Source organism: Hyphomicrobium sp. MC8b (assembly GCF_905067615.1).
GTDB lineage: Bacteria > Pseudomonadota > Alphaproteobacteria > Rhizobiales > Hyphomicrobiaceae > Hyphomicrobium_B.
The window spans coordinates 4,074,288-4,131,105 of record NZ_LR898465.1 but is presented as its reverse complement, the minus strand read 5'-3'; the positions used below and the strand labels follow the sequence as shown (position 1 = coordinate 4,131,105).

Below are 56,818 nucleotides of genomic sequence, written 5' to 3'. Positions count from 1 at the left end.
GCATGGCCGGTCACGACGCGATTATTGCGCACGGCAAGCGATACGGCCGGGCCATCTTCCAGCTGGATCGTGCCCAGCTGATAGCGCGTATCGTAGGACCAGACTTTAAGTTGCGCCTCGTGCGCGGCCGTCACGATCAGGCGGCCATCGCCGCTCAGCGCCAGCCGTTCGATTGGCGCATCGTAAGCCTTGATCTCAGCCGTTTCCGTCAGAGCAGGATCGGGATTGACGGCAACCGGTTTCGAGATCGTTCCCGTCGTGATCGCGCTTACATGCGTCGATAGAAGCTGCGGGATCCGATCGTGGAATGCAAACACGACGCCCGCGAGCGCTGCCGCAACGATAACGCGCGTCGTTAGCCGGCGCAGGAACGGCTTGCGCCCGACGTCCGGGTTGGGACGCACCTTCGGCTTCGATTTGGCTTTCTCAGCTTGCGGACGCGCTGGCGGCGGTAATGGTGGCAGCTTCTCCGCGGCTTTGGCCTTGTCCGCTTTGGCTTTTTCAGCTCGCGCCTTCGCCTTTTCGGCCGCCGCCGACTTTTTCACGGCGGCAGACGGCGCGGGCGGCGGAGCAGCCTTGCTCTTGCCCTTGTTCTTCGCGGCGGAAGGCTCTTTCAGCGACTCGACGAAATCGAGCATGCCGCCTTTCGGACCCGGCGCATCGGGAGGCGGCGGAACTGCGGTATTGATGATGGCTTCGGTTGCGCGCTTCTCATCGTCCTGCTTGCGGCGGACTTCGGTCTTCTCTCGCAGGCGTTGGAAAAGCCCGGGCTTCTCCGGATCCGGCGAAAGCAGCGCCCCACGCCATTCGGCAACCGAACGCGGCCGCGCGTCGACGGAAAGCGCCAGCGCCTGCTGGATGGCCGTCAGAAACGATTGCCGATAGCTCGCCAGCGCGGCGTCGCGCACCGGCACCATCTCGTCCTTCAGCATGCGCGACGGCGAGTCGGGCGGCCGCTTACCGGTCACCGCATGATAGAGCGTCGCGGCGAAGGCATAGATATCCGACCACGGCCCCTGCTGGCGGCTCGTCTCGGCATACTGTTCATACGGGCTGTAGCCGGGCTTCACGAGCGCCGACACCGTCTTCGTCTTTGAATGCGCAGCAATGTCGCTTCGTGCCGCCCCGAAGTCGATCAGCACCGGATCGCCGGTGTTGCGAATGATGATGTTATCGGGCGCGATATCGCGATGCAGGAAGTCGGCTTTGTGAATGACCTCAAGCGCATCGAGTAGCGGCGCGACGATCTGGTCGAGTTCCTTCTGGCGCGGCGCGCGGCCCAGATCCTTCAGCCAATTCTTAAGGCTTTTGCCTTCCTCGAACCGCAGCACCATGTAGGCGGTGTTGTTGGCGCGGAAGATGCGATGCACCTTGACGATGTTGTGGTGATCGAACTTCGCCAGCGTCTGCGCTTCTTCGATGAAGCGGTCGAGACCCCAGTTGTAATCGCCGGTGCAACTCTCTGACCGCGGCGTCGCTTCGAGGTTTTCGGTGCGCAGCGCAAAATCACTCGGGAAATATTCCTTGATGCTGACTTTGCGCGTCAGCTCCGGTTCGTCGGCGAGGTACGTGACGCCAAAACCGCCCGCACCGAGAACCCGGACGATTTTGTAATCGCCCGCGAGTTCCGTGCCGTCCGGTAAAGCGACAAGCTGCGTCATTGTCCTCGTGCGCGGGCCGTCCGCGCTGGTGATGATCTGTCCTGTGTTCTGCACCTCGCTGCAGAACGATCCACGAAGCTAGCTGCGCGTTTTGTCCTGGCCTCTCAACGAGCCAGCACCCTGTTGTCTCTGTTTTGAACCCATTACGCAAGAATGTGGCGTATCGACGGGTGATGAACCCCTGATGAATAAATCCTCGCGGTGTCGCTTTCCAGCCATGTTGCCGCCGACATCTCCTCACCAAATCTGCCTGGCGCGATGGGAACCCGAATCATCATGATGCACGCGCGGTCACGTTTGAAACGAGTCGCTATAGCCGGTACGGCGATTCTCGTTCCGGCGGCAGTCTTGACATTGCTGTCGTCGCACGGCGCAGCAAACGATTTGCTTGGTTCGTCCGGCCCGATCGCGACGCGCCTCAACGCTCTTTTTCATGACAGCTATCGCGTTGCGCCCGCTTTGACCGTTGGCCTGCTGCTCGCGGTCGCCCTGCCGATCGTCGCTGGCTTGGCCCGGCTATCGAAACCGCTCACCCGTTCAAAAGACGCCACGCGCATCTACAAGCCAAAGCCCGGCCGCGCCGATGCTTTCGATGCCGACGTCGGGCACGGGCCGGTCATTCCGCGCCGCATGCCATTCATCGAAATCGAGAACGGTCGCGGCATGAGATGCGCAATTCCGCGCGATATGCTGAGAATTGGCCGCGAGGATGATAACGACATTCGCATTCCGAGCCGCTATGTGCACCGCTATCACGCTGCCATTCATCGCGAAGATCACGATGATTGGCTTATCACCGATTTAACGGGCGTCGAGAGCAACGGCTTGATCGTCAACGGCCGCCGCTGCTGCGAAGCCCGCCTCCACGATGGCGACCTCATCCAGCTTGGTCCTGGAAAGCTGCGTTTTCGTGCCGGCGCTAGGTAATACTCGCGTTGTCGCCAAGGTTCTGTCCAGGTTCCAGTTCATGCGTATCAAAACGCTGCGGCGCGATTCGGCGGAAATCTGCGCCTGTCGAAATCAGAGGGAGATGTGTCGATGGCAATCGAACGGGGCGAGACCACCGCAGGCAACGAAGCGAAGGGCGGTAAGCCTCATAAATTTCTGGGCTCATTGAGGGACGCACTGATGGCAGCCGGTCGCGACGAAACAGCTCCAGCCGCAGCGGTCGCGGCCCCCGCACAGGTTCAGCCGGTTGCGCCACCTCCGGTTCCGGCCGCTCGGAGCGAGGAGCCAAAACCCATCCCGGTGGCAGCGGCATCTGACAGTCTGAGCGCCGAAGAGGCCGCACGTCTTGCCCGCACCGGTCCCGAACCCAAAATTCCGGAACGCTTCGGCCTGCCGAAAGAAAAAGAAGCCGACTCGCCGCCGACCACGCGCGTGATCCGTGCCGAACCCTCGAAGCCGCGAAAAGTCGAGGCAGAGCTCGATACCGAGGCTCCGGCCCGCACCGTTCTGGTGCGCGGCAAGCAGAAAATCGAGCACGGCGTTTTCGAGCGCGACCCCGTCGTCGGCTTTCTGATCGTTGTCGGCGGCCCCGGCCTTGGCTCTTTTCGCCCGATTTTCGAGGGCAACAACACGCTTGGCCGCTCGCGCGACAACCGGATTCCGCTGGATTTCGGCGATGATGCCATCTCGAACGAGGCGCAAGCCTACCTGCGCTACGATTCGACGGATCGGACTTTCCTCTTCGTGCCAAATCTTGCTAAGACGAATGTCGTTTCTGTGAACGACAAGCGACCGGCAGGCCCCGTGCCGCTGCAGCCGATGGACGTCATAACGCTCGGGCGCACGCAAGTCGCTTTCCTGCCGTTCTGCGGAAGCGATTTTGACTGGTCAGAGATTTCCGAAGCTTAAGGATCGAATGCCGCCGTTCGAGCATGCAGTCGCCGCAACGCGCGGAGCTCGCGACTATCAGGAAGATACAGCCGCGTTTCTATCGGACGGCGGTGAGCCCGTCGTATTGTCGAGCGAAGGGCCGGGCTACGACCGGGCGGGTTTGGCCGTTCTTGCCGACGGCATGGGTGGCCATACCGGAGGTGCGCTCGCAAGCCAAATGGTGTGCGATCATTTTCTGCAATCCGCCTCCGCTGCGAAAGGCGAGGTGAGCGAGCGGCTCATCGCCGGGCTGGGGGCCGCCAACGCCGCCCTCGCAACGAAGATTGCAGAGAACCCGCTGCTCGCTGGGATGGGCTCGACTCTAATCGGCGCCGCTTTCAGTCCGCTCGGCGTCGAATGGGTGAGCGTCGGGGACAGTCCGCTGTTCCTCTTCCGCCGCGGCGAGGTCGCGCTTCTGAACGAAGATCACTCGCTCGCGCCCGAACTCGATCGCATGGTTGCCGAAGGCAAGCTGACGGCCGAAGAGGCGCGTCACGACCCGCGCCGGCATATGCTGCGCTCGGCCGTAACGGGCGAGGAAATTGATCTGTTGGATGTTTCCCGCCAGCCGTTGAAACTCGAACCCGGCGATTACGTTGTGCTGGCGAGCGACGGCATCGCAACACTTGAAACGAACGAGATCGCCCGCCTGATCCAGGGTTACGCAAAAGACGGCGCGGCGGCGGTCGCCAGGGCCATCATTCGCTCGATCGAAGCGATCCGTGAGCCATATCAGGATAATGCGACCGTCCTGGTCGTAAGGGCCGTGGGCTGATTATTTCAGCCTGCTGCGCTGTCTTCGTCCATCGAAATTACGACAAGAATTATCTGCTTGAGCACAAGCAATAATTCATTCTGTTTCCGCGAATTTGATCAGCGCGCGTTGCAACCTTACGCAAATGTATTCTGGCCGCCAGAAACCGGCAAAGAACCTTCCGTATTCAGCCTTGGCTGACCGGCCGCAATGGCCGGCTGAGATGCGAAGGAGAGACTTTATGATTTCCAAGATTTTGAGCGCTGCTGTGATGGCCGGTCTTCTGATGTCGGTTGCGGCTCCGGTTATGGCCAACGCCGCCGATGCCCCGAAGACGAAGGCTGCCTGCAAAAAGGCGAAGGGCACGTGGGACAAAAAGACGAAGTCCTGCACCGTGAAGTAAGTCTCGAAGCATTTCGAGTTTCATGGAAACAGTGGGCCACAAGCCCACTGTTTTTTTTATGTCGAGACGCGTTGGATCGCCCGCCGTCTAGGAGGCCTCACGGAGATCGCCGGTCGCAAGCCTGCGAATGTGCGAGGCAACACGCGGCTGCTTCGATGCCAACCTATGAAAATCCTCGCGCTGCAACTTCAGCAGGCGGCACCGTGACGACGTTATGATAGCCTCTCCATGCGGACTGTTTTCAAACATTGTCTCCACACCGAAAACGTCGCCGACGGAATAGACGTGGCGTTGACCGTCCTTGAGCTTTTCAAGCCGTCCCGACGCGATGAAATACATAGCGTCACCCGGAGAACCCTTTTTCACGACTTCGACGTTCGGGGGCAGGTTGTGCGCTTCCAATAACGGCATAATTTCAGAGGCTTCTTTGGCGTCGAGACGCGCCAGTAGTGGCACACGCGACATCAAAGACCAGGAAATCACGAAGTCCCGCCTTTGCAGTTCTTGGGCAAAGCCGGTCGAGATGATGGCGACAGGCAATGCGAGGATGCAAAGACCCATTACCATTGTGACGCTACCAATGAGTTTGCCCAGGGCAGTAATGGGCGTCACGTCGCCGTAGCCAACCGTCGTAAGCGTGGCGATCGACCACCAGGCCGCTTCTGGAATGGTCCCGAATTTATCCGGCTGAGCGTTTCCTTCGATGTAGTACATCAAAGTCGCAGAGAAGAGCAGAGCCATTGCGAGAAGCAGGCCAGCGCCCGCCAGCGCCTTGCGCTCGTTCGAAAGCACGCGGATCAGCGTGTACATCGCCGGCGAGTAGCGCGACAGTTTCAAGAACCGCAACAGCCGCAGCGTTCTGAGGATACGCAGATCGATCAACACGATCGCGCTCAAATAGAATGGAAGGAATGCCAACAGATCGATGATCAGCGCCGGATGACACGCCAAATTGAGCCGCGCCTTCCACGGGTGCTTTCGGTTGAGATACGGCACTTCGGTAGCAGTCCAAAGTCGGAGCCCGTATTCGATAGTAAAGATCGCTACGGAAAACACTTCGAACCAATGAAACCAGGGCCGCCAGGCAGCCTCGAGCGATGGCACCGTTTCGGCGACGAATGCGGCGACGTTCAACAGAATAAGAACGACAATGAAGCTATCGAAGAGCTTGCTCGCCTTGTCGTCGCCCTGTCCGGTCTCGATGATCTCGTAAATGCGTTTACGGAGCGTCTTATAACGCAAGCCTGCTGCTTCTGCGATCCGCTCTGTCTGTTGGTGTAACACGACGTCCCCCGTAAATCCGTATAGAGATCGTTGCTCCCGTAGATCTCGTCATCGCACTGCATCATTGTGCGGCGCCGAACTACTCAACCAACGGCTCGTCTCCCCCGCGACGTTGAGTAGACCTTGCGTGACGGCGCCAACTGAGGCATCAGCGCATGGATATCGCCGATCACCTATCCGAGATTCGTCCATAGGCGCTTGGCAATTTCACGACCACAACTGAACGTCGTCATCCGCCCGAAGCACATAAGTTTTTCACCCAATAAAAAAAGATTTCTAGGAGGAAAAATCCGTGACCGTGAAGTCCGACATAGAGATTGCGCGCGAAGCGAAGCTGAAACCGATCGCCGAAGTCGCGGCAAAGGTCGGTGTGCCCGCCGAGGCGTTGGTTCCCTATGGTTGGACCAAAGCCAAGGTCTCTTCCGAGTACATCAAACAGATCGAAGGCAACAAGGACGGTAAGGTCATCCTCGTAACGGCCATCAGCCCGACGCCTGCCGGCGAAGGCAAGACGACGACGACCGTCGGCCTGAGCGACGGCCTTAACTATATCGGCAAGAAGGCCATCGCCGCACTGCGCGAGCCTTCGCTCGGACCGTGCTTCGGCGTGAAAGGTGGCGCGGCCGGCGGCGGCTACGCCCAGGTCGTGCCGATGGAAGACATCAACCTGCACTTCACGGGCGACTTCCACGCCATCACCAGCGCCCACAACCTACTGTCGGCGCTGATCGACAACCACATCTATTGGGGCAACGCGCTCGGCATCGACCAGCGCCGCATCGGTTGGAAGCGCGTCCTCGACATGAACGACCGCGCGTTGCGCTCGATCGTCAATTCGCTGGGTGGCGTCTCGAACGGTTTCCCGCGCGAAGATGGCTTCGACATCACGGTGGCGTCGGAAGTCATGGCGATCCTCTGCCTGTCGCGCGACATCAAGGATCTCGAAACACGCCTCGGTAACATCATCGTCGCCTACACCCGCGACAAGAAGCCCATTCGCGCGCGTGACTTGAAAGCTGACGGTGCCATGACGGTGCTGCTGAAAGACGCGCTGCAGCCGAACCTCGTGCAGACGCTCGAAAACAACCCGGTCTTCATCCACGGCGGCCCGTTCGCCAACATCGCCCACGGCTGCAACTCCGTGCTTGCGACAAAGACTGCAATGAAGCTCGCTGATTATGTCGTGACCGAAGCCGGTTTCGGCGCTGATCTCGGCGCTGAGAAGTTCTTCGACATCAAATGCCGTAAAGCCGGTATCGCACCATCGGTCGTCGTTATCGTTGCAACGGTGCGTGCGCTGAAGATGCACGGCGGCGTCGCCAAGGACGACCTCAAGGCCGAAAATGCCGCTGCCGTCGCCAAGGGCTGCGAAAACCTTAAGCGTCACATCGAGAACGTCAACAAGTTCGGCGTCCCGGCCGTCGTCGCGGTCAATAAATTCATCACCGACACCGACGCGGAAATCGTTGAAGTGCAGAAGGCCGCCGAGAGCATGGGTACGAAGGCATTCCTGTGCACCCATTGGGCCGACGGCGGCAAGGGCACCGAAGCGCTGGCCAACCATGTCGTTAAGGTGATTGATGAGGGCAAGGCGAACTTTAAGCCGCTTTATCCTGACAACATGAAGCTGCGTGACAAGGTCAAGACGATCGCAACCGAAATTTATCGCGCGGCCGACATTTCCTGCGACGCCAGCGTCGAGAACCAGTTCAAGGACCTGGAGGCCGCGGGCTTCGGCCATCTGCCGGTCTGCATGGCAAAGACCCAGTACTCATTCTCAACCGACCCCTCGAAGCGCGGCGCGCCCACCGGTCACATTGTCCCGGTCCGGGAGCTTCGCCTCTCGGCTGGCGCGGAATTCGTCGTCGTCGTTACCGGCGAGATCATGACAATGCCGGGTCTGCCGAAGGTGCCGGCAGCCGACTCGATCCGCCTCGACGACAAGGGCCAGATCCAGGGTCTGTTCTAATCCAAGAAATTCGGCAGGTTCCGCGCAGCGGAGTCGCCCATTTCTGATACATATCAGCCATACGGGGCAGGTCGTACCGCGGCCTGCCCCGCTTCTGTTAGGAAGTCCGCACCTTTCGATCCATACAATCGATCCCGAATGCGCCTTCTCGCCATCCTGGCCACCAGTTGTTTCGTCAGCTCGATGTCGATGCGGATCATTGATCCCGTCGTGCCCGATATTGCCCGCGATCTCGCCATTGATACGGCGTCGGTGGCGATGCTGGCGTCTCTCTATGCCTTTCCCTATGCTCTAGCCCAGCCAGTCCTCGGCGCTTTTGGGGATGCCTTCGGCAAGGCTCGCATTATTAAGATCGCGCTTGCCGTGCTCGCCTTGTGCCTCGCGGCCTCGGCGCTCGCTCCGACATTCGCGTCGCTTTCCGTGGCCCGGCTCGTAGGCGGCGCGGCTGCTGGCGGCATTATTCCTTTAGCGTTTGCCATCGTCGGCGATCGCTTTCCGATGTCCGAACGCCAAATTGCGCTCTCGCGTGTTCTGACGGCGATCATAGCGGGACAGTTAACGGGCTCGATCGGCTCGGGCCTCATCGCTTCGATGTTTGGATGGCGTGTCGCCACCGCTGGCGCGACGTCGCTGGCGCTGATTGCCTTCGTCGTCACGTTTTGGCAATTGCGTCCGGCTCCCGGCGTTCAGCGCCAGGCCCCGAGCCTCAAGGAATTTATCGACGGCTATCGCGCTGTCTTTGCAAATCCACGCTCGGTTGTCTGCTTCGCTGCAGTCTTCGCCGAGGGCATCGTGATTTTCGGACTGTTTCCATACGTCGCAATTCTTCTCGAAGAGCGCGGCGCAGGCGGCCTGAAAGAAGCCGGCTTCGTGCTTGCTGGCTTCGGTTTTGGCGGTTTTGTCTACACCGCCCTCGTCCGCCTGATGCTCGGACGGCTTGGATTTTACAAGCTTATCCTCGCGGGTGGCATCGTTTCGGGGATTGGTCTAGCGCTTCTGTCTTTGGGAACGTCGTGGCCGCGCGAGATGGCGACGTTCCTGATCGTCGGCGTCGGCTTCTATATGATCCATAACTCGCTGCAGACGCAGGCGACGGAACTAGCCCCCCATAACAGGGGATCGGCCGTCGCCATGCATGCATTCTTCATGTTTTTGGGGCAAGCCTTCGGACCGGTCGTTTATGGCATCGGCTTGACGGGGTTGGGACCAACGTGGGTTTTGCTAATGGCCGGCGTATCGATGGGATTTCTTGGCGTCACCACCGCCTGGGGATTAAAGGCCCGCTCAGCGGTCGCCATTCCCGAGGTCGCTGGTCACGCAGGAACCTGATTGCTCTACGCCGGACCTCGCTGCCGCAATTTTATGCGGGACTTGGCCGAAGGTGCATATTTCGGAAGCAAATAGATGCTGATGTGAATAGACAGATGCAGCAATTCCGGGCTTCGCGTAAATTGGCCTGGGCTTTGCGATGCCGATCCGAAAAGACTCGTTAAACGGGAGGGTGGACTTGGGCGCGCCATTCGACGAAATGAACGGCTTCGGCGGCGAGGTGCGGCCACCGTATAAAGCATTCGCTGAATGGCTCGGTGTCCAACACCTCGATACACTCCGACAAAAATCCGCTGAAGCCGAGGTTTTGTTCCGGCGCTCGGGCATCACGTTTGCGGTCTACGGTGCAGAAGAAGCCGGCGAGCGTCTGATCCCCTTCGACATTCTGCCGCGCATCATTGCCGCCGACGAGTGGCGGCGCCTCGAACTTGGGATCGAACAGCGCGTTCGCGCGCTCAACGCCTTCCTGTACGATATCTATCACCGCCAGGAGATCCTGAAGGCCGGTAAGATCCCGGAGGAACTCGTCGTCCAGAATTCCGCCTTCCTGCCGGAGATGATCGGCGTAGATCCGCCGCGCGGAATCTATAGCCACATTATCGGCGTCGATCTCGTCCGCACCGGCGAAAACGAGTTCATGGTTCTCGAAGACAATACACGCACCCCGTCCGGCGTCTCGTACATGCTCGAGAACCGTGAGACGATGATGCATCTCTTTCCCGACCTCTTCAGCCGCAACCGCGTGCGACCCGTCGACAATTATGCCGATGCGCTCCTAAAGACGCTCGAAAGCGTTGCTCCGGGCAATCTCGACGCCGAGCCGACGATCGCCCTCTTGACGCCGGGCGTTTACAACAGCGCCTATTTCGAACACTCGTTCCTCGCCGATCAGATGGGCGTCGAGCTCGTCGAAAGCTCCGATCTCGTTGTTATTGACGGCCTCTTGCGCATGAAAACGACCGAGGGATTGAAGCGCGTCGACGTGCTCTATCGCCGTGTCGACGATGACTTCCTCGATCCGCTCGTTTTCGAACCGACGTCGCTTCTGGGCGTGCCGGGCATCTTCGATGTCTACCGGTCGGGCCGGGTGACGATTGTCAACGCGCCGGGCGCCGGCATCGCCGACGACAAGGCGATCTACAGCTACATTCCGGCGATTATCGAGTTTTATACGGGCAAGGCGCCGATCCTGCCCAACGTCGAGACGTATAGCTGCCGCGAGCCCGACAGCCTGAAATACGTTCTGGATCACCTCGCCGAACTCGTCGTCAAGGAAGTCCACGGCTCCGGCGGATACGGGATGCTCGTCGGTCCGAAATCGACGACCGAGGAGATCGAGGCTTTCCGAGCTAAGCTTATCGCCAACCCAAAAAACTATATCGCCCAGCCGACGCTTTCGTTATCGACCTGTCCGACGCTCGCCGACACCAGCGTGGCGCCTCGACATCTCGATTTGCGCCCCTTCGTTCTCATCGGCGATCAGGTGCGCTTGATGCCCGGAGGACTGACGCGCGTAGCCATGAAGAAAGGCTCGCTCGTCGTCAATTCAAGTCAGGGCGGCGGCACGAAGGACACTTGGGTGCTGCAGGAATAGCTTCGGAATGCTTGGACGTACCGCAAACGACCTTTATTGGCTGTCGCGCTATATCGAGCGCGCAGAAAACATGGCGCGCCTCCTTGAGGTTGGCTACCGCATTGTGCTGCTACCGCGCGAGGGCGAAGGCTTTCACGAGGAATGGCGATCGACGCTCGAGAGCGCCGGGTGCCTGCAAGGCTATGTGCAGCGTCACGGCGAGCTGATCTCGCAGAACGTCATTGACTACATGCTCTTCGACACGTCGAATCCGTCGAGCATTGCGTCGTGTCTCGCCGCCGCGCGCCGCAACGGCCGCGCCCAACGCACGGCCCTGACGCGGGAAATGTGGGAAAGCCTGAACAGTGCGTGGCTGGAGTTTTCCGCCATTCGCCCGGTGGCGATCACATCGAATTCGCTTCCTGAACTTCTCGATTGGGTGCGTTCACGCTCCGCGCTCTATCGCGGCGCCATGTTGAACACGATTTTGCGCAACGACACATTCTATTTCAGTCAGGTCGGCACCTTCATCGAGCGCGCCGACAGCACCGCGCGCATTCTCGATGTGAAATACTATCATCTCCTGCCGTCGAGCGAGATGGTCGGCAGCGAAAAGGACAACTATCAGTGGGCGGCGCTTCTTCGCTCCGTCTCGGCGCATCGTAGCTATCGCTGGGTTTTCAAGGACCACTATCGGCCGCTCAAGATTGCCGATTTCATGATCCTCAATCGGCAGATGCCGCGGTCGCTGCGCTCGTGCTACGATGAGTTGACGTTGGCGCTCCGCGATCTCGCGGTGTTCTATGGCGCCCGTCACGATTGTCAGACGACGGCGGAATCCACCCGCGACCTTCTGTTGGAGGCCGACATTCGCAACATCTTCCAATCGGGCCTGCACGAGTTCGTGCAGGACTTCATTGCCCGCAACAATAAGCTCGGTAACGAGATCTCCGCCGCCTACCACTTCAGCGATTGAGGCTCCGACGATGCGTATTTCGATTGGGCATGTTTCGCGTTACGTCTACAGCGAGCCGACGAAGTATTCCGTTCTCGCGCTCCGTCTCACGCCTCCGTCGTTTCAAGGCCAGCGTGTCATCGAATGGCGCATCAGCGCTCCCGGCGTCGATGCTGTGAAGCCGTTCCGCGATGGCTTCGGCAATATGGTGCATCTCGCGAGTTGCACCGAAGAGCATTCCGAATCGCTGATTATCGCCAAGGGCGTCGTAGATACCGAAGACCGCGCCGGAATCGTGCGCGGACTGATGGACCCGGCCCCGCTACGCGTCTACCGCCGCTTCACCCCCAAGACGATGGCGGCCGAGGATATCATAGCGCTCCAGCGGGATGCCGGAGCCAAGGCCGACATTCGCGGCATGCACAACCTGATGCATGGCGTCCGCGACGCCATCGACTACAAGATCGGTTCCACCGGTGCGCATACGACCGCTGCCGAAGCGCTGGCGGAAGGCAAAGGCGTTTGCCAGGACCACGCTCATGTCTTCATCGCCGCGGCCCGGTCAATAGGCATTCCGGCCCGCTATGTCAGCGGCTACCTGCTGACGGGGGGTGATGAACCCGCCGATGCCAACCACGCCTGGGCCGAAGTCTGGCTTGAGGGCTTAGGCTGGGTCGGCTTCGACCCGGCGAATGGCGTCTGCCCGACCGAAAAATATGTACGCCTGGCAACCGGCCTCGATGCGACTTTTGCGGCTCCAATTCGTGGTTCTCGCCGAGGGGTTGCAAACGAAGAGCTTGACGTCATCGTCGAAGTTCAGCAGCAGAGCAGCCAGCAACAATAGCGGCCCTGCCGACTTCGGAGACGATTGCATGACATACGCGGTAGCATTCCGCCTGGAGCGCGGCCTCGTGTTTGCAGCCGACACGCGGACCAACGCTGGCGTCGACAACATCGCGCAGTACAAAAAGCTTCAGCTCTGGCGGCAGCCGGGCGAGCGCGTGTTCGTGCTTCTGAGCGCTGGCAATCTCGCGGCGACTCAGGCGGTTGTCAGCTTGATCAACGAACATCTCTCGCAAGAGACCGACGATGAGGTGACGACCCTCTTCACGGCGCCGAACATGTACCGCGCCGCCCGCGTGGTCGGAGACGCTGTGCGCGAGGCGCGCAGTATCGACGGAGCTGCGCTTGAAGCCAGCAAGCTTGGCTTCAACACCAATTTCATTTTCGGCGGCCAGATCAAGGGCGAGCGCCCGCGCCTGTTCCAGATCTATCCGGAAGGCAACTTCATCGAGGCGACCGATGACACGCCATTCTTCCAGATCGGTGAGCATAAGTACGGCAAGCCAATCCTCGACCGCGTCGCGCGCTCCGACATGCGCCTCGGTGAGGCGGCCAAGCTGATGCTGCTGTCGTTTGACTCGACCTTACGCTCCAACTTGTCGGTCGGCATGCCGATCGATCTTGTCATCTACGAACGAGATACCTTCGACGTGACGCGCGAAAAGCGGATCAGCGCCGACGACGAATATTTCCGCAATCTATCGAACGCCTGGTCGGACGCGTTGCGGCAAGCCTTTTCCAAGATCGAAGAGTTCGACGTCTGAACCAGCGGATAATTTGCGCATTTGATTAACAGTTGAGGGCGCCATCCGCGCCTACAACTCGGCGCGCCGAGAAATCTATGCTGCACCCCAGCAAAAGTGCGGCAGCGCGCGCCTATGCACGGGTTTGAAGAAAGTGCTGTCTCGATTCTCAATGCCACTTACGGTTAGATTAAGCGCTGGTCATCAGGGCAGGCGGGCGCTGGAAGGGCATAATGGGTCTCCCGACGCTTAGTGAATATCTTTCGAACTGGACGCTGGAAGGCCGTACGCGCGGCCAGGTTTCGGAAACCGTGCTCGCCATCGCCGATGCCAGCATCCGTCTTTCGGAACTGATTGGCCGCGGCGCGCTCGATCATCGGTTGGGTCGGGTCGTCGCGCGCGCTGGCGAGCGTGACGAGCAGAAAGAAATAGATATCCTCGCCAATGATCTGATGGTCCAAGCTTTGGGCGCGGTCCCTGTTGCGGCTTTGGCCTCCGAAGAAGCAGAACTTCCGATCACGCTGCAAAAGAATGCGCCGCTGCTCGTCGCGACCGATCCTCTCGACGGCTCATCAAACGTCGAAGCCAACGTCTCGGTCGGTACGATCTTCTCGATCCTGCCGCGCCATCCGTCGGCGGAGGGTGAGGCGGCGTTCTTGCGCCCCGGCTCGCACCAGCTGGCCGCCGGGTTCTTCGTGTATGGTCCCCAGACGGTGTTGGCGCTCACAGTCGGGCACGGCACGCAGATCTTCGCGCTCGATCGGGCGACACAGGTTTACCATCTGACAACGCGCAACGTTTCTATTCCTTCCGAGGCGCAGGAATATGCGATCAATGCTTCCAACGCGCGCCACTGGGACGATCCAATCCGCATTTACATCCACGACTGTGAAAATGGCGCCAATGGTCCGCGCGGCCGCGATTTCAACATGCGCTGGACGGGCTCGCCAGTTGCGGACGTTTTCCGTATCCTGACGCGCGGCGGCATTTACCTCTATCCGGGAGATCGCCGAAAAGGCTTCCATCAGGGCCGCATTCGCCTGATGTATGAAGCCAATCCGCTGGCATGGATCGTGGAGCAGGCGGGTGGGCGCGCGACGACGGGACGAGAACGCGTCCTTGACGTTATTCCGGCGGCTCTGCATCAAAAGACGCCGCTGATCTGCGGTTCACGAGATGAGGTGGACCGAGTGATGCGCATCTATAGTGGTCAGGAGTTCAAGGGAGATCATTCGCCGCTCTTCGGCCGCCGAGGCCTGTTCAGAGCTTCACCCTAATTCCATGAGCAGAGGCGCATCGAGTCCCATCCATGTCCATTAAGCATCCGATCATATCCGTCACCGGTTCCTCCGGCGCCGGAACGACGTCGGTTAAGCAAACCTTCGACTACATTTTTCATCGTGAGAAGGTAAAGGCGGCGTTCGTCCAGGGGGACGCCTTTCATCGCTACGACCGTTGCGGCATGGAAAAAGCGATGAAGGCCGCAGCAAAGCGCGGCAATCATAATTTCAGCCACTTCGGCATCGAGGCAAACCTTATCGAAGACCTCGAGAAGTTGTTTCGCACTTATGCGGAAAGCGGAAAGGGGCTTTATCGCCACTACGTCCACGACGACGACGAGGCGAACACGTATGGGACACCGATTGGTACGTTCACGCGATGGGAAGATATCGAGCCTGGCACCGATCTTCTTTTGTATGAAGGACTACATGGTGCCGTCGTTACGCCTGAACATGATGTTGCGCGACACGCGGATCTTAAGATTGGCGTTGTCCCGGTCATAAATCTTGAATGGATTCAAAAAATTCGACGCGATCGGACTGAGCGCGGATACACGACTGAAGAAGTGACGCAATCCATTTTGCGGCGGATGCCCGACTACGTTCAATACATTTGCCCCCAGTTCGCAGAGACGGATATCAACTTCCAGCGCATACCGACCGTCGATACATCAAATCCCTTCGTCGCGCGCTGGATTCCGACCAACGATGAATCGATGGTCGTTATTCGTTTCAAGGAACCGCGTGGCATCGATTTCGCGTACCTGCTGTCCATGATCCACGATAGCTTCATGTCGCGCGCCAATTCCATCGTGATCCCCGGTAGTAAGCTTGATCTCGCGATGCAGTTGATCTTGACGCCGCTTATTCTTCAGCTCGTCGAGCGGCGCCGTCGCGTCATTTGAACGAACTCCTTGAAAGGTAGCCTGTGTCACGCCCCCTCCTGATTGCCCCGTCCATTCTGTCGGCCGATTTCAGCAAGCTTGGCGACGAGATTCGGACCATAGATGCCGCCGGCGCCGATTGGATTCACTGCGATGTGATGGACGGTCATTTCGTGCCGAACATCACGTATGGCGCGCCTGTCATCAAAGCGGTGCGCGGAACATCGAAAAAGGTTTTCGACGTCCATCTGATGATCGCGCCGGTCGATCCGTATCTGGCTGATTTCGCAGCCGCTGGCGCCGACATCATCACCGTTCACGCCGAAGCCGGTCCGCATCTCGACCGGTCTCTCCAGGCCATTCGCGCGCTCGGCAAGAAGGCCGGTGTTTCGCTTAATCCGTCGACGCCCGAAAGCGTCATCGAATACGTCCTCGATCGCCTCGATCTGATTTTGCTGATGAGTGTCAATCCGGGCTTCGGTGGTCAGTCGTTCATTCCTGCCGTTGTCGAGAAGATCCGGCGCGTGAAAGCCCTCATCGGCGATCGTCCGATTGATATCGAGGTTGACGGTGGCGTTACGCCGGAAACCGCGCCGCTCGTCGCCAAAGCCGGTGCCAATGTGCTCGTCGCTGGCTCGGCTGTGTTCAAGGGCGGCACCGAAGCCAGCTATCGCGCCAACATCGAGGCGATCCGAAAAGCTGCTGCGTCGGCGGTTTAGCGACTGCCAACCGGCTTGATTTGTTGCCGCGCTGGCGTATGTCCACCGCCTATGACTGATCGCTCTTTCGCCGAACCCTTGCCGATTGATGCCGTGCTCGGTGACGTGCGCGCGGCGCTTCGCACGCATGGCGTAGCCGTGCTCGTTGCCGCACCCGGCGCGGGCAAGACGACGCGCGTACCGCTCGCATTGCTTGATGAGCCATGGCGCGCGGGCGGAAAGATCCTGGTGCTCGAACCTCGGCGGATCGCCGCGCGGGCCGCTGCTGAGCGCATGGCGGCGACAGTCGGCAGCCGTCTCGGTGAAGATGTCGGGCTACGTGCCCGCCTCAATTCCAGGACAGGTCCGCGTGTCGCTGTTGAAGTGATCACGGAAGGCGTCTTTACGCGCATGATCCTCGATGATCCAGAGCTGAAGGGCGTAGCCGCCGTCTTGTTCGATGAGTTTCACGAGCGCTCACTCGACGCCGACCTCGGGCTGGCGTTGGTACTAGACGCGCGTGCGGCGCTCAGGCCCGATCTCAAGATCGTTGTGATGTCGGCGACGCTTGAAACGCGATCTGTCGCGAAGCTGCTGGGCGAAGCGCCGATCATCGAAAGCGAAGGGCGTGCGTTCCCCGTCGAGACGCGATACCTCGGTCGAAGCCCCGCGCGACTTGAGGACGACGTCGTTGGTGCCGTGCGCCGCGCGGTTTCGAGCGAGCTGGGGTCGATATTGGTATTTCTTCCCGGACAAGGCGAAATCGCGCGCGTCGCGGAGCGTTTGACAGATCAGGCGTTGCCGTCGAATGTTGATGTCGTTCCGCTCTATGGCGGCTTGGACCCGGCGACGCAGGACCGCGCTATTTCTCCGGCGAAGCCCGAACGTCGCAAGATTGTGTTGGCGACGTCGATCGCCGAAACATCGATAACGATCGACGGTGTCCGCGTCGTCATCGACAGCGGTGTCGCTCGCGTTCCACGTTACGAGCCGGACGTCGGCATAACGCGGCTTGAGACCGTTCGCGTCTCGCGCGCTTCTGCCGATCAGCGTCGCGGGCGGGCCGGACGAACGGAACCGGGCGTGTGCTATCGGCTGTGGGACGAACCTGAGACGCAAGGTCTTGTGCCCTTTGCCGATCCGGAAATTCGCGCCGCCGATCTTTCGAGTTTACTGCTCGATTGCGCCGAATGGGGTGCGAACGACCCGCGTACGCTCTCTTGGCTCGATCCTCCTGCCGAGGGTCCGCTCGCTGCGGCTCGCGCCGGTCTTGAAGCCATTGGCGCGCTTGATCCCGATGGACGCATCAGCAGCGAAGGCCGGCGGCTGCGCATGCTTCCTTTGCCGCCGCGCTTGGCGCGTATGATCATGAAAGGCGGTGAGCTTGGCAACGCGAGCCTCGCTGCCGAGATCGCCGCAATCCTTGTCGAACGCGGCATCGGCGGCAACGACATCGATCTTGCGCAGCGCCTTGAAAATTTCCGCCGCGACCGTTCGCAGCGAGCAGAAGGCATGCGTGCGCTCGCGCGTCAGTGGGCGCGCACGGCTTCAACAGCCCTACGTGAAAGTCGCGCGCAATCGCCTGCCGCTCTGCTGGCGCTTGCTTATCCCGAACGTATCGCCAAAAGCCGCGGCAAACGCGGCAACTTTCTGCTTGCAAACGGCCGAGCCGGTCAGATCGACGAGCACCAGCACTTGGCGTCAGCGCAATATGTTGTCGTCGCCGAGATGCAGGGCCGTGCAGCCGCGACACGCATCATGCTGGCGCTTGCGACCGACGAGGCCGAAATCGAAGCGATCGCTTCGGATGCGATCGAATCTCGCGACGAGATCTATTTCGACAAAGACGCGCGTGCGGTTCGGGCTCGGCGGGCCCGCCGCCTTGGCGCTATCGTTCTGAAAAGCGAAACGCGTCCGGTCAAAGACGGCGATGACGTTATGGCCGTGCTTGCTCGCGGCCTTGCCGATATCGGTGTTGCGGCACTTCCCTGGACGAAAGCGCAGCTTCAGCTCCGCAATCGCGTCTCGTTTCTCCGCCGCAACGATGAAACCTGGCCGGACTTGTCTGATGCCGCTCTCGCGTCGACCATCGACGATTGGCTGTCGCCGTTCCTGCTCGGCAAAACGCGAACGACGGACGTTGACGCCGAGACGCTGGAGACGGCGCTCAATGCGCTGCTGCCGCGGCAAATGCGCGTCCGCCTCGATGATGAAGCGCCGACGCATTTCACCGCACCCACCGGCAACCGCCATCCGCTCGACTACGAATCGGATGATGCCCCGGCGCTGCACATTCGCGTGCAGGAGCTTTTCGGCCTCAAGGAGCATCCTGCCATCGCGCGTGGACGTTTGCCGCTCACGCTTCATTTGCTGTCGCCGGCACACCGTCCGATTCAGATTACACGCGACCTTCCGGGCTTCTGGGCGGGCTCATGGCGTGCGGTCAGGGCGGATATGCGCGGGCAATATCCCAAGCACGTCTGGCCCGAGGACCCTGCAACGGCTCTGCCGACGGCTCGCGCCAAGCCGCGTAAGTGATGACACTACAAGTTTACCTTCGCTGAAAACGACAGGTGCTGGCGCCGTGATTAGAGCGTAGTTAATCTGCGTCCTAACTATTGCTCGTGCCATGTCGGAGACGGGTACGACCAAAGTCCTGTTTGTTGCTCAATACCTTCAGGAGTTAAAGACAATTCTGCGTTCGTTTGCCGCAGGATAGCGGCTCTCGGACCCCAACATTGAACCTTCGCAAGAAGGCTTCGATGGCATTCTGGAGGTAAAACTTGTCTGTGCCGGCGCACATATTGATCGTTGACGATCATCCCCTCTTTGTCGAAGCCCTTCAAAGAGCGATCACGAGCGCATTTCCCGATACCACCACCAATTCTGCAATCTCGATTGAGGCGGCGAAAATCCAGCTCGACAGCGGCATCCCGTTCGACGTCGTGCTGCTTGATCTCGCCCTGCCCGGCATTCGTGGCTTCGATGGCCTGCTTGAACTCAGGACGCTGTATCCCCGTCTTCCGATTGTTGTCGTTTCTGCCCTTGAAGATCCTCGCATCGTCCAAGACGTGATGCGCTACGGCGCGGCAGGCTTCATTTCGAAGTCGGCAGACCGTGGAGAGATCGCAGCAGCCATCAAAGACGTTCTTGAGGGCTCGCTAACGCTGCCAAAAGGCTATCGGCCGCCGGAGATACCGACGTCCGAAACGCGCGACGATGTCGTGCGGCGGTTGCGAACGCTCACCCCGAAGCAGCTGAGCGTTCTCAAGATGCTGCGCCAGGGGTTGCTGAACAAGCAGATCGCCCACGAGCTTCAAATCGAGGAAACGACGGTAAAGGCTCACGTCTCGGAAATCTTGCGCAAGCTCAATGTATCCTCGCGCACGCAGGCCGTGATCGAAGCCCAGAAAATCGATTTCAGCATCATTCTTGGCGATGCGAATGGCGGATAGCCTAGCGCATCCGGCAAATCGTCTAGCCGAGCAGGTGCTTCATCAACGCCCGTAATTCGCCCGGACGAACAGGCTTTAGAAGCAATTCGCAGCGCGAGCGTAACGCCGCCTCCGCTGCGTCCTGCGTGCGATCCGCTGTGATCAAAATAGCGGGAATGTCCACCGCGAGACGGTTGCGAATGCTGCGCACGATATCGATGCCAAAATGACCTTCCTTCAGGTGATAGTCCGCCAGCACGATAGCCGGAGAAAAATCCGGGTCGGAAAGAATTTCGCTGACATCCTCAAGATCTCTCGCCGGGCGCACATCGGCCCCCCAACGCGTCAGCAGCGACTGCATGGCCGTCAGAACGTCGAGATCGTCGTCGACGATGATGACCTGCCGCGAGACCAAGGAATCCGTTTCGTCCCTGACGGCATCGGTGAGGGGCAGCGGTCTCTTCGGGGTCGATGCGGATGGCGCATAGACCGAGAATCGCGAGCCATGACCTACGCGCGATTGTAATTCCAGGCGGTGCCCAAGGGCATCGACCATGCGCCGTACGATCGCAAGCCCCAACCCAAAGCCCGTGCCGCCCGAGCGCTCCGATGCGGTGCCGCGCTGGAATTCCTCGAAGATGCGATACTGCTCCTGCTGTGGTATGCCGGGACCAGTATCCCACACTTCGATCACGACCTCGTTGCCGCGCGGACGGGCCGCCAGAAGAACACTGCCATGTTCGGTGTAGTGTGCGGCGTTCGCGAGAAGATTCTGCACGATCCGGCGAAGCATGAGAGGATCGGAGCGGACGGCCAGATCCGTCGGCCGCCAGCGGAAACGCAGACCCTTGCGCCGCGTCACGGGCTCAAGGCTGTTGGCGACCTGTTCGAAGATCGCTTCAAGAACGACAGTCTGAATATTCGGCACGAAGACGCCAGCCTCGAGTTTCGAGATATCGAGGATACTGGTCAAAAGTTCCTCGATGCTGACGAGCGCGTGCGAGATGTTGTGAGCGAGGCGCTTGTTGTCCGCCTCGTGCTGCGCATCGGTCAGCTCAGAGAGCGTCAACCGCGCCGCGTGCAGCGGTTGCAGCAAGTCGTGCCCGACGGCTGTGAAAAAGCGGGTCTTGAAGGTATTGGCGCGCTCGGCCTCGTCGCGCGCTTGGCTCAGCTCGATGTTGGTGTGCGCCAGCTTCGTCAGTGCAAGGTTGAGTTCTTCGGTCCTGCGTCTGATCTGCGCTTCCTGATTGATCGCCGTCTGAAACAGCGAAAACGAACTCGCCTGCTGATCCATCGAATGCTCAACACGCTTCATCAGCGCCGCATTAATCTTACGAAGCTTGTCGACGGCGCGACGAAGGTCGGATTGCCGCGTCGGCAACTTCTCTGCCGGATCCTCTTCGTCGTTCATGGCGGTTCAATTCTACCGTGCGGCTTTGAGAATGCTATGCCCGTCAAAGTCTGATTGAGGTGCATGGCATTGAACTGCTCGCCATAAGTTTGGAAGCCAGCAAGTCCATATCGGTCATAAATTTCCTCGACTTTGTGGCGGAGTTGCCCGGTTTCGGCATCGATCCGTCTCAAGAAGCAGTCGAACCCGAGAACGAAATCGATGCCGCCTAACGCGGCATCAACTTGTTTGAACGTTTCCAACGTCGACTGAACCATATCACGCGGCCGTCCGACGGTGAAAACCAGACCTTCGTCGATTGCACAAAGGAACGATAAGCTGCCATCCGGGTTCATGTTGCGAATTGCGCGGCCGTAATACTCTCCCCCCACTTTTACGACGAGCGGATAAGTCGCGAAACTCAACGGACCGAGATCGTCAAGTGATACGCCAATGGCAGATGCATACTCACTGGCCGCAGGTTCGGCATTGAGATCGTAGACAATGCGGTGTTCACTGTCCGCGGCCGTAACGACAAGCTTGATCGGAGTCGGTTCGAAGTTCTGCGTCTTGAAAACGCGAAATGGTGTGGATGTTTCGATCACGAATAGAATGGCGCCGCGCCGGATGAGCTTGCCGCGATGAATGAGGGCGGTACGCTGAAACGCCAATCCGTCGCCGGCAGAGCCGCCCAAGAGTTCCATGTCCTCGAGTGACCAGTGCAGCGCCGCCGTCAGCGGTTCTTCTCGATCGGACAATCCGTCGACGAGTACGAGCGCAAAGATGTTTTCTTTCGCCGCGCGCGAGACGCCGGTGATCATTTGCACCCGTAAGCGCCGCGCAATTTCAGAAGCGCGTTCCACGCCGCCTTTGTCGATGTCCGGGATAACTTCGCTCATCACTCGGAAGCCCTTCTCAGGGAACGCGATGAAGACGATCCCGCCTTGCGTCATGCCGAGCGGACCGACTTCACCGGCTGTGCTGCAACCCGAAATGGTGACGTCCGGGAAATTCTGCTGCAGCGCCTTGAGGAGAACCTCTGGGTCATGCTTGATCGAAAAGAAAACGATGATGTGTTGAAAGACACCATCTGCAAGTTCGGCGCGTGCGGCTGAAACGGCTTCCTCGGTGGAAAGTGTGCTCGCCACCACGCGAACACCACATGCGGCACGAGTGGTTTTTGTCGACATTTGACTCGGCTTCCTCGGTCGCATCGCGACGCGAGCCGCTTAACCAATGAATATGGGCCGGAATTTGCCACAGCCGCGCGGGGCGGACAATGTCCGTCTGGGCAACGCCACTCTCGTGAAGCATGGCTTACGCCGAAAAAAAGCCCCGGCCGAAATAGCCGGGGCTTAGCTTTTGCGGCAAGACTTAAGAAACGCTGTTTTAGCAGTCCAGTGTATGTGCGCGTTCCCAATCCGTGAAGTGGGAGGCATAGGAATTCCAATTGTCGGTCTTGAGCTTGATGTAGGCCGCAGCAAACTCGTCGCCGAGAGCGCTCTTGAGCGACGTGTCCTTGTCGAACGCACGGATTGCGTCCAGTAGGTTCAACGGCAGACGCGGTGCATCCGTTACCGTATGGCCAAGCTGGTACATGTCGATGTCGAGGCGTTTGCCCGGATCCGCCTTGCTGCGGATGCCATCGAGACCTGCAGCGATGATGACGGCTTGAAGCAGATAGGGGTTTGCCGCGCCGTCCGGTAGCCGCAACTCGAAACGACCCTTACCTGGAACGCGAACCATGTGCGTGCGATTGTTGCCCGTCCAGGTCACCGAGTTCGGCGACCACGTTGCGCCCGAGAGCGTCCGCGGCGCGTTGATACGCTTGTACGAGTTGACCGTCGGGTTCGTGATCGCTGCGAGCGCTTCGGCGTGTTTCATGATGCCGCCAAGGAAGTGGTAGCCCTGCTGCGAGAGCCCCATTTCGTCGGCCGCGTCGTAGAACATGTTCGTCTTGCCGTCCTTGTCCCACACTGAGATGTGAGCATGGCAGCCATTGCCGGTTAGGCCGGCAAAAGGCTTCGGCATGAAGGTTGCGCGCAGGCCGTGCTTTTCAGCGATCGAGCGCGTCATGAACTTGAAGAACGAGTGGCGATCGGCCGTCACCAGCGCATCGTCGAAGTTCCAGTTCATTTCGAACTGGCCATTGGCGTCTTCGTGGTCGTTCTGATAGGGACCCCAGCCCAGTTCGAGCATGCTATCACAGATCTCTGCGATGATGTCGTAGCGGCGCATCAGGGCCTGCTGATCGTAGCAGGGCTTCGAGGCGTTATCCTTGTCGTCGGAAATCTCAGTGCCTTCAGGCGAGATCAGGAAGAATTCGCATTCGACGCCGGTCTTGACGTAAAGCCCAAGCTCAGCCGCCTCTGCCATCAGCTTCTTCAGTACGACGCGCGGAGCCTGGGGAACGTGCTTGTCTTCCATCACGCAGTCTGCCGCAACCCAGGCTACGTCTTTGCGCCAAGGCAGCTGGATGACCGACGATGCATCCGGCATGCCGAACAGATCGGGATGAGCCGGCGTCATATCCAGCCAAGTCGCAAAGCCCGCGAAGCCCGCGCCGTCTTTTTGCATATCGGCGATCGCCGCAGCCGGAACCAGCTTTGCGCGCTGGGCTCCGAAAAGGTCCGTGTATGAAATCATGAAGTAACGGATGCCACGCTCTTTGGCGAGCTGGGCAAGATCCTGAGCCATACTGTCTGTCCTCAACGCTTGCGTTTCATTTTTATGAGTGCTTTCCCGACCGGCGAAAAAAGGGGCGGCTTAAAAGCCGCCCGCTCCGGTCACCCCGGGGATCCACGATGTTCCGGCAAGCGGCACACGTGCCATCGCCGCAGCTTCGATCGTCAAGGCGCAGAGATCTTCTGGCTCGAGATTGTGAATGTTGTTGTGGCCGGCGGCGCGCGCGATGGTTTGCACTTCGAGCGTCATGACCTTCAGATAGTTGGCGAGCCGACGGCCGGCACGAACCGGATCGAGACGCTTCGACAGTTCTGGATCCTGCGTCGTGATGCCGGCAGGGTCACGTCCTTCATGCCAGTCGTCGTAGCAGCCGGCGCGCGAGCCGAGCTTCTCGTATTCCGCTTCGAGCGCCGGATCGTTGTCGCCGAGAGCGGCCAACGCCGCGATACCGATCGAAACTGCGTCGGCACCCAAAGCAAGAGCTTTGGCGACGTCGGCGCCGTTGCGAATGCCACCGGAAACGATCAGCTGCACTTTGCGATGCATGCCGAGATCCTGCAGCGACTGCACCGCCGGACGGATGCAAGCCAGCGTCGGGAGGCCGACATGTTCGATGAACACTTCCTGCGTGGCCGCCGTGCCGCCCTGCATGCCGTCAAGAACGATAACGTCGGCGCCTGCTTTGACCGCGAGGGCCACGTCGTAATAGGGACGCGTGCCGCCGACCTTCACGTAAATTGGCTTTTCCCAGTTCGTGATCTCGCGCAGCTCAAGGATCTTGATTTCGAGATCGTCGGGACCAGTCCAGTCGGGATGACGGCAGGCCGAGCGCTGGTCGATGCCCTTCGGTAGATTGCGCATTTCTGCGACGCGATCCGAGATTTTCTGACCGAGCAGCATGCCGCCGCCGCCGGGCTTCGCGCCCTGGCCGACAACGATCTCGATCGCGTCTGCTTTGCGCAGATCATCTGGATTCATGCCGTAACGTGACGGCAAATACTGATAGACGAGCGTTTTCGACTGGCCGCGTTCTTCCGGCGTCATGCCGCCATCGCCGGTCGTCGTCGAAGTGCCAGCAATCGAAGCGCCGCGTCCGAGCGCTTCTTTCGCATTCGCCGACAGCGCGCCGAAACTCATGCCTGCAATCGTGATCGGGATCTTAAGCTCGATCGGCTTTTTGGCGAACCGCGTGCCGAGCGTTACCGTCGTGGTGCACTTTTCACGATAGCCCTCAAGCGGGTATCGCGACATCGAAGCTCCTAGAAACAGGAGATCGTCGAAGTGCGGGACACGGCGTTTCGCACCACCACCGCGGATATCGTAAATACCCGTAGCTGAAGCGCGTCGGATTTCCGACAGCGTGTAATCGTCAAAGGTCGCCGAGGGGCGCGGCGTTGTAAGCGGGATCTTCGGCGACATCAGTAAGCATCCGCGTTGTCGATGTTGAAGTTATAGAGCTTGCGTGCGGAACCGTACCGCCGAAACTCGCTGGTCTTCGCGTCCGTGATCCCGGCCCCTTCGAGAAGCTTCGAGAGCGCCTCGTGATGCTCGGGCCGCATTTCCTTTTCAATGCAGTCTGCGCCGAGGCTCTTCACTTTGCCGCGCACGAACAGCTTCGCCTCGTAGATCGAATCGCCGAGCGCGTCGCCCGCGTCGCCGAGCACGACCAGATGCCCAGACTGCGCCATGAATGCCGACATATGACCGATATTGCCTTTAACGACGATATCGATGCCTTTCATCGAAATGCCGCACCGTGACGATGCATTGCCTTCGATGACGAGCAGGCCGCCATGGCCAGTCGCGCCCGCGTACTGGCTGGCATCGCCTTTAATGACGACTTTGCCCGACATCATGTTTTCGGCAACGCCAGGCCCGGCAGAGCCGTGCACCGTGACGGTCGCTTTCTTGTTCATGCCGGCGCAGTAATAACCGACGCTACCAAGCACATCGACTTTGATCGGCGCGTCGAGACCCACGGCGATCGCGTGACCGCCGCGCGGATTGAGCACTTCCCACTGAGCTTCGTTGGAGCCGTCTTTTTGCCGGTGCAGCTCTTCGTTAAGTTCGCGCAACGGACTCTTGGCGAGATCGAACGTACGCATGAGTTCCCCAATTAACTGCTGCATCAGCGTTGCCAGAAATAAACGGTTGCGGGTTCAGGCTCCCAGACTTTCGCCTTATCGATTCCAGGCAGACCAGCGAGCGCGCGATATTCCGAGCCGAACGCGACATAGTCGTCGGTTTCAGCCATGACGGCCGGCTTGCAGGCGATCGGATCACGAACGACGCCGAAGCCTTCCTTGGTGCCGACAACGAAATTGAAGAAGCCGTCGAGATCGTCGAGGCTCTTTTCCAACGCCTCACCGAGGTTCATGCCCTGCTTCATGCGCCAAGTGAGATACGACGCAGCAACTTCGGTGTCGTTTTCGGTGTTGAACGTCATGCCGTCGCGGACGAGTTCGCGCCTAAGGCTCGCGTGGTTCGACAGCGAACCGTTGTGCACGAGGCATTCGTCGGCACCCGTCGAGAACGGATGCGCGCCAAGCGTCGTCACCGCCGACTCCGTCGCCATGCGCGTGTGGCCGATAGCATGCGTGCCGGACATATGCGCGAGATCGAAACGCTTCGCGACCTCCGTCGGATAGCCGACTTCCTTATAGATTTCGATGTTTTCGCCCGTCGCCATGGTCCGGATCGAAGGGAACTCGGCGGCGAGCAGGGCTTTGATGTCGTCAAGCTTGTCCGACGGAATGCTCAGGACCGCGTGGGTGTCCTTTACCGTGAGTTTGGCGTCTACCTTCTTGTCTTTCGCCAAAGCGGCCTGGAGCTTTGCGAAGTCGCTCTTGGCATTTGCCGATTGCAAGGTGACCTTCGTGCGACCGTCTTCAGCCGCCCCGTAAACTGCAAAACCTGCCGAATCCGGACCGCGCTCGCACATCGTCGAGAGCATCTTCGAGAGAAGCTCTCCGAGCTGCGGCTCCATTTCTGGTTTTTTCAAAAATAATCCGACGATGCCGCACATAGCTGCCTCCTGACTGGGCCGCGAAGGAATGGCTCAGACAGTAATCGTGCGGCGACAATCTGTCAACTCAGAAGAAAGAAGATTTCTTTAAAGGAATGTCGAAAATTTATGACCGTACCGGTCGTCGGCATTATGGCCGTGGATAGATGATGATCGACAGGTAGGTCATAGGCGACTCGATAAGGCGCGCAGGACCGTGAGGCGCCGCGCTGTCGAAGAGAATGGCATCGCCCGGAGCCAAGTGATAGCTACGATCAGCATGCGCGTATTCGACTTCGCCGGAGAGCATAAAAATGAACTCGACCCCCTCATGCTGGAAGCCGGTATAGGCGGCCGCATCGTCCGAAAGCGTGATCAGATAGGGTTCGATGACGACCGGGCCGTCAAGCGAATGGCCAAGAAGCTGATACTGATGACCCACCTTTGTGCCGCGACGTCGAATGACGACACCTTCACCTGATTTGACGTAGGAACAGTCGCGGCGCTGTTCGAACGACGCGAACAGGACCGTCAACGGCACATTCAGCGCTGAGGCCAGCATCTGCAACGTGCTGAGCGACGGAGAGATCTGGCCGTTCTCGATTTTGGAAAGCATTCCCGGCGAGATTTGCGATGCTGCGGCAAGTTCGGCAACGGTCAGCCCTGCGTGCTTCCGATGGTGGCGAACCTGATGTCCGATGGCCTGCTCAAGCGTATGTTCGGCAGCGCCTGGTGCATTCGAACCCGTTGCCAGAGGCTCGGCTTCGGCGAGTTCGACAGAGTTTTTGCGTGACTTTTCTGACATGAAGGCTTTCCGCCGACGACGGCGGCTGAAAATGACTTAATATCGAAACAGGTTCGCACGTCGCGAAAGATTATTCCACCACGGGAAAAAAAAATGTCCAATGCCTGAAGGACGCAGGCCACAGAGTTGCGGAAAATCTATGTCAGATCAAATCCGGTCAAGCCAGTTGCGGAAATCCTTTGCATAGGTCCGCGCGCAGGCGAATTCATATCCCCTGCCGTCCGGCAATCGCCACACGGTCACGCCGAGGTGCGAGACGTGGGTGATCGCAACGTCCCCTGGCTTAAACGAAGTATCTTCGAAGTCGATGCCCATGCTCTGAACGAGCGTGTCGGATGGACGGGCACTGTCCATCCCGAAGATCGTTCGGCTATCGGCGACATCAACGACAGACGCAAACCCATTGAATGTTTTCGCATGTTGAGCCGTCGGATCGCCACTTCCTGACAATTGCTCAATCAGCAGCCATTGCTCGGGACCGGCCCAGACAATCGTTATACCACGCGCTTCGAGCACTCGGGGCGTTGACGGAAACTCGACGCCAAAAGCGGCGCGGGCAGCATCGTTCAGCCCCGCCAGCATACCGCGTCTGGCGGCGATGTGCGTGACGGCAATGTCCGAACGTTCAACGATCGAGGAATGCTGTTTCGCCCTAAGGCCGTTCGCAAGATCAGACACGCAAACGTGCTCCTTCTACATCGTAGAATGCGGCCGGAACCACCTGGACGAGGGTGCTTTCACCCCGCACCGGATCGACAGCCTTGAGAATTTCGCCCATGCGAGCTTCGGCGCGCGCAAGAAGCCCCAACCCCACCCAATGCCCGAGCATCGGCGAATACGCGACAGAGGTCATGTAACCCTGGTCGTTTTGCGCAGTCGGCTGATCGTCTTTGCCGATGAAATGCGCGCCACCCCGCAATCGCACGGCAGTGTCTACAGGCTTGAACCCGATCAGGCGCGGGCGATCCGGATCGACCAATCCCGGTCGCTGTGCCAAGACGCGGCCGATAAAGTCTTTCTTGGTTGACGCCATCTTGCCGAGGCCGAGATCCGCAGCCGTCGTTGTGCCGTTGAGTTCCGAGCCGCCGACGTGGCCTTTTTCGATGCGCATGACGCCAAGCGCTTCGGTGCCGTATGGAATGGCGCCGAATTCCTCGCCTTCCGACATGAGCTTGCGCATGAGAAGATCGCCGTGCCGCGCCGGAACTGCGATTTCGTAGGCAAGCTCGCCTGAGAACGAGAGACGATAGATGCGCGCCTTGATGCCGCCGAGCGCAGTAATTTCGGCACACGCCATATAGGGGAAGGCCGCATTCGAAATGTCGAACGGTGCATCGACGATCTTGGCGAGCAGGTCACGGGCCCGTGGTCCAGCCACAGAATATTGCGCCCATTGATCGCTGACTGGGAACAGCTGCACGTCAAGGTGCGGCCAGTGCCACTGCCGGCAAAGTTCGAGATGCTGCAGAACCTTGATGGCGTTGGCCGTCGTTGTCGTGATGAAATAGCGATCATCGGCAAAGCGTGCAGCGGTGCCATCGTCCATCGCCACGCCGTCTTCGCGCAGCATCATGCCATAGCGCGCTTTGCCGACGGCCAGCGTGCTCATCATGTTGATGTAGACGCGGTCCAGAAATTTTCCGGCGTCGGTTCCGTGAACCTCGATTTTACCGAGCGTCGACACGTCGCACACGCCGACGCCGCCCCGGACCGTTTTTACTTCGCGATTGACCGTTTCAAGCCAGTCACGTTCGCTGGGCTTGGGAAAATACTGCGCGCGAAGCCACATGCCGGTTTCGACGAAAACCGCACCACGCTCTTTCGCCCAGTCGTGCGACGGCGTGAGCCGCGTGGGCTTGAAATGCTTGCCACGATGCTCGCCGGCAAAAACACCGAGTGAGACCGGCGAATACGGCGGACGGGCAGACGTCGCTCCCGTTGCCGGGATCGATTTGTTCGTCAGTTCGGCCATCATGGCGAGGCCATTAACATTCGACGTCTTGCCCTGGTCGGTCGCCATGCCGAGCGTTGTGTAGCGCTTGAGGTGCTCAACCGAGCGGAAGCCTTCGCGCTCGGCAAGGCGGATATCCGCAGCCGTCACGTCATTCTGCTGATCGACGAACGCCTTTTGCTTGGCCGCTTCGACATGCCAGAAGGCCGAGACTTCCGTCAGTTCATCGTCCGTCCCGGGAACGGGAGCGACAGTGGCCGCGAAGCCGCACGCAGCGGCAGCGTCTGCGCCTGCCCGCGCACCGTCGTTAAGGCACGACGATGTCGAGAAAGAACCATTGGCCGCGCCGGCAACGGTCATCCATTTCGGCAGCGCTCCCGGAGCGAAAGCAGCTAAATTCTCCTGCCATTGGGAGCGTCCGCCAAGGTGCGTCGTCACCTGAACATTGGGATTGAATCCGCCCGACGCCACAATCAGATCGCAAGGGATCGTCTGAGACGTTCCGTAAGCTGCAACGATCCGTGCGCCGGTGACGCGCTGTCTGCCGGTAGCGTCAGCGACCGCGGCGCCTTCGAAGACGCGGATGCCATACTTGCGCGCCTTCGACTTGATCTCAGGCGGCAATATGGGGCGCGTGTCGACAAGTGCTGCAACGGTGATGCCGGCGCGAATGAGATCGTCGATTGTGTTGGCCGCATCGTCGTTGTTCGAGAATACGACGGCCGTCTGGCCCGGCGCCACGCCGAAGCGATTGATGTAGCTTCGCACGGCGCTTGCGAGCATCACGCCCGGCCGATCGTTGTTGCCGAACACGATCGGCCGCTCGGTCGAGCCTTGCGCAACGATCGTCTGCTTGGCGACGATATGCCAAAGGCGCTGCCTCGGCTCGCCCGTTGCGGGAACGGCGACATGATCCGCCACCCGCTCGACAGCACCAAACGTACTGGAATCGTAGGCACCGAAAATCGTCGTTCTCGGCATTAAGCGAACTCTGGACGAAGCCGCAAGCTCGGCGACGACGGTATTCACCCATTCGACACCGCTTTTGCCATCGATGCCTCGCACATCAGAGAGAAGGCGGCCGCCCAAGGCAAAGTTTTCGTCGACGACGATGACCTTCGCTCCAGCGCGCGCCGCAGAAAGCGCTGCCATCAATCCCGCTGGACCCGAGCCGATGACGAGCACGTCGCAGAACGCGTTCGCCTTGTCGTAGATGTCGGGATCGGGCTCATTTGCGGCAGATCCCAGACCCGCCGCGCGCCGGATGATCGGCTCATAGAGCTTTTCCCAGAACGCCGCCGGCCACATGAAGGTCTTATAGTAGAAGCCCGCCGAGAAAACGGGCGACAGAAGCCCGTTGATCGAAAGCAAGTCGAACGACAGTGACGGAAAGCGGTTCTGGCTTTTCGCTTCGAGGCCATCGTAAAGCTCGGCAACGGTCGCGCGCGTATTCGGCTCGCGACGCGCACCGGAGCGTAGCTCGACAAGTGCATTGGGTTCTTCCGAGCCCGCAGTCAGGATGCCGCGCGGACGATGATATTTAAACGACCGTCCGACCAGTCGAATGCCATTGGCGAGCAACGCCGACGCCAGCGTGTCGCCGGCATATCCCGTGTAGGGAACGCCGTCGAAGGTGAAGTCGAGCGCCTTGGTCCGGTCGACGAGGCCTAGCCCCGACACACGGAATGTTTGCGATTGCGTCATGGTGTGGTGCTCGCAGAATTCTGACGTTCGAGAGCGACGTCCTGAGCCGGCTTTACATCGGAAATTTCGTGTGTGCGCGTATCGCGCGTGACGACCAGCCACGCATGGCATCCGGCAGCGTGATACCAGAGTTCTTGCGTCGGTCCGGCAACGTTCCGGCGTTCGTAAGCGAAAGCATAAAATGCGTCGGCAGCATCGGGCGCTGCCGGATCTGGGCGGACGACGCTCGCGTCCCCGAGATAGGAGAATTCATCGTTACCGCGTTCGCCGCAAAAGGGACATTTGATGCGCATGGTGGCTCGCCTTCAGTGCAGGTTGGGCTGATTGCCCATGCCCTTCTCGTCGATCATGTGGCCGGTGCGGAAGCGATCGAGGCGATAGGCTTTCGCAACCTCATGCGGTTCGTCGCGTGCTAAGAGATGCGCGAAGCACAGTCCAGATGCCGGCGTCGCCTTGAAGCCGCCGTAGCACCATCCGCCATTGAAATAGAGGCCTTCGATGGGCGTCCGATCGATGATCGGCGAGCCGTCCATGCTCATGTCCATGATGCCGCCCCACGAACGCAGGAGACGTACGCGTCCGATCCGCGGCATCAGCGCCATCCCGCCTTCGAGAACATCCTCGACGACCGGAAGGTTACCCCGCTGCGCATAAGAATTATAACCGTCGATATCGCCGCCGAAGACCAGGCCGCCCTTGTCCGATTGGCTGATATAGAAATGCCCTGCGCCGAACGTAACGACGCCGTCGATGAACGGCTTGATGCCTTCCGAGACGAAGGCTTGCAGCACGTGGCTTTCGATCGGCAGCATCATTCCCGCAAGACCGGCTACGCGCGATGAATTGCCGGCCACAGCTAAGCCGACCTTGTTCGCGCCGATAAATCCGCGCGTCGTCTCGACGCCGCCGATCTTGCCGTTCTCGATCCTAAATCCCGTGACTTCCGCATTTTCGATGATGTCAACCCCGAGACGATCCGCACCCCGAGCGTATCCCCATGCGACCGCGTCATGGCGCACCGTGCCGCCGCGCCGCTGAATGAGACCGCCTTTAATCGGAAAGCGCGCGTTGTCGTAGTTGAGCCAGGGATACATCGCGCGAACGGCATCGAGATCCAAAAGTTCGGAGTCCACGCCGTGCAGGCGCATGGCATTGCCGCGCCGCGCATAAGCATCGCGCTGGGCATCCGAATGGTAGAGGTTGAGGACGCCACGCTGCGAAACCATGGCGTTATAATTGAGATCCTGCTCGAGCCCTTCCCAGAGCTTCATGCTGGTCTCGTAGAAGGGAATGTTGCCTGGCAGCAGATAGTTCGAGCGGACGATCGTCGTGTTGCGGCCGACGTTGCCGCCGCCGATCCAGCCCTTTTCGATGACGGCGACGTTGGCGTTGCCATACCTCTTCGCGAGGTAATATGCAGTGGCGAGGCCATGGCCGCCGCCGCCGACGATGACGATGTCATAGGAAGGCTTCGGGGTGGCCTTGCGCCATGCCGGCTTCCAGCCGGTCTGGCCGCGCAGCGCCTCCGCAAGGACGGAAAAAATCGAGTACCGATCTGAGCTGAACATGGCCGTATCTGCGGTTTGTCTCGACGATCCCGGCGCTAGGAAGATGCGCCGTATCAACTTGTTTTCTTATAAATCAGTCGCTGATTGACGTTAATATAAGAAAATCTTATTCTGCCGGGCCATGGCTACGCGCTCGAACAGACTGCCCTTTGATCTTCACGCTCTTGAAGCATTTCTGGGCGTTTGCGATGCCCGCTCGATGGCGCTTGCCGCAAAGAAGCTTTCGCTGACGCAGCCGGCCGTATCTCAGGCGGTCGCCGACCTTGAAGCGCGCATGGGCGTGAAGCTCTTCGACCGCAGCGTCCGGCCCTTAGCGCTGACGCCGGCCGGTGAGATCATGCGACAGCGGGCGTCGGCGCTGGTGTCGGAAGCACGTCAGCTCGCAACCGTTATTCGCCACACGGCGAAGGGCCGGCTGGCCCTCATTCGCGCCGGCCTCGTGGATAGTCTGTCGCGGGCGCTGACCGGCCCGATCGCCTCGTTTCTGGTCAACCACGCGGATCAGGTCTCGGTGCAGTCCGGCCTGACCGCCACGCATGCCGGTGCGCTGCTGACACGCAATCTCGACCTTTTCATTGGCGTGGATGACATGAGCGACATCGAGGGCTTCGATCGTCACGAACTCGTGACCGAGCCGTATATATTGGTGCTGCCGGCGCGGCATAAAATCCCGCGGACGGTCACAGATCTGGCGGCGCTCGCCGGCAAGCTCCCCTTTATTCGTTATAGCGCTCGGTCCAAGACCGGCATCGACATCGAGCGCTATCTCCGCCGTCTCAATATTGATTTTCCACAGGGGCTGGAATTCGATACGCCCTTCGGTGTGAGCGATATGGTAGCCCGCGGCAAGGGCTTCGCGATTTCGACGCCGATCTGTATCGCCGAAGCGGCCCTTGAAAATCGCGATATTCGAGCTGCCGCCCTGCCGGGCCCCCAGCTTAAGAGAACGTTAACGCTGGTCAGTCGCCGGCTGGAGCTCGGCACCTTGCCGCGCGATCTGACAAAGGCCTGTAAATCGTCGCTTGAAACATCGACGCTGTCGGCTCTGCGACGCTCGCTGCCGTGGCTTTCCGGTGAGCTTCTGACATAACGCTGTTGCGCTGCAACGTCAGCCGACCGCCCATGCCGCAGCGCAATTGCGCCAAGCTCAAGGCTGCATCTCAGACCTTACGTCGCGTTGGCGGCCATCGTGACTCGGGATACCTAGAAACGCATATTTGAATCGAGATTGGATCATAGTTGAACGATGACGCTGCAGGCGATCATCATCCGAGCAGACGGTGCTCTCGCTGAAACGGAAGACGTCCGCAGGAGGGCATTTGCACAGGTCTTTTCAGAGGCCGGATTTGATTGGTCGTGCGATCGTGAAGGGTTCGCGCTGACCGCAAAACTCGGCAGTGGTGAGGCCCGCATGGCTCATTACGTGCGCGCTTTCCTCCGCGGAAAGCCTGAGACCGAGGATTTCACCCTCCTCATTCAGGCGATGCATCGGCGCGCCTCCAAGGTCTTCGGAGAAATGCTGTCGTCGATGGTCGTCGAGCCGCGCCCAGGCATCCGTGATCTGATCATTGCTGCGCGCAGCGACGGTCTGCGCCTAGTTCTCGTCTCTCTTCTCGAGCCTCGCGATACCGAGCGGCTATTGAAGACTTTGTTCGGTGATCGTGGCCGACAGCTGTTCGACGTTGTTGTCTCAGGGGACAAGAGCGGCAAGGGCGAATGCGCCCGGCTTTACGCCGAGGTCCGCTCCAGTCTCGGCTGCGATCCCAAGCACAGTCTCGTGATCGAGGGCGGTCGTCGCGGCGCTCAGGCTGCAAAGGCCTCGGACTTTCCGGTCATCACGACGCGAAGCGCGTTTTGCCGTGAGAGCCCGGCCTTCAGCGAGGACTCGGTTCTCATTGACAATCTGACGAGCCTGCTGACGGGGCGCGATCGCAGCCCTCACGATCCGCTGACGTCTGAGGATCGGGCGGACCTTCTCGAGGCTATATATCGGTTGCACGCAAGCAATTGCAGCGGCCTTACAGGATTGGATTGGAGCGACGAGATGAAGGTCTCGGACATTCTGAAATCGAAGGGATCGGCGATCAAGACGATCGAGGCAAACGCCACGATGCGCGCGCTCGCCCACAGTTTCAGGAAAGAGCAAGTCGGTGCGATGTTGGTCCTGGACGACAAGGGCGGCTTGCAGGGCATCATCTCGGAACGAGATCTCGCCCGCGGCATCGACGAGTTCGGCATCGACCTGCCGCAAATGCGCGTCGCTAATTTGATGACCCGTTCGGTCGTAACCTGCGCGCCCGACGATCGCGTTGCTGCCGTTGCCAATGTCATGACGCAACGGCGCATTCGGCATTTGCCCGTCGTTGTTGATGGCAAGGTCGTCGGCCTGATCAGCATCGGTGACGTGCTGAAGCATCGTCTGGACGAAGTACAACTCGAAGCCAGCGTACTGCGAGACGTTGCGCGTTCGCGTCGCTAGCGAACGCTTGTTTTGCCCGCTCGCGTCGTGACACCAGCTTGCCGCAAGCTCGGCGTGGCAAGCATCCCCGTATGGTCGATCCCAGCTATCTTGATGCCATAAAGCAGTTCGAAGGCTATACCGCGGAAGCCCGGTGGGATTACGCGCAGAATTCGAATGGCTACGGCACACGCGCACGCTTTGCCGGCGAAGTCATCGACAAGGCTGAAGCCGATCGCCGCTTCTCGTCTGAAGTGCAAAAAGCCGCGGAATTCGTCGATAAGTTCGCGCCCAATCTCGACGAGGGCAGCAAGGCCGCTCTGACATCGCTGACATACAACGCCGGAACGGCTTGGTCGAAGAGCGGACTTGGAGAAGCCGTTGCCAGCGGCGATCTCGATAAAGCGCGGTCACTCTTCCTGCAATACAACAAGGCAGGCGGCAACGTCGTGGATGGTCTGGTGCAGCGGCGCCTCCAGGAGGTCGCATGGTTTGGCCAGGGAAATCCGGCCGCCCAAGGTGCGAGCGCCGGGATTGCCGCCATGGCCGCGGCCGCAAGCGCTTCGGCGATTGCAAGTTCATCAGCCGCCGTCCCATCGTCGGGATCAGTGACGGCAAGCAACCCCTCGCGGTCCATCTTGCGCATGGCTTCTACCGATGTCAGCGTACCGCAGCTGTCGCCCATCGGTAGCGATCAAGTGATGCTATCGCTTCTGTCCCACATGGCCGATCCGCCGTCCGGCCGCAATCACGATGATAACGACAAGCGGTCGAACAATTCGGACCGCAAATTTGTCGAGCCCGAACCCCAGTTGCGCACGGGTTGAGACCTTGAAGGCTGAAGCGGCTACCGCGCCAAACCGGCCGCAAGCAAAATTGCCAAGGCGAGACCGGCGACGCCTGCCAATCCGATCCGAATAAGAACGGTGCCATTTGTGCCTGTCTCAGGCTTACCCCGCCGGCCCTTGCGACCGGCGGTCTCTTCGGTCTCGGTTTGCGCACGTACAGCCGCGGAAAAGAACGCGCTTTGCATCGCCATTCGCAATTCAGGCGAAGCCGCAGCCAGTAGCATCTGCTGATTGGTCGCATCGGTCGGGAGGAGGCGTTGCTCGGTCGGCACGTCCGGCCTGAATACGGCGTCAGCTTCGGCATATTGCGCCGCGACCCGGCTCGCTCCCGTTGCCGTATCGCCAGCAGGCTGCTGTGTCGGCGCCTGCGTTCGGAACCCGTCCGCTGAGGTCGCCAGCCGGGCGTCGAGCTGCTCGTCGAGTAATGTCAGCAGGACTGAGGAAACCGCCTTCTCGTTATGCGAAATTGGCACGGGAGTAGCGGTCGGCTGCTTGTCCGTTGGCTGCTGTCCTGATTTGTCGCGATTTTGAAGCAGCTGCCTCTCTGCCTGCAGAAGGACTTCGTTCGCGACCAAGCGGCCGATATTTTCAGTTGAACTTACCATTGTCGCCGCGCTCCGAGGTCAGAACGTTGTTTGGCCGGCAGCGAACAAAACTTTAGCGCGATGCGGTGTGCTGCCGTTGCCCGCCCTGGAGAACCTGAGAAAGATACGTATAGACGTCATCGACAGGATCTTCGTCGAGAGATTGTTTCATAGCATCGTAAACGCGCGGCACGATTTCCATGGCTTTGTCGAGGGTCAAATCGCTACCCGCCTTATAGCCGCCGATCGCGCGAAGATCTCTGGTGTCTTCGTAGCGCGAAATCACTTCGATCAATTGCGTCACAAATTGCGTCTGGTTCTTTGTCCTGATCTTCGGCGCGAGCCGCGAAAGTGAGGCCAGCGGATCGAGCGCGGGCAGCCTGCCCTGGCTCGCGATGCTGCGATCGAGGACGATGTGCCCGTCGAGGATGCCGCGCGTTGCGTCGGCGATCGGATCGTTATGATCGTCGCCGTCCACGAGAACGGACAAAATGGCTGTGATCGTTCCGGCGCCGGCTTCGCCCGGTCCAGCCCGTTCGAGTAACCTCGGCAGATTGCTGAAGACGCTCGGCGGGTAACCGCGCGCAACGGGCGGCTCATCGGCGGCCAGCGCCAGTTCACGCATGGCATGCGCGTATCGTGTCAGCGAGTCGATGATGAGCAGCACGGTCTTGCCGCGGTCGCGGTAATATTCGGCGATGCACATGGCGGCGCTGGGCGCGAGGCGACGCATCATCGGGCTTTCGTCGGACGTCGCGACGACTGAGACCACCTGTGAGCGCGTCGCGCCGAGCGTATCGTCAAGAAAATCGCGGACTTCGCGGCTTCGTTCGCCGACGAGCGCTAGGACTGTGACGTCGCTCGAAGGTGCGCGGCTCAACATCGCAAGCAGTGTCGACTTGCCGACGCCAGAGCCTGCAAAGATGCCGATGCGCTGCCCGGCGCAGATGGGCGTGAAAAGGTCGATGGCTTTGACGCCCGTCGTCAGCGGAGTTCCTAACCTATTCCGACGCAACGGCGATGGCGGCGAACCTTGAACCGCATAAGCACGCTCCCCGCGAACGAGCGGACCGGCGTCATCGATGGGCTCGCCCAACGCGTTGACCGTGCGGCCAAGCCAGGATTCATCCGGTGACAGCGACAGCTGCCCGGACATCGTCGTAACGCGCGCGCCGAGTTCGATTCGATGGTCGGCGATAAACGGCGTGACGTTGATTGTCTGGCTTTCGATCGTCGCAACTTCGGCGAGGATTGTGCCGCCGATGCCGGAAATCGATACGCAATCCCCGAGCGACACGAATTTCGAAAGGCCCGCAACGACGAGATACGTCGTGCTGATACGAACCACGCGGCCGGAAACGCGATGCGCAGGCGACCGCGCGGCAGCGGTTGCCATCAGAAGGTCCAAGCGATCGAATGCCGTTGCAGCGCTCGCGCTCACCGATGATGCTCCTGGCGCTTCATCACGAGCCCGCAATCGTCTTCAGGGCATCCGTCAGCGACGTTTCGGTATCGCTCAGCATGGTGCTGACACCCTGGAAATTCCGCTGCAGGGTGATGAGGTGCGTCATCTCGAGAATAGGATTGACGTTTGATTTCTCGACGTAGCCTTGCAACACGCCGTTATGAAGGAAATCGAGTTCAGCAACCGGCTGGATATCGGAAGTAACGGCGACACCTTCGGCGCGCGTCAGCCGGGCGCCCGGCGGCATCGTATAAAGGCCAAGCGCCCCAAGATTGTTGCCCGCCTGCTCAATCGTGCCGGCCTTGTTGATCGTCGGCGGCGGGTCATCAGGGTTGAGCTGAACCGGAACACCACCCGCATCGAGGACTGGATAGCCCTCAAGTGTTGTCAAAACGCCTTCCTTATTCATCTGCATACGGCCGTCGCGCGTATAGACAACTCCGCTCGGTGTCTGGATGGCAAGCCACGAGTCGCCACGGATGGCGACGTCAAGGGGATTGCCGGTCTGCGTGATTTCGCCTGTCTTGGTCGATATGTGATTTTCGCCTTTCGAGACGAAGCTCACAGACTCCTTGCCTGGCTGCGAGACAAGCTCCTCAAAAGAGACCTCTTCGCCGCGATAGCCGACGGTATTCACGTTGGCGACATTATTTGCCAGCGTGTCGAGGCGCCGCTGCAGCGACAACTGGGCAGAAAGAGCGACGTAGATATTGGATTGCATGCCGTGAATCGATTCTGTCAGGACCAGCTTTGGGGAAAGGCTAGCCTCAAGAACTTGTGGCGGGCTGACTCAAAGGACGTGCGCGCCCCGATACGGAGGGACAAGTCCCACGCAAGCCAAAGCGCCCCTTATGGCTACGGTTAGAATCCGCTCCGGGAAGCTCACGTGACCATTATCGTCGGCCTGTTTATCACTCTCGCCTGTATGCTAGGCGGCTTCGCGGCCATGGGCGGCCACGTGCTGGTCATCTGGCAGCCCTGGGAATACGTCATCATCATGGGTGCGGCGCTAGGCACGTTCGTGGTCGCCAATCCGATGAAAGTCATCAAGGATGCCGGGAAGGCGACGATTGAGGCCTTCAAGAGCAGCACGCCGACCAAAGACGAGAACATTGAGGTTCTCGCCCTGCTCTTCTTCATGATGCGCGAGCTGCGCGATAAATCGCGCGCCGAAATGGAAATGATTATCGATGCGCCGAACGAGTCTGAAGTTTTCAAACGTGCGCCGACGGTGCTTGCCAACGAAGAATTGACGACTTTCATCTGCGATTATTTTCGTCTCATCATCATGGGCAACGCGCGTACGCACGAAATCGAAGCCCTGATGGATGAAGAGATCGAGACGGTACGTCACGACAAGATGAAGGCCTATCACGCGCTCGTCGCAGTCGGCGATGGCTTGCCGGCGCTCGGCATCGTCGCGGCCGTCCTGGGTGTCGTGAAGGCGATGGGCGCAATCGACCAGTCTCCGGAAATTCTCGGACACCTCATTGCGTCCGCTCTGGTCGGCACGTTCGCCGGTATCTTCTTTTCGTATGCGGTCGTCGGACCGCTGGCGACGAAGGTGAAGATCATTCGCGATAAGAAGTTGCGGTCTTACGTCATCGTCAAGCAGTCGCTCCTAGCGTTCATGAACGGAGCCATGCCCCAGGTCGCGATCGAGCACGGCCGTAAGGCGATCTCCGCGTACGAGCGTCCGACGATCAACGAGGTTGAGGCCGCGACGATGGGCGGTGGCGCAACTTCAGGCCAGGACAGAAAGGCGGCGTAATGAACACGCGACTGCTCCGCACTCTGATCGGCCGGTCGCCTGTCTGCGTCGAAACGCAAATTTGGGGCGGCCATCATGTCGGATGACGCGCTATTGGAAGCGACGCTATCGCTGCGGGAATCTGAAAAATCACTGGAACGGGCGCTTTCGGCCGGCCAAAACCGGCCGGATCGTCTTCCCGGCCTGCAAATGATTTTTGGCCAGTTGCCGCGCATCATGGCTGAGGAAGTCGGCAGTCTTTCGCACATTCCGTTGCGCGTTCGCCTCATCGAGCTTTTTGCTTCGACGATCGATGATACGTGTACGCTTCCCGCTGGTGCATTCGCGGGCGTGGTTCGAGCCGAAAGATGGCGAAGTTGGCTATATTTCATCGCCGATCCGGACATCAGCCTACTTTTCGTCGAGGCCGCGACGGGCAGCGAAAGCATCCCGCGCACCGGCCTCCCGAAGCGCAAGCCGACACGCACCGACGCTAACGTTTTGCGCGTTCTGTTTCGTCGCGTCTCACGGGCGTTGACGAACGCCTTTTCCATTCTTGCCGACGTCGATTTCGATGTCGGCGACATCGTCGAAAAGATAGAGCTCGAACCCAACCTCGGCCCGTCATCGCCAGTGATCGCGGCGCGGCTTGCGCTGGAGTATGACGGCCACGAAGGTCAGGTGACAGTCGTCATCCCGCAGGCCGCACTCGAAACCATTCGCGATTTGCTCGTGACGGCTGTCCCCGGAGAAGTGGCCAGCCCGGCGTCGAGCCGCCCGGACACGGACGACGATCCAGTGTGGTCGAGGCAACTTGCCGAAGAGATCGCCCGCGCCTTCATTGGGCTCAATGGCGTGCTCGAAGAGCGCACGATCGCGATCGGAGAAGTCGAAAAGTTCAAAGTCGGCTCCGTCATCGAGCTTCAACTCTCATCCATGTCTCGCGTCCGCCTCGACGCCGACGAAAGTCCGCTGTTCTGGTGCGAGCTTGGCAAGCGCGATAACGGCTTGATCCTCCGCGTCGATCAAGAATTCGATCATGAAAGAGAGGCGGTTGATGAATTCTATGGCCTCTGATCCGTCGACACCTCAAGGCTCCGGCATGTTTCAACTCATAAAATCAGCTCCGGAAGCGCTAGCGCAAGGAAATCATCTGCCATGATGTCGAGTGATATCGACCAATCGGACAATGCACCCGACGGGGTAGAAGCCGCCTTCGAGCAGCCGATGTCCGGTGCTGCCGAATTCGGTGTTGGGCAAATCGCCGGTATCGCCGAGCCCGCGCAGGCGGAGGCAGATCCATCGACAGCGTCGGATTTTGGCAATAACAGCGCCATGATCATGGGCCTGCCGGTCATGATGAAGGTGGTGCTCGGTTCGGCGAAAATGCCGGTGGCGACCCTTGCGAAGCTCACAAAAGGATCCGTCGTCAAACTCGACAAGATGGTCGGCGACCCCGTCGATATTCTGGTCAATGGCCGGCTGATCGCGCGCGGCGAGGTGGTCGTTTTGAACGAAGGAACATCGCGGTTCGGCGTGGTGCTGACGCAGGTCGGCGCGATTCCAGGCGTAGCGAAATAATAGTATCTGATGCTCGATGCGAGACCCGTCATCAATGCAAACCGGAAACTCGCGAGCCCTGTCGGGACCTGAAAAGGTCGGCGTTCTTCTTCTTGCACTCGGCAAGCAGCGCGCCAGTGGTCTGCTGAAGAAGTTCAATCCCGAAGAGCTGAATATTCTCGTCCGCTCGGCTGAAATCATGCCGACCATCACCGCTGCCGAACTCGAAGGCATCGTTGAGGAATTCGAGAACCAGTTCGGGCAAGGTGCACCGTTTCTCGGACGCGCCGAGGATGTCCGACGCCTGGTCACGGATGTCATCTCCGAAAACAGGTCGTCCGGTGATGCAAGCGACCAGTTCATCGCACGACAAGACGTCTGGGCTCAGCTGGCGGCGCTCCCCGATGACATCATCGTTGGACACTTCCAGAATCAATCTCCGCAAGTTGCCGCCTACTATCTCGATCGCCTCGGCAGCGAACGCGCGTCTGCGCTTTTGAAATCGTTCCCCGTCGCCAAGCGCAATGACTTGCTGAACCGCATCCTGGGCATGGGCCAGATCTCGCCGCAAGTCGTCGAGGCGCTGGAGAGCGGCTTGCATGACGAGCTGTTCGACGTCGATCGCCGCTCGTCGGACAAATACGTCTCGCTGGCCGGCATCCTCAACAATATGGATAAAGAGGAGTCGATCCAAGCGCTTGAATATCTGGCAAGCGTCAAGCCCAAAGACGCGGAAGCCATCCGCAAGATGCTCTTCAAGTTCGAAGATCTGCTGCGGCTTCCTGCACGTGCGCTCACAGTTCTTATGGATGGCATTCCAGTCGAGCGGACGGTCCTTGCGCTACAGGGGACCGACGCAGAGCTGCAGACCAAAGTTCTCTCCGCCCTGGCGCCGCGCGCGCGCCGTATGGCGGAAGCGGAATTGCAAAGCCCGGCAAACGTTCCTCCCCGCGATATCGTCGACGCGCGCCGGACGATTGTCGATTCGGTTCTGCGTCTCGCCGGCGATGGTTTGATCGATATCTCCGGAGCGGCCGCCTAGATCGGCCAATGAGGGAACGAGCCCGTGGCCGAAGAACAGGATAAAGACAGTCGTACAGAAGAAGCGACTGACAAACGGCTGAACGATGCGCGCGGCGACGGCAACGTTCCCATGTCGCGGGAAGCCACGAACTTTACCTACTTGCTTGGTGCGCTTCTCGTCATCGCCGTGCTCGGCCAGACGTTCATTATTCACTTCACTGATCTGTTGCGCGGGTTGCTTGCTAATGCCGGCTCGATTCGCATCGAGAACGGGGGCGATCTCGGTTTGCTTTTCGACGTCGTCGGAAAAACAGCCGCGACGATCACCGCTCCGATCATTTTGACATTCACGGCGGCAGGCGTGATCGCGTCCGTGGCTCAGAATACGCCGGCACTAATATTTAAGCGCGTGATGCCGGACATTTCCCGATTGTCCCCGGCAAAAGGCTTCAAGCGCCTGTTTAGCGCCTCCGGTTTTGTCGAGTTTCTGAAGCTCTCGCTGCGATTGTCCGTCGTCACGATCATAACCAGCGCCATCCTGATGTATCTGTGGCATGACTTCACGAATTCGATCTGGCACGATCCGGCGGCTATATTGGAATTATCGCAACAGAGCATCGTTATCCTCCTGATCGCTCTTGCGCTGATGTCGTTTGCGCTTCTGATCTTCGATTATCCCGTCGCTCAAATTCTTTGGCGGCGATCCCTGCGAATGGCGCCGCAACAGGTCAAAGACGAGCGCAAACAGGCGGAGGGTGATCCACATATCAAGGCAAAACGCCTGTCCATCGCTCGTTCACGCCTGCGACAGCGAATGATGTCGTCCGTCCCGCGCGCAACTCTTGTCATCGCGAATCCAACGCATTTCGCCGTCGCGCTTCGTTACGTGCGTTCAGAAGGCGGTGCGCCGCGAGTCGTTGCGAAGGGACAAGATCTTATTGCCTTGTCAATTCGTCGGATCGCTGAAGAAAATGACATTCCAGTCATAGAAGACAAGGCTCTCGCAAGGTCCCTGTATGCAAAAGTGGAAGTGGATCAAATGATCCCCGTCGAATTCTACAAAGCGGTTGCACAAATTCTTCTTCGCCTCCAGGCCAGGAAGAATGGAGCGGGCACCATTCGCGCCTAAGGGAAAAGCAGTCGATGATTCCAATACGCATCGATCATTCGCAGGTTCGTGAGAAGATTCTCGGAGACAGCATTCGGAGCGTGGCGACCGATCTCCGATTGATCGACCTGCCGGATCTCGTCAGTTATTTGAAGACTGGGCAGATCGCGAGCGTGGGTTCGCTCGTTCAATCGTCGATCGAGTTATCGTTCAAGCCTGAAACGCTGAGCTTCGGCCACGCTGGCGACGTCTATCTGGAATGGGGCGTCCTGCCGCGCGTCTGTCTCGATATGGAATTCCACCATCAGTCCGTTCACGTCTATTTCCGCCTGATGCTGGAGGCCAAAGAGGCCGCTGTCGAAATTACTTACATATCGTTTGAAGGTGATACCGTCGGCCCGAGCCAAAATACAATCAGGCTTCATGAGGCTTTGGGCGAAGCTCGTCTCAATTGACGTTCGCATTTTGGCACGTCGCACGTTTCGAGCTCTGTCCAGTCTTACGCAAGCGAGCGCGTGCACAAAGATAACGAGCTATCCAGGATTTGATCATGCAGCCGATGCAACTCTTCAATCTCGCATTCCGTCAGAACGAGTGGCTTGCGCAGCGCCAATCGGTCATTTCATCGAACATCGCCAATGCCAATACGCCCGGCTACAAAGCCAAGGACGTCGAAAGCTTCGATGCCGCAATGCGCACCTCCGTGCCGATGGCCGCAACGAGCCCGCAGCATTTCTCCTCGCCCGAATTCGACGCCATCAGCAATCAGGACAACGGCGACGGTCAGGCGGAGGTTCTGGTTTCCGGCAATGACGTCAATATGGAACAGGAGTTCCTGAAATCTAACGACGTCATGCGCAGCTACTCGCTCAACACCCAGATCATGAAAACATTCGATCGCATGCTGCAATCGGTGACGAAAGGCTAAACGATGAATGATCCGCTCATAGCCGCAACGAGAGCCGCGTCGAACGGTCTCTTCGCGCAATCGACGCGCATGCGTGTCGTGTCGGAGAACATCGCCAACGCCGACTCGACCGGCAAGACGGCTGGCGCCGATCCCTATCAGCGCAAGACTGTTAACTTCGAATCGGTCGCCGACGAAGCGAGCGGTACCGACCTCGTACAGGTGGAAGATGTTTCGCGCGATCAGGCTCCGTTCCGTACCGAATATATGCCCGGCCATCCCGCGGCCGACGCCAAGGGCTACGTAAAGATGCCCAACGTCGACATGATGACCGAGCTCGCCGACATGCGCGAAGCCTCGCGCTCCTATACCGCCAACACTCAAGTCATCAAGCAGGTTCGCGAAATCGTCTCGATGACCATTGATCTTCTGAGGTCCTAATGAGCCTGAACGTTGCAATGCTGTCGCCCGATATCAGCCGCGTTACGGCCTCGAAGCCAATAGCAGGAACGACGCCGACAACGGCGACTCAGGCTGTTCCCGAAAACGACTTTGCCCAGATCATGGCGTCGATGGCCGCTGATGCGATTTCGACCGTCAAGACGGGTGAGACGACCGCGATTGCGGGCATGCAGGGCAAGGCACCGCTGCAGCAAGTGGTGCAAGCCGTAATGCAGGCAGACCAGGCGCTTCGGACCGTCGTTGCAGTTCGCGACAAGGTCGTTGCGGCATACCAAGAAATCAGCCGGATGCAGATCTGAGGGATATAAGCTATGCGAGCACTTTCGATTGCAGCGACCGGCATGTCTGCCCAGCAGACGAACGTTGAGGTGATCGCCAACAACGTCGCCAATATCAACACGACGGGCTTCAAACGCTCGCGTGCGGAGTTTGCGGATTTGCTTTACCAAAGCGACCGCCCCGCAGGCACGCTTGCCCGTGACGACGACACTATTATCCCGGAAGGCAACACGCTCGGATTGGGCGTCCGCACGGTCGCCATTCGCAATCTCTCTGCGCAGGGTCCGCTCGCGTCGACGAACAACCATTACGATCTTGCGTTGAGCGGTCGTGGCTACTTCCAGGTCCAAGGCGAGAACAACGAAATCCTGTATACGCGCGACGGCGCGTTCAACCGTAGCAACACCGGCCAGCTCATCACGCTCGACGGTAACCTGGTCATTCCAAATATTACCGTGCCGCAAAATGCGACCGACATCACCGTCAACGCGGTTGGCCAGGTGTATGCGACTGTCGGCGGAACGCAGCAGCTCCTCGGGCAATTCGCCATCGCCAATTTCGCGAACGAAACCGGCCTCGCGCCACTCGGCGGCAATCTCTTTCAGGAAACGGAAGCGTCCGGTGCCCCTGTTCTCGGCACCCCAGGTGATACGGGCTTCGGTACGATCCAGCAGGGTTATCTCGAAAGCTCGAACGTCGATCCCGTCAAAGAAATCACCGAGCTGATCACCGCGCAGCGCGCCTATGAAATGAATTCCAAAGTCATTTCGGCCGCCGACGATATGTATAACGTGATAACGAAGGACATTCGGTGATGTCCGTTTGGCGCAAAACACAAAAGACAGTTCAGCTCGGACTTACGCTGCTCGCCGCGTGCGCATTTGCGTCCAACGCGCGCGCGGAGGATCCCGGCCGAACCGTATTTGTGCCGCGCGCCGTCATTTATCCCGGCGACCGGATAACGGATACGAATCTTATCGAGCGTCAGCTGATCGTCGACCCCGGCAATCCGCCTGTCTTTGGAGAGCGAGAACAGGATCTGCTGGGCCGGATCGCACGGCGCACGTTGCTGCCAGGCGAACTCATCCCCGAGATGGCGATCCGCGCCGAAGATCTCGTGAAGCAAGGCCGCACCTACAAGCTCGTCTACAATTCGAAATACGTCTCGATCGTCGGCGTCGGTGTTCCGTTGCAGTCGGGTGCGGCCGGCGAAATTATCAATGTCCGCAATCCCGAGTCGGGCGTCATCATCAAGGCGCGTATCGAACCTGATCAGACCTTGGCGGTGAATGACCAATGAGATTGGTGATTGTCGCGCTGGTTTATTTTCTTGCCGCGACGGCCTGTGCCGGTGCTACGCGGATCAAGGATATCACTGATCTCAAAGGCATCCGCGCCAACCAGCTCGTCGGATATGGTCTGGTCGTCGGCCTGAATGGAACCGGCGATACGCTCCGTAACTCGCCCTTCACGCAGCAATCCGTGCAGGCCATGCTCGATCGCATGGGCGTGAATATTCGCGGCTCGCAATACGAACCGAGGACGAGGAACGTCGCGGCGGTTATGGTAACAGCTGAGCTTCCGCCGTTCGCCTCGAAGGGATCACGCTTCGACGTGACGGTCTCGTCGATTGGCGATGCCAAATCTCTGGCTGGCGGCGCACTGGTTCTAACCTCGCTTGCAGGCGCCGATCAAAAAATCTACGCCGCTGCGCAAGGCCCGATCACCATTTCGGGATATCTGGCGAAGGGCGCCGCGGAATCGATCACGTCCGGCATTCCGACGCGCGGCCGTATTCCCAACGGTGCGATTGTTGAGCAAGACGCCCCCGGCGCATTTGATGAAAGCATGCCGCTCGAGTTCGAGTTGCGCAATCCGGACTTCACGACTGCCGTGCGCGTCATGGACGTTATCAACGATTTCGCAAAAGAACGTTTCGGCATGCCGATCGCACGCGCCCGCGACTGGCAGAGCGTGATGATACGCAAACCGCGGAATATCCTGTCGTCGCGTCTAGTGGCCGAACTCGGTGAACTTGAAGTCGATCCCGATCAGACCGCGCGCGTCGTAATCGACGAACGAACCGGAACTATCGTGATCGGCAGCGAAGTGAAGATTTCGACCGTCGCCGTCGCGCACGGAAATATAACCGTTCGCGTCACCGAAACACCGCAAGTGTCGCAGCCGCTACCGTTCTCGCAAGGTGGACAGACCGTCGTCGTTCCCAATACGCAGGTTGACGTCAATGAAGCGGGCGGCACGGTCGCAACGCTCCAGGGGGCTAATCTGCGTGAGCTGGTAAGCGCACTGAATAAGATGGGGCTGAAGCCCATCGGGATCATCGCAATTCTGCAGGCCATGAAGACGGCAGGCGCATTGCAAGCTGAACTGGTGGTGCAATGAGATCTCTGATCGCACGCAAACTTCTCGAACGCGGCGGCGTGGCGTGGTCGGTTGGCTGTTTGCTTGTCATAGCCACCGCAATCCCGGTAGTGGCCGAAAGCATCCACAATCCGCTGGTTGGTCCGCCCGTCGATCGCAGCGAGCGCGCATACGAGCTTCGGCAGAAGGCGGAGCAAACGCCTCCGATCGCTTATTCGTTCCGCATCGCGGTAGACGACACCAAGCCCGAAGGCGCTCAGAAATCCGAGGCCGCAGATGTGGACGCGCTGCCGCTCCCGCCGACGACCAAACAGCAGTTGAGCCCGGCGCAGCAGTATTGCTCGAATATTCTCGATGCGACGTCGGCCGCCCAAATCGCTCAGCAGACGCGTGGTCTTCAAAAGGCGCAGAAGGAAATTAACGCCCGGATCGCGCTTCTCAATGCGAAGGCCGAGGTCCTGAAAAGCTGGATGAAGCTGCGCGAGGATTTCGTCGCGCACGCTACAGACGCGCTCGTTGAAATCTACAGCCGGATGAAACCGGACGCCGCCGCGGGACAGCTCGCGGCGATGGACGAGATGACATCCGCAGCAATCATTTCGAAGCTGGCACCGAAAGTTTCGAGCCCCATTCTAGCTGAGATGGAAGTCGCGAAGGCGGCGCGTCTCTCCGCTGTTATCGCCGGTGCCGGCGAACTCGCAATTCAGCCGGAGCACAAGGCCAATGCCCAGCAATAGATTTCGATGGGTGGCTCCAGCGACTGCGTCGCTGTCGTTACTGCTAGGCGCGTGTGCCATAGATCAATTGCGTGAGGTCTCGCAGGCACCTGCAATGTCCCCGATGGGAAGCGGCTTGGCTCCCGGTCAGGCGGCGCACGTCAATCTTCCCGTGACACCTGTTGCCTATCATTCGGGTAACTCCACCTGGCAGGATTCCGGCGCCGACCTCTTTCGCGATGCACGCGCCCTCAAGGTCGGCGACGTCGTCACTGTCAAAATCCAGATCAACGATAAGGCGTCGCTGGATAACAATTTGAATCGTTCACGTGATTCGAGCGTTGGGCTGAAATCATCGGCAGATTTCAATTTTGGCTTCGGCGCACCGGGACCGACCGGATCGGGCAGCCTCGATGGCAATCTCGATCGCACCACGGCGACGGACTCGAAAGGCTCCATCGACCGCTCTGAAAACATCAATCTTCTTGTCGGCGCCGTCGTCAGTCAGGTGTTGCCGAACGGCAATCTCGTCGTCAGCGGTTCGCAGGAAGTGCGGGTCAACTTCGAATTACGCGTCCTGAATGTGCAGGGCGTCATTCGGCCACGAGACATCGCGACCGACAATACGATCTCCTACGAGAAAATTGCTGAAGCGCGAATTTCATATGGCGGCCGCGGCCGTGTCATGGAAATTCAGCAGCCCGCCTACGGCCAGCAGATTCTCGATAATCTTTCGCCCTTCTAAGGCTCGGGTCGGCGGAGAGAGCCAGGTGGCAAAAGATAAGCGAAAAAAGGACGAGTCGAACGCGGGTGGTGGCATCGGCGGCTTCGTGATAGCGGCACTTATCGCGATCGTTCTCGGCGCCGGCGGCGGCGGCGCTTACGGCTACCTTCTAATGCCCGACGTTGCGCCTCAGAATTCTGGGCCAACCGATAAAGCGCCGCCGCCGGCCGGACCAATCGCTGGGCGGTTCCCGGGCGACGCCATAGAGCTGGCCATACCGTCGGTCATTACGGATTTGAATTCCGAGCCTGCGGTCCGCGCCAGGCTCGATGTCTCCATTATCGTCGTCCACGGCACGCCCCAAACGACAACGTTGCTCGGAGAGGTCCGCGAAGACGTGATCGCCTACCTGAAGGGCCTTTCCCTTGCCGACATCCAGGGCGTGCGTGGCTTCCAGAACTTGCGAGAGCAACTCGATGATCGCGCACGTGTCCGCGGCCGAGGCGCCATTCTGGGCCTTCTGATAGGTGGATTGGTGCTCGAATGATCAAGAAAATTCTGTGCGCGCTGATCCTTTTGGCAGCGTCTTCGAGCGTGGCTGCCGCGCAGGCAATCGATCTCCAGACGCTTTTTCCCGCGGGAGACGCCAGCGTTTCCGGCCGCATCGTTCAGCTTCTTGTCGTGATGACCGTCCTGTCGGTCGCGCCCGGCTTGCTGATGATGGTGACATCGTTCGCGAGATTCCTGATTGCCTTCTCATTCCTCCGCGCCGGTCTTGGGCTGCAAACGACGCCGAACAATATGATTCTCGTCAGCCTCGCACTCTTCATGACGCTGTTCGTCATGGCCCCGACCTTCCAGGACGCCTGGGATAATGGCGTCAAACCAATGGTCGAGAACAAGATCAGCCAGCAGGATGGCTACGTGCGAACGACGGCGCCCTTCCGGACGTTCATGAAGGCGAATGTGCGCGACAAGGATCTCGCGCTGTTCGAACAGATGTCTGCAGAACGCTTCGGGGAGCAGAACAAGGCGGGTCCCGATGACCTGCGCGTGCTCATACCTGCGTTCATGGTCTCTGAGTTGCGCCGAGGGTTTGAGATCGGCTTTTTGGTGACGCTGCCGTTTCTCGTCATAGATCTGGTAGTGGCGACGATCATGACCGCAATGGGTATGATGATGATGCCGCCGACCGTCGTCGCGTTGCCGCTGAAGGTGCTGTTCTTCGTGCTGGTCGACGGATGGAGCTTGCTCGTCGGAGCACTTGTGAAATCATTCACTTAGCTCGATGACGTGCGTCATTAAGAATCCGCCTCCGAGCAAAATAATTAACATTCTAACCGTCAAAATTAACCATTAGGAAACGACTCTCGTCTATCAATCTTGCCGATGACAGGGTGGCAGCGAACACGCGCCATAGGCATGACGCCGATCTGTCAAGCCGGTAGATCCGGTATGTCCCCAGTAGCGTTTTGTGCTGAGTAAAAGGACAAGGGACATGGGCATGAGCAGTATCAATACCAACATTTCCGCAATGACTGCATTGCAGTCGCTGCGGCAGACTTCCAAAGATTTGCTGACGACGCAGAACGCGATTTCGACCGGCCTGAAGGTCGCGAGCGCTTCGGATAACGCAGCATATTGGTCGATTGCGACCACGATGAAGTCGGACAACTCGGCACTCTCGACCGTGCAGGACGCGCTCGGCCTTGGCAAGGGCACTGTTGACGTCGCCTACAACGCGATCAACCAGTCGATCGATCTCGTCGGCCAGATCAAAGACAAACTCGTTGCGGCCGCATCGCCGGGCGTTGACCGCACGAAGATTCAATCGGAAATCACGCAGCTCCAGGATCAGCTGAAGGGCATCGCTTCCTCAGCAAGCTTCTCGGGCGAGAACTGGGTTTCGGTCGATTCGTCGAGCTCTGGCTACAGCGCGACAAAGACGATCGTTTCGTCGTTCTCTCGTGCCTCGGACGGCAGTGTTTCTATCGGAACAATCAGCGTCGATACTTCGACGTCAATCCTGTTCGATAGCTCGACCGCTTCTGGCGCGGGCGGCATCCTCGACTCGCAGCGTTCGTCTACGGGCGCCGTTGTGACGACGGGTGGTACGTCGGTTATGAACATCGACATTAGCTCGCTGACCGACAGCCCGACCGATCAGGCGACCTTGAACGGCTACATCGCCGGCGTCGACGCTGCCTATCAGTCCATGACGACGGCAGCTACGAACCTTGGCTCGGCGCAGAAGCGTATCGATCTGCAGACCGACTTCGTATCGTCGCTGATGGACTCGATCACCACCGGTATCTCTCAGTTGGTTGACGCTGACATGAATCAGGAATCGACAAAGTTGCAGGCATTGCAGGTCAAGCAGCAGCTCGGTGTTCAGGCACTGAGCATCGCTAACCAGTCGAGCCAGAACATCCTGTCGCTCTTCCGCGGCTAATAAATAACGCCTGACGCCGAGCGGCGTCAGGCACCCATACAATCCGATCTGTTAGACGGGCCGCCACCCCTGACCTCTTCCGCCAGCGCGGATCAGGCCACGGAGGGCGGCCCGTCACCTTTGCACAAGGTTCCGTCCCTACCGTTGACCGGAAACTTTGCCGGCAAGGTCGAGAGATGGATTGGCGTCAATTAGAGAACCTTTATCGCAGTCTGCTGGGTCTCGGCCGCAGGCGCCTTATGGCGCTTGGCATCGCCGGCGCGCTCGTCTTCGGACTGATTACCATAGGCAGTTACTTCGCGTCGCGCTCAAGCTACGAGACGCTTTATGTCGGCCTGACGCCTCCTGACATCAGCCGCATGGGCACGGAGCTGACCGAAGCCGGCATCCCGTTTGAAAGCAGCATGGACGGGACGAAGTTGAGCGTTCCGGTCGGGCAGACGGCACAAGCTCGCGCTTTGCTCGCGGAAAAGGGACTGCCCGGCAGCCAAACAGCGGGTTATGAGCTGTTCGATAAGCTCGGCGCGCTCGGGCTCACGTCGTTCATGCAGGAAGTGACGCGCGTGCGCGCCCTTGAGGGCGAGCTGTCGCGAACAATCCAATACTTGAAGGGTGTGAGAGCTGCGCGTGTTCACATCTTCATGCCGAATCAGAATGCGCTTCAGGTCAAGAAAGAAGCGCCGTCGGCGTCTGTCGTCATTCGCACGGATGTTGCCGGAGATGCCACTGCAGCGCCGGCCATCAAGCATCTGGTTGCCTCGGCGATCCCGGAAATGACGCCGAACGAAGTCCAGGTTATCGGCACCGATGGCTCGATTCTTGGAGGCTCTGGGAATGGTCTCGCCAGCGGCGACGCGCCGGTACAGATGCTCGAACTCGAGCACACGGTCTCAAAACAGATTCAGGATAGCGTTCGCCGCACGTTGTCGCCCTATCTCGGTCTGGACAACTTCGAAGTCAGTGCCATCGCCCGCTTGAATATCGATAAGCTGCAGACGAACGAGACAAAGTTCGATCCCGACAGCAAGGTCGAGCGATCAACGCGATACATCAAGGAAGCTCAGAGTTCGCAGGACAGCGCCGGCAAGAACAACGTCAGCGTCCAGGAAAACATTCCGAACGAACAAACGAGCCACAAAGACCAGAACAAACGCAATCAGGATCGCAAGGAGGAAACGACCAACTACGAGATCAGTTCGTCGACGGCCTCCTCGACGAGCGAAGGCTACAAGATCGCGAACATCTCGGTTGCCGTCGTCGTCAACAAAAAGCGACTGATGGATGCGATGGGTAAAGACGCAAAGCCCGAAGACGTCGATAAGCAGGTCGCTGAAATTGAGAAGATCGCCCTTTCCGCAGCCGGCATAGACACCAAGCGCGGTGATCGCATCAGTGTCGCTGCCGTCGATTTCGCGCCGTCTCCGTTTGAAGGAGACGGATCGTCGGGAACGGCATGGGCTTCGCTGTTGATGGGCCTGGCGGGAACCGGCATCCGATCGCTGACGATCCTGCTGGTTGCGGCAATTGTCGTGATGGCTGGCTTCCGGCCCGTGATGCGGACCCTGCTCTCAAGCGATAGGCCCGCGATTGAAAGCGCCGATAACGTTGCAATCGAGGCGCCGCTCGCTTCGATTACGGGCACGGGCGCAGCTCCCATCGACATGCCCGAAATGGCGTCGCCGTTGCTTGAACCGGGCGCCAACCCATTCGATGGCATGGGCGGCGGCTCGGGAGACTTTGGCAGCGGACTGGCGTTCGGACGCTCGCTGGCACTCGGTCCGGTCGAGAAGCTCAGCGCGATTATTGATCGCGATGAAGAGCAAGCGACTGCGATCATGAAGCATTGGGTTAAGAACGGATGACGGCTCGGCCTCACAGTTCGGCGTTCTCCCTGCTCAGGGATTTCGGTCGCGTCACCCCTGACGTCGAAGAGCCGGACCATGAAGCGCAGCTGAAAGCCGCGTTCGAGGATGGCCATCGGCAGGGCTACGCAGAAGGCCGTGCGGAAGCCGAGGCCGATGCAGAGCATCGTCTCGCCGAAGCCAAGATTCATCACGCGAACGAGCTCGCGCAGGAAAAAGACCGCTGGCAGCGCGATTTCGCCGAGCAGCTTGTTGCGCGTTTGGAAAGTGCGTCAGGTCTGATTGAGAAAGACATCTCTGAGCGGGTCGCGACGCTGCTGCGGCCCTGGCTCATCGGGCGTCTACAGGATCGCGCGTTGCAGGATCTCGAAAGGGCGATTTTGCGTGGCTTGGTGGAAGGCGCAAAGATCCACATTGAAGGCCCGGCCGAAATTATCCAGCATCTTAACGAACGGCTGCCGACGGCCGGATTTCAGATCGGATATTCGGAAAGTCCGAGTGCAGATGTTCGCGCTCACATAGAAAACACCGAAATCGAAGTCAACATTGCGGCGTGGATCGCCGAGCTTGAGGCGCTAGTACCATGAGCGACGGCCGCGAAGACGTATCATCGCAACCTCTCGTCATTGTTCGTCGCCGGCGCAATACGGAAGAACCGCATCACGGCGGCGTCTGGAAGATCGCATATGCCGATTTCATGACGGCCATGATGGCGTTTTTTCTGGTCATGTGGTTGATCAATGCAGCCGACAAAAAAACCATCGTGCAGGTCGCCGCCTACTTCAATCCGATGCGTTTGACCGATCGCTATGCGGCGCCGAAAGGCATTGAAGATCTCGTCGAGACGCAGTCGAAACACTCGGACGAGAAAAGTAAGCGCGGATTCGAAAAGCAGGTCGTCGACGACGCCTCGAAACGGCAGGCCGATCGCGACAGCAAAGAAAACAGCGGTGACGCCAAAGACGACGCCTCGCACGAATCGAGTGTCGGATCGGGGGGCAAGAGCGCAGAAGAGCTTCGCGAGATGGCGCTCTTCGACAATCCTGGCAACTTGCTTGAAAAACTCGCGGACGAGGCACGCGCAAGTCAGTCTACGACGGCGGCTAGCCCATCAGACGGCAATATTGACGATCCGTTCGATCGCATCAATCGTAAGGCCGGAAAGTCAGATGTCAGGTTGAAGCCTGCGCCCCAAGCCGCGCCGATCGTGCCGGAGCACCCGTCCAACGTGGCGCGCGCCCTGCCCGCAGAAAACGTAAAACCGGTTACGCAGGACCCAAAGCAGCAGCTCTCCGCGCGCGCATCGATGGATGATGTCGGCGATAAGCCGAAGCAGCAGGACACAATCACAAAGCAAACTCCTGCAACGTTGGATCAGGCAAAGAAAGAAGATAAGACGCACGACAAGGATCACGACAAAGATCAGGACGCGAAAGCCCTGCGGGATCAGATTGGCAAAGCCGTCGCGGACATTTCCCGCGAACTGCCGATGATCGACGTGAAAGCGACGCCCGAAGGATTACTCATCAGTCTGACGGACGATGCCAACTTCGGCATGTTTGAGGTCGGTTCGGCAAAGCCGCGCTCGGAACTCGTCCTTGTCATGGAGCAAATCGGTCGTGTCTTGAGCAGCAAGAAGGGGGATATCATCCTTCGCGGCCATACGGATTCGCGTCCGTACAAGAGCCGGGTCTATGACAACTGGCGCCTTTCCGCTGCTCGCGCCCAAATGGCCTATTACATGCTTCTGCGTGGCGGCGTCGACGAATCTCGCGTCGTCGCCATCGAAGGCCGTGCGGATCGCGACCCGAAAGTGCCGGACGACACTCTCGCGGCCGCCAACCGCCGCATCGATATCCTCATTAAAGAGAATAAGAAATGAAGCGGATCGCGCTGATTGCTGCAGCGTCGTTCGTTGTGCTCGCGGGCCTCGCCGCGGGCTCGTTGGCGTATTTCAAGCCCGCATTTATTTTCGGTCAAAACGACGAGGTTATCGCGGCCGAGCACGGCGTTCCAATCTATTCAGAGGATGCGAGCGAAAAAGCTCAGGTTCGTCGCCATACGCTGCGTCTTCTGGAAGAGTTGGGCGCGGTTCAGGACAAGATCATTCGCGGCGATCGTGCTGCGCTTGCGGAGCAACAGCGTCTGCTGATCGACATCGCGCGCGAAGTGAAGAGTTTCAGCCCAGAGGCGTGGGACGATTACGTCAACGTCCGTACGAGTCTGCTCTATGTTCTGAGTGGCGGTGATGCGCGCGTCTTGCAACCACTGATCAAGCAGAATTCTTTGAGCGTCGCGGATCAGAATTTGGCTGCGGGCATCATGAGCTTTGCCGAGGGTCAGCCTAAAAAGGCGCGCGATCTTTTTGAAGATATAGATCCCCGTTCACTCGACGTCAGCCTCGTTGGGCCGTTCGCGCTGGCCAAGGCGTCGCTCTATCTTGAAGATGATCACGCAACCGCGATCCGCCTGCTCGATGATGCGCGTCTGGCGTGTCCCCATACCGCGATCGACGAGGCGTCGGCGCGGCGCGAAATTCCTGTATTACTCGATGCTGGCGATACGAGCCGGGCGCTGATGCTGACGACAAGCTATGTGCAGGAATTCGGCAAGTCGATTTATGCCTGGAAGCTCTTTCGAGAATTTGCGGAAGCAGCCGCCAAGCACGGGGAATTCGATAATCAGGAAAGCATCGATCGCCTCGCTGCAACCTTCGATGACGACGACATGCAGCCAGCGTCCGAGCTGTTCATCGATCTTGCCGGTGAGGGTTTGCTACAGGGACGGCTAAAGCTTGCGAAGGCCGCTGCTGCTAAAGTTCTCGCAACACCGAACGCATCACCAGAGAATAAGGAACGTGCGCGCCTCTACATGGCCGCAGCCGAAGCGCCTTCGAACGATGCGGTAAATGCTATGAAGGCGCTGGATCAGATCACTGTCGATCGGCTTTCGGAGGACGACGCTGAGATCCGGGAAGTGGCGGGATTTATCGCCAAAACAGTAACCGGAACAGACGTCGCGCCGACTGCTGTCAGAAAGACCGCTCCGCAAGCTGTGGCGCAGGCTCCGGGTGAAAAGAATGCAATGACGGCGCTGAGTAAAGCCGACGAGATTTTAAAAGAAGCAGATTCAATGATTACTAGGAGTGGGAAATGACGGCAGCAGTTGGAAGCGCCGCATCTGGCGGAGCCGAAGCTCTCCTGCAATCCGTATCGGGAAAAGCATCGAACGGATATCGCGGTCGCCTCAAGCAGACGGATGAGAACGATCCCAAGTCGGAAGGCGCGACCCAGAGCGCGCCGCGCGATGATGGCGATGCTGCGACCCATGTCGATAAAACGCGAAAGACGTCGCAGCGAAAGCACGGCAAGGGAAAATCGGATGACGACGATAGCTCGTTCGAGGATGCTTTCGACAGCGTCGGCCAGGATCAAGCGAAAGAC

General features: G+C 59.2%; 56 protein-coding genes (2 of these 56 only partly in view). 40 read left to right on the top strand and 16 right to left on the bottom strand.

Annotated features, from left to right (window positions below):
* Window positions 1-1,661, bottom strand: partial view of a protein kinase domain-containing protein gene (locus ACLB1Z_RS19795; RefSeq protein ID WP_409561372.1) — the 5' portion only. It extends 691 nt beyond the left edge of the window; the window shows 1,661 of its 2,352 coding nt (coding positions 1-1,661); its start codon is at window positions 1,659-1,661; its stop codon lies off the left edge, out of view.
* 297 nt (window positions 1,662-1,958) lie between these two features.
* Here ACLB1Z_RS19795 and ACLB1Z_RS19790 point away from each other — a divergent pair, with 297 nt between their 5' ends.
* The 4 genes from ACLB1Z_RS19790 (at window position 1,959) to ACLB1Z_RS19775 (ending at window position 4,696) form a co-directional block, all read left to right on the top strand.
* Entirely contained in the window at window positions 1,959-2,588 is a 630-nt protein-coding gene (locus ACLB1Z_RS19790) for an FHA domain-containing protein (RefSeq protein WP_409561371.1), read from the top strand.
* A 111-nt stretch (window positions 2,589-2,699) separates the two neighbouring features.
* The gene (locus ACLB1Z_RS19785) at window positions 2,700-3,518 is read left to right on the top strand and encodes an FHA domain-containing protein (RefSeq protein WP_409561370.1); all 819 of its coding nucleotides are present in this window, start codon (window positions 2,700-2,702) and stop codon (window positions 3,516-3,518) included.
* Between the two features lie 7 nt (window positions 3,519-3,525).
* A complete protein-coding gene (locus ACLB1Z_RS19780; RefSeq protein ID WP_013949981.1) occupies window positions 3,526-4,314 on the top strand; it encodes a PP2C family protein-serine/threonine phosphatase in 789 nt (262 codons plus the stop codon).
* A 220-nt stretch (window positions 4,315-4,534) separates the two neighbouring features.
* Entirely contained in the window at window positions 4,535-4,696 is a 162-nt protein-coding gene (locus tag ACLB1Z_RS19775; protein ID WP_409561369.1) for a hypothetical protein, read from the top strand.
* Between the two features lie 87 nt (window positions 4,697-4,783).
* Here the strand turns inward: ACLB1Z_RS19775 and ACLB1Z_RS19770 are convergent, their stop codons facing one another.
* On the bottom strand, window positions 4,784-5,938 hold the full coding sequence (locus tag ACLB1Z_RS19770) for a cyclic nucleotide-gated ion channel (RefSeq protein ID WP_409561368.1): 1,155 nt from the start codon (window positions 5,936-5,938) through the stop codon (window positions 4,784-4,786).
* 334 nt (window positions 5,939-6,272) lie between these two features.
* Between ACLB1Z_RS19770 and ACLB1Z_RS19765 the strand changes: the two genes are divergently transcribed.
* From ACLB1Z_RS19765 to ACLB1Z_RS19715, 11 genes are all read left to right on the top strand, one after another.
* Window positions 6,273-7,949 (top strand): formate--tetrahydrofolate ligase, encoded by a 1,677-nt coding sequence (locus tag ACLB1Z_RS19765; RefSeq protein ID WP_409561367.1) that lies wholly within the window; start codon window positions 6,273-6,275, stop codon window positions 7,947-7,949.
* A 138-nt stretch (window positions 7,950-8,087) separates the two neighbouring features.
* Window positions 8,088-9,278: an MFS transporter gene (locus ACLB1Z_RS19760; RefSeq protein WP_409561366.1), complete on the top strand. Its 1,191-nt coding sequence runs from the start codon at window positions 8,088-8,090 to the stop codon at window positions 9,276-9,278.
* Window positions 9,279-9,477: 199 nt separating this feature from the next.
* On the top strand, window positions 9,478-10,872 hold the full coding sequence (locus tag ACLB1Z_RS19755) for a circularly permuted type 2 ATP-grasp protein (RefSeq protein WP_409563315.1): 1,395 nt from the start codon (window positions 9,478-9,480) through the stop codon (window positions 10,870-10,872).
* Between the two features lie 7 nt (window positions 10,873-10,879).
* Complete coding sequence (locus ACLB1Z_RS19750; protein WP_013949975.1) at window positions 10,880-11,827, top strand: alpha-E domain-containing protein; 948 nt, start codon at window positions 10,880-10,882, stop codon at window positions 11,825-11,827.
* 10 nt (window positions 11,828-11,837) lie between these two features.
* The gene (locus tag ACLB1Z_RS19745) at window positions 11,838-12,650 is read left to right on the top strand and encodes a transglutaminase domain-containing protein (RefSeq protein ID WP_409561365.1); all 813 of its coding nucleotides are present in this window, start codon (window positions 11,838-11,840) and stop codon (window positions 12,648-12,650) included.
* A 28-nt stretch (window positions 12,651-12,678) separates the two neighbouring features.
* A complete protein-coding gene (locus tag ACLB1Z_RS19740; protein WP_013949973.1) occupies window positions 12,679-13,413 on the top strand; it encodes a proteasome-type protease in 735 nt (244 codons plus the stop codon).
* 212 nt (window positions 13,414-13,625) lie between these two features.
* Complete coding sequence (locus ACLB1Z_RS19735) at window positions 13,626-14,669, top strand: class 1 fructose-bisphosphatase (RefSeq protein WP_409561364.1); 1,044 nt, start codon at window positions 13,626-13,628, stop codon at window positions 14,667-14,669.
* Window positions 14,670-14,701: 32 nt separating this feature from the next.
* A complete protein-coding gene (locus ACLB1Z_RS19730) occupies window positions 14,702-15,577 on the top strand; it encodes a phosphoribulokinase (protein WP_409561363.1) in 876 nt (291 codons plus the stop codon).
* 23 nt (window positions 15,578-15,600) lie between these two features.
* Window positions 15,601-16,275, top strand: a complete 675-nt coding sequence (gene rpe, locus ACLB1Z_RS19725; protein WP_409561362.1) for a ribulose-phosphate 3-epimerase — start codon at window positions 15,601-15,603, stop codon at window positions 16,273-16,275.
* 51 nt (window positions 16,276-16,326) lie between these two features.
* Window positions 16,327-18,792, top strand: a complete 2,466-nt coding sequence (gene hrpB, locus ACLB1Z_RS19720; RefSeq protein WP_409561361.1) for an ATP-dependent helicase HrpB — start codon at window positions 16,327-16,329, stop codon at window positions 18,790-18,792.
* Window positions 18,793-19,037: 245 nt separating this feature from the next.
* The gene (locus ACLB1Z_RS19715; RefSeq protein ID WP_013949968.1) at window positions 19,038-19,709 is read left to right on the top strand and encodes a response regulator transcription factor; all 672 of its coding nucleotides are present in this window, start codon (window positions 19,038-19,040) and stop codon (window positions 19,707-19,709) included.
* A gap of 22 nt (window positions 19,710-19,731) precedes the next feature.
* Here ACLB1Z_RS19715 and ACLB1Z_RS19710 read toward each other — a convergent pair whose 3' ends face one another.
* The 11 genes from ACLB1Z_RS19710 to ACLB1Z_RS19660 form a co-directional block, all read right to left on the bottom strand.
* Window positions 19,732-21,099 (bottom strand): ATP-binding protein, encoded by a 1,368-nt coding sequence (locus tag ACLB1Z_RS19710; RefSeq protein ID WP_409561360.1) that lies wholly within the window; start codon window positions 21,097-21,099, stop codon window positions 19,732-19,734.
* A complete protein-coding gene (locus ACLB1Z_RS19705) occupies window positions 21,096-22,268 on the bottom strand; it encodes an FIST N-terminal domain-containing protein (RefSeq protein WP_409561359.1) in 1,173 nt (390 codons plus the stop codon). The genes ACLB1Z_RS19710 and ACLB1Z_RS19705 overlap by 4 nt, the downstream gene beginning before the upstream one ends.
* A gap of 199 nt (window positions 22,269-22,467) precedes the next feature.
* Entirely contained in the window at window positions 22,468-23,775 is a 1,308-nt protein-coding gene (gene glnT / locus ACLB1Z_RS19700) for a type III glutamate--ammonia ligase (RefSeq protein WP_409561358.1), read from the bottom strand.
* A 69-nt stretch (window positions 23,776-23,844) separates the two neighbouring features.
* Window positions 23,845-25,182 (bottom strand): FMN-binding glutamate synthase family protein, encoded by a 1,338-nt coding sequence (locus ACLB1Z_RS19695; protein WP_409561357.1) that lies wholly within the window; start codon window positions 25,180-25,182, stop codon window positions 23,845-23,847.
* A complete protein-coding gene (locus tag ACLB1Z_RS19690; protein ID WP_013949963.1) occupies window positions 25,182-25,868 on the bottom strand; it encodes a GXGXG domain-containing protein in 687 nt (228 codons plus the stop codon). The genes ACLB1Z_RS19695 and ACLB1Z_RS19690 overlap by 1 nt, the downstream gene beginning before the upstream one ends.
* A gap of 23 nt (window positions 25,869-25,891) precedes the next feature.
* The gene (locus ACLB1Z_RS19685; RefSeq protein WP_409561356.1) at window positions 25,892-26,788 is read right to left on the bottom strand and encodes a class II glutamine amidotransferase; all 897 of its coding nucleotides are present in this window, start codon (window positions 26,786-26,788) and stop codon (window positions 25,892-25,894) included.
* A gap of 130 nt (window positions 26,789-26,918) precedes the next feature.
* Complete coding sequence (locus tag ACLB1Z_RS19680) at window positions 26,919-27,572, bottom strand: helix-turn-helix domain-containing protein (RefSeq protein WP_409561355.1); 654 nt, start codon at window positions 27,570-27,572, stop codon at window positions 26,919-26,921.
* A gap of 147 nt (window positions 27,573-27,719) precedes the next feature.
* Window positions 27,720-28,250 carry a sarcosine oxidase subunit gamma gene (locus tag ACLB1Z_RS19675; RefSeq protein ID WP_409561354.1) on the bottom strand — a complete coding sequence of 177 codons (531 nt, stop codon included), beginning with the start codon at window positions 28,248-28,250 and terminating at the stop codon, window positions 27,720-27,722.
* On the bottom strand, window positions 28,243-31,227 hold the full coding sequence (locus ACLB1Z_RS19670) for a sarcosine oxidase subunit alpha family protein (RefSeq protein ID WP_409561353.1): 2,985 nt from the start codon (window positions 31,225-31,227) through the stop codon (window positions 28,243-28,245). Before ACLB1Z_RS19670 ends, ACLB1Z_RS19675 begins: the two co-directional genes overlap by 8 nt.
* Entirely contained in the window at window positions 31,224-31,520 is a 297-nt protein-coding gene (locus ACLB1Z_RS19665; RefSeq protein ID WP_409561352.1) for a sarcosine oxidase subunit delta, read from the bottom strand. The genes ACLB1Z_RS19670 and ACLB1Z_RS19665 overlap by 4 nt, the downstream gene beginning before the upstream one ends.
* Before the next feature lie 12 nt (window positions 31,521-31,532).
* On the bottom strand, window positions 31,533-32,795 hold the full coding sequence (locus tag ACLB1Z_RS19660; RefSeq protein WP_409561351.1) for a sarcosine oxidase subunit beta family protein: 1,263 nt from the start codon (window positions 32,793-32,795) through the stop codon (window positions 31,533-31,535).
* A gap of 121 nt (window positions 32,796-32,916) precedes the next feature.
* Here ACLB1Z_RS19660 and ACLB1Z_RS19655 point away from each other — a divergent pair, with 121 nt between their 5' ends.
* The 3 genes from ACLB1Z_RS19655 to ACLB1Z_RS19645 all read left to right on the top strand — a co-directional run bounded on the left by ACLB1Z_RS19655 (window position 32,917) and on the right by ACLB1Z_RS19645 (window position 36,080).
* Window positions 32,917-33,885 carry a LysR family transcriptional regulator gene (locus ACLB1Z_RS19655; RefSeq protein WP_409561350.1) on the top strand — a complete coding sequence of 323 codons (969 nt, stop codon included), beginning with the start codon at window positions 32,917-32,919 and terminating at the stop codon, window positions 33,883-33,885.
* 156 nt (window positions 33,886-34,041) lie between these two features.
* The gene (locus tag ACLB1Z_RS19650) at window positions 34,042-35,274 is read left to right on the top strand and encodes a CBS domain-containing protein (RefSeq protein WP_409561349.1); all 1,233 of its coding nucleotides are present in this window, start codon (window positions 34,042-34,044) and stop codon (window positions 35,272-35,274) included.
* A gap of 71 nt (window positions 35,275-35,345) precedes the next feature.
* Window positions 35,346-36,080 (top strand): lysozyme, encoded by a 735-nt coding sequence (locus tag ACLB1Z_RS19645; RefSeq protein WP_409561348.1) that lies wholly within the window; start codon window positions 35,346-35,348, stop codon window positions 36,078-36,080.
* 20 nt (window positions 36,081-36,100) lie between these two features.
* Here ACLB1Z_RS19645 and ACLB1Z_RS19640 read toward each other — a convergent pair whose 3' ends face one another.
* The 3 genes from ACLB1Z_RS19640 to flgF are packed head-to-tail and all read right to left on the bottom strand — an operon-like array spanning window position 36,101 to window position 38,871.
* Window positions 36,101-36,706: a hypothetical protein gene (locus ACLB1Z_RS19640; RefSeq protein ID WP_409561347.1), complete on the bottom strand. Its 606-nt coding sequence runs from the start codon at window positions 36,704-36,706 to the stop codon at window positions 36,101-36,103.
* Between the two features lie 52 nt (window positions 36,707-36,758).
* On the bottom strand, window positions 36,759-38,126 hold the full coding sequence (locus ACLB1Z_RS19635) for a FliI/YscN family ATPase (protein ID WP_409561346.1): 1,368 nt from the start codon (window positions 38,124-38,126) through the stop codon (window positions 36,759-36,761).
* Between the two features lie 22 nt (window positions 38,127-38,148).
* Window positions 38,149-38,871: a flagellar basal-body rod protein FlgF gene (flgF, locus tag ACLB1Z_RS19630; protein WP_409561345.1), complete on the bottom strand. Its 723-nt coding sequence runs from the start codon at window positions 38,869-38,871 to the stop codon at window positions 38,149-38,151.
* 165 nt (window positions 38,872-39,036) lie between these two features.
* Here flgF and motA point away from each other — a divergent pair, with 165 nt between their 5' ends.
* The 22 genes from motA to ACLB1Z_RS19520 all read left to right on the top strand — a co-directional run.
* Window positions 39,037-39,921 carry a flagellar motor stator protein MotA gene (gene motA, locus ACLB1Z_RS19625; protein WP_409561344.1) on the top strand — a complete coding sequence of 295 codons (885 nt, stop codon included), beginning with the start codon at window positions 39,037-39,039 and terminating at the stop codon, window positions 39,919-39,921.
* Between the two features lie 75 nt (window positions 39,922-39,996).
* Complete coding sequence (locus ACLB1Z_RS19620; RefSeq protein WP_409561343.1) at window positions 39,997-40,977, top strand: FliM/FliN family flagellar motor switch protein; 981 nt, start codon at window positions 39,997-39,999, stop codon at window positions 40,975-40,977.
* An 81-nt stretch (window positions 40,978-41,058) separates the two neighbouring features.
* Window positions 41,059-41,481, top strand: a complete 423-nt coding sequence (fliN, locus tag ACLB1Z_RS19615) for a flagellar motor switch protein FliN (protein ID WP_409561342.1) — start codon at window positions 41,059-41,061, stop codon at window positions 41,479-41,481.
* A 34-nt stretch (window positions 41,482-41,515) separates the two neighbouring features.
* Window positions 41,516-42,502, top strand: coding sequence for a FliG C-terminal domain-containing protein (locus tag ACLB1Z_RS19610; protein ID WP_409561341.1), 987 nt, complete (start codon window positions 41,516-41,518; stop codon window positions 42,500-42,502).
* Window positions 42,503-42,526: 24 nt separating this feature from the next.
* Window positions 42,527-43,612, top strand: a complete 1,086-nt coding sequence (locus ACLB1Z_RS19605) for a flagellar biosynthesis protein FlhB (RefSeq protein ID WP_409561340.1) — start codon at window positions 42,527-42,529, stop codon at window positions 43,610-43,612.
* A 14-nt stretch (window positions 43,613-43,626) separates the two neighbouring features.
* Window positions 43,627-44,046 (top strand): hypothetical protein, encoded by a 420-nt coding sequence (locus tag ACLB1Z_RS19600; RefSeq protein ID WP_013949945.1) that lies wholly within the window; start codon window positions 43,627-43,629, stop codon window positions 44,044-44,046.
* Between the two features lie 95 nt (window positions 44,047-44,141).
* A complete protein-coding gene (locus ACLB1Z_RS19595) occupies window positions 44,142-44,519 on the top strand; it encodes a flagellar basal body protein (protein ID WP_409561339.1) in 378 nt (125 codons plus the stop codon).
* 3 nt (window positions 44,520-44,522) lie between these two features.
* Complete coding sequence (gene flgC, locus ACLB1Z_RS19590) at window positions 44,523-44,939, top strand: flagellar basal body rod protein FlgC (RefSeq protein WP_013949943.1); 417 nt, start codon at window positions 44,523-44,525, stop codon at window positions 44,937-44,939.
* Window positions 44,939-45,259, top strand: coding sequence for a flagellar hook-basal body complex protein FliE (locus ACLB1Z_RS19585; RefSeq protein WP_409561338.1), 321 nt, complete (start codon window positions 44,939-44,941; stop codon window positions 45,257-45,259). The genes flgC and ACLB1Z_RS19585 overlap by 1 nt, the downstream gene beginning before the upstream one ends.
* Before the next feature lie 12 nt (window positions 45,260-45,271).
* Window positions 45,272-46,054: a flagellar basal-body rod protein FlgG gene (gene flgG, locus ACLB1Z_RS19580; RefSeq protein WP_409561337.1), complete on the top strand. Its 783-nt coding sequence runs from the start codon at window positions 45,272-45,274 to the stop codon at window positions 46,052-46,054.
* Window positions 46,054-46,539, top strand: coding sequence for a flagellar basal body P-ring formation chaperone FlgA (gene flgA / locus ACLB1Z_RS19575; RefSeq protein WP_409561336.1), 486 nt, complete (start codon window positions 46,054-46,056; stop codon window positions 46,537-46,539). Before flgG ends, flgA begins: the two co-directional genes overlap by 1 nt.
* On the top strand, window positions 46,536-47,642 hold the full coding sequence (locus ACLB1Z_RS19570) for a flagellar basal body P-ring protein FlgI (protein ID WP_409561335.1): 1,107 nt from the start codon (window positions 46,536-46,538) through the stop codon (window positions 47,640-47,642). Before flgA ends, ACLB1Z_RS19570 begins: the two co-directional genes overlap by 4 nt.
* Complete coding sequence (locus ACLB1Z_RS19565) at window positions 47,639-48,358, top strand: MotE family protein (RefSeq protein ID WP_409561334.1); 720 nt, start codon at window positions 47,639-47,641, stop codon at window positions 48,356-48,358. The genes ACLB1Z_RS19570 and ACLB1Z_RS19565 overlap by 4 nt, the downstream gene beginning before the upstream one ends.
* On the top strand, window positions 48,345-49,082 hold the full coding sequence (gene flgH, locus ACLB1Z_RS19560; protein ID WP_409561333.1) for a flagellar basal body L-ring protein FlgH: 738 nt from the start codon (window positions 48,345-48,347) through the stop codon (window positions 49,080-49,082). Before ACLB1Z_RS19565 ends, flgH begins: the two co-directional genes overlap by 14 nt.
* A gap of 25 nt (window positions 49,083-49,107) precedes the next feature.
* On the top strand, window positions 49,108-49,608 hold the full coding sequence (locus tag ACLB1Z_RS19555; RefSeq protein ID WP_409561332.1) for a flagellar basal body-associated FliL family protein: 501 nt from the start codon (window positions 49,108-49,110) through the stop codon (window positions 49,606-49,608).
* Entirely contained in the window at window positions 49,605-50,345 is a 741-nt protein-coding gene (gene fliP / locus ACLB1Z_RS19550) for a flagellar type III secretion system pore protein FliP (RefSeq protein WP_409561331.1), read from the top strand. Before ACLB1Z_RS19555 ends, fliP begins: the two co-directional genes overlap by 4 nt.
* 214 nt (window positions 50,346-50,559) lie before the next feature.
* Window positions 50,560-51,513 carry a flagellin gene (locus ACLB1Z_RS19545; protein ID WP_409561330.1) on the top strand — a complete coding sequence of 318 codons (954 nt, stop codon included), beginning with the start codon at window positions 50,560-50,562 and terminating at the stop codon, window positions 51,511-51,513.
* Window positions 51,514-51,689: 176 nt separating this feature from the next.
* Entirely contained in the window at window positions 51,690-53,375 is a 1,686-nt protein-coding gene (fliF, locus tag ACLB1Z_RS19540) for a flagellar basal-body MS-ring/collar protein FliF (RefSeq protein WP_409561329.1), read from the top strand.
* Window positions 53,372-53,962 carry a hypothetical protein gene (locus ACLB1Z_RS19535; protein WP_409561328.1) on the top strand — a complete coding sequence of 197 codons (591 nt, stop codon included), beginning with the start codon at window positions 53,372-53,374 and terminating at the stop codon, window positions 53,960-53,962. Before fliF ends, ACLB1Z_RS19535 begins: the two co-directional genes overlap by 4 nt.
* Window positions 53,959-55,257 (top strand): MotB family protein, encoded by a 1,299-nt coding sequence (locus ACLB1Z_RS19530; protein ID WP_409561327.1) that lies wholly within the window; start codon window positions 53,959-53,961, stop codon window positions 55,255-55,257. The genes ACLB1Z_RS19535 and ACLB1Z_RS19530 overlap by 4 nt, the downstream gene beginning before the upstream one ends.
* On the top strand, window positions 55,254-56,531 hold the full coding sequence (locus tag ACLB1Z_RS19525) for a hypothetical protein (RefSeq protein ID WP_409561326.1): 1,278 nt from the start codon (window positions 55,254-55,256) through the stop codon (window positions 56,529-56,531). The genes ACLB1Z_RS19530 and ACLB1Z_RS19525 overlap by 4 nt, the downstream gene beginning before the upstream one ends.
* Window positions 56,528-56,818, top strand: partial view of a flagellar hook-length control protein FliK gene (locus ACLB1Z_RS19520; protein ID WP_409561325.1) — the start only. Its footprint extends 1,242 nt past the window's final position; 291 of the gene's 1,533 nt are visible here — the first part of the coding sequence; it begins with the start codon at window positions 56,528-56,530; its stop codon lies beyond the right edge, outside the window. Before ACLB1Z_RS19525 ends, ACLB1Z_RS19520 begins: the two co-directional genes overlap by 4 nt.

Coding starts and splice junctions, on each gene's coding strand:
- ACLB1Z_RS19745 (WP_409561365.1), top strand. CDS start 11,838: ATGCGTATTTCGATTGGGCATGTTTCGCGTTACGTCTACAGCGAGCCG.
- ACLB1Z_RS19785 (WP_409561370.1), top strand. CDS start 2,700: ATGGCAATCGAACGGGGCGAGACCACCGCAGGCAACGAAGCGAAGGGC.
- ACLB1Z_RS19640 (WP_409561347.1), bottom strand. CDS start 36,706: ATGGTAAGTTCAACTGAAAATATCGGCCGCTTGGTCGCGAACGAAGTC.
- ACLB1Z_RS19665 (WP_409561352.1), bottom strand. CDS start 31,520: ATGCGCATCAAATGTCCCTTTTGCGGCGAACGCGGTAACGATGAATTC.
- ACLB1Z_RS19570 (WP_409561335.1), top strand. CDS start 46,536: ATGAGATTGGTGATTGTCGCGCTGGTTTATTTTCTTGCCGCGACGGCC.
- flgA (WP_409561336.1), top strand. CDS start 46,054: ATGTCCGTTTGGCGCAAAACACAAAAGACAGTTCAGCTCGGACTTACG.
- ACLB1Z_RS19645 (WP_409561348.1), top strand. CDS start 35,346: ATGGTCGATCCCAGCTATCTTGATGCCATAAAGCAGTTCGAAGGCTAT.
- ACLB1Z_RS19740 (WP_013949973.1), top strand. CDS start 12,679: ATGACATACGCGGTAGCATTCCGCCTGGAGCGCGGCCTCGTGTTTGCA.
- ACLB1Z_RS19710 (WP_409561360.1), bottom strand. CDS start 21,099: ATGAACGACGAAGAGGATCCGGCAGAGAAGTTGCCGACGCGGCAATCC.
- flgH (WP_409561333.1), top strand. CDS start 48,345: ATGCCCAGCAATAGATTTCGATGGGTGGCTCCAGCGACTGCGTCGCTG.
- ACLB1Z_RS19655 (WP_409561350.1), top strand. CDS start 32,917: ATGGCTACGCGCTCGAACAGACTGCCCTTTGATCTTCACGCTCTTGAA.
- glnT (WP_409561358.1), bottom strand. CDS start 23,775: ATGGCTCAGGATCTTGCCCAGCTCGCCAAAGAGCGTGGCATCCGTTAC.
- ACLB1Z_RS19775 (WP_409561369.1), top strand. CDS start 4,535: ATGATTTCCAAGATTTTGAGCGCTGCTGTGATGGCCGGTCTTCTGATG.
- flgC (WP_013949943.1), top strand. CDS start 44,523: ATGAATGATCCGCTCATAGCCGCAACGAGAGCCGCGTCGAACGGTCTC.
- ACLB1Z_RS19545 (WP_409561330.1), top strand. CDS start 50,560: ATGGGCATGAGCAGTATCAATACCAACATTTCCGCAATGACTGCATTG.
- ACLB1Z_RS19695 (WP_409561357.1), bottom strand. CDS start 25,182: ATGTCGCCGAAGATCCCGCTTACAACGCCGCGCCCCTCGGCGACCTTT.
- ACLB1Z_RS19670 (WP_409561353.1), bottom strand. CDS start 31,227: ATGACGCAATCGCAAACATTCCGTGTGTCGGGGCTAGGCCTCGTCGAC.
- ACLB1Z_RS19620 (WP_409561343.1), top strand. CDS start 39,997: ATGTCGGATGACGCGCTATTGGAAGCGACGCTATCGCTGCGGGAATCT.
- ACLB1Z_RS19535 (WP_409561328.1), top strand. CDS start 53,372: ATGACGGCTCGGCCTCACAGTTCGGCGTTCTCCCTGCTCAGGGATTTC.
- ACLB1Z_RS19610 (WP_409561341.1), top strand. CDS start 41,516: ATGCAAACCGGAAACTCGCGAGCCCTGTCGGGACCTGAAAAGGTCGGC.
- ACLB1Z_RS19705 (WP_409561359.1), bottom strand. CDS start 22,268: ATGTCGACAAAAACCACTCGTGCCGCATGTGGTGTTCGCGTGGTGGCG.
- ACLB1Z_RS19685 (WP_409561356.1), bottom strand. CDS start 26,788: ATGTGCGGCATCGTCGGATTATTTTTGAAAAAACCAGAAATGGAGCCG.
- ACLB1Z_RS19755 (WP_409563315.1), top strand. CDS start 9,478: ATGAACGGCTTCGGCGGCGAGGTGCGGCCACCGTATAAAGCATTCGCT.
- ACLB1Z_RS19650 (WP_409561349.1), top strand. CDS start 34,042: ATGACGCTGCAGGCGATCATCATCCGAGCAGACGGTGCTCTCGCTGAA.
- ACLB1Z_RS19680 (WP_409561355.1), bottom strand. CDS start 27,572: ATGTCAGAAAAGTCACGCAAAAACTCTGTCGAACTCGCCGAAGCCGAG.
- hrpB (WP_409561361.1), top strand. CDS start 16,327: ATGACTGATCGCTCTTTCGCCGAACCCTTGCCGATTGATGCCGTGCTC.
- ACLB1Z_RS19585 (WP_409561338.1), top strand. CDS start 44,939: ATGAGCCTGAACGTTGCAATGCTGTCGCCCGATATCAGCCGCGTTACG.
- ACLB1Z_RS19565 (WP_409561334.1), top strand. CDS start 47,639: ATGAGATCTCTGATCGCACGCAAACTTCTCGAACGCGGCGGCGTGGCG.
- ACLB1Z_RS19660 (WP_409561351.1), bottom strand. CDS start 32,795: ATGTTCAGCTCAGATCGGTACTCGATTTTTTCCGTCCTTGCGGAGGCG.
- fliF (WP_409561329.1), top strand. CDS start 51,690: ATGGATTGGCGTCAATTAGAGAACCTTTATCGCAGTCTGCTGGGTCTC.
- fliN (WP_409561342.1), top strand. CDS start 41,059: ATGATGTCGAGTGATATCGACCAATCGGACAATGCACCCGACGGGGTA.
- ACLB1Z_RS19525 (WP_409561326.1), top strand. CDS start 55,254: ATGAAGCGGATCGCGCTGATTGCTGCAGCGTCGTTCGTTGTGCTCGCG.
- ACLB1Z_RS19750 (WP_013949975.1), top strand. CDS start 10,880: ATGCTTGGACGTACCGCAAACGACCTTTATTGGCTGTCGCGCTATATC.
- ACLB1Z_RS19780 (WP_013949981.1), top strand. CDS start 3,526: ATGCCGCCGTTCGAGCATGCAGTCGCCGCAACGCGCGGAGCTCGCGAC.
- flgF (WP_409561345.1), bottom strand. CDS start 38,871: ATGCAATCCAATATCTACGTCGCTCTTTCTGCCCAGTTGTCGCTGCAG.
- fliP (WP_409561331.1), top strand. CDS start 49,605: ATGATCAAGAAAATTCTGTGCGCGCTGATCCTTTTGGCAGCGTCTTCG.
- ACLB1Z_RS19760 (WP_409561366.1), top strand. CDS start 8,088: ATGCGCCTTCTCGCCATCCTGGCCACCAGTTGTTTCGTCAGCTCGATG.
- ACLB1Z_RS19730 (WP_409561363.1), top strand. CDS start 14,702: ATGTCCATTAAGCATCCGATCATATCCGTCACCGGTTCCTCCGGCGCC.
- ACLB1Z_RS19600 (WP_013949945.1), top strand. CDS start 43,627: ATGATTCCAATACGCATCGATCATTCGCAGGTTCGTGAGAAGATTCTC.
- ACLB1Z_RS19735 (WP_409561364.1), top strand. CDS start 13,626: ATGGGTCTCCCGACGCTTAGTGAATATCTTTCGAACTGGACGCTGGAA.
- ACLB1Z_RS19530 (WP_409561327.1), top strand. CDS start 53,959: ATGAGCGACGGCCGCGAAGACGTATCATCGCAACCTCTCGTCATTGTT.
- ACLB1Z_RS19690 (WP_013949963.1), bottom strand. CDS start 25,868: ATGCGTACGTTCGATCTCGCCAAGAGTCCGTTGCGCGAACTTAACGAA.
- ACLB1Z_RS19595 (WP_409561339.1), top strand. CDS start 44,142: ATGCAGCCGATGCAACTCTTCAATCTCGCATTCCGTCAGAACGAGTGG.
- flgG (WP_409561337.1), top strand. CDS start 45,272: ATGCGAGCACTTTCGATTGCAGCGACCGGCATGTCTGCCCAGCAGACG.